Below are 57,671 nucleotides of genomic sequence, written 5' to 3' on the forward strand. Positions count from 1 at the left end.
ACGCCGACCTCGCCCTCAAGGAACAGGCACTCGCGCGAACCGCGCCCCTGAACACAGTCCCAGGCCGCTACCGCCCCTCCGACACGGTCATGGCGTTCCTCGAAAGCCTGTGACTTATGCCGACCTCGCTGTCCGGGACACCGCCGTCGGCCACGTCACTGGACAGCGAGATCGGCATAACCCCCACGTCTTCATAAGACGCCCTGCACATCCAGCGCGCCCATGTGCGGTTCCTGGTCGAGCGGAGCCGCTCAGCTCCCCGTGCCGCGGTTCCGGCGGCGCCACCACCAGGCACCGACGGCCGCCAGCACGGCGGCGGCCGCGACGGCGATGACGACGGGCACCACCGGGGACGAGGAGTCCTCGCTGCTGCCGGTGGCCGTCGCGGCGGCGGTGGCCGCGACGCTCGGCGTGGCGGCCGGGCCGGACGCGCTGGGGGAGGCGCTGGGGCTGGGGCTCGGGCTCGGGCTGGGAGCCGCGACGGTCGGACTCGGCACGGCCGGGGCGACCGGGGTGGCGCCGGGGGCGGCGGGCGACAGCTTGAGCACGGGTGCGGGGTGCTCGGGTTCGGCGCCGGCTTTCGGGAGTTCGATCCAGCGCTCGATGTGGCCGTCGCTGTACGTCTCCAGGGTCTTGAAGACGAGCTCCTTCGCGTCGGGCAGCTGCCGGACGGTGATCTTGTACGCCGCGTCCTTGCCCGGGGCAAGGGCGGCGCCGCCCACCGTGTAGCCGTCCGGGGTGGCCGCGAAGGTCCACCCGGCCGGGGCCTCGGCGAGGGTGACGTCCCCCGGGGCGATGCCCTCGGGGAGGACGACCTGGAACTTCGCCAGGCCCGCGGTGGTCGACTCGGCCTCGGCGGTGAAGGCCACCGTGGCGTTGGTGGCGAGGGCCTGCGCCGTCTCGGACTCGACCTGGACGTGCGCGGACGCCGAGGTGCCGGCCAGCGCCACGGCAGCGGCGGTGAACGCCAGGACGGTGGCGGCGCGGGCGGCGCGGCGGATCTGCCGGTTGGGCACTTCGGGCTCCCTGCTTCTCCGCCGGCCGGGACCGGCCAGGACCGGTGGGCGACGGACTGACGACGGGCTGACGACGGCGCCCATCATGCACGACCGGGCCCGGCGCCGGGCCCGAACCCGACCGAAGGAAAGAAATCCGCCACCCCCGGGAACTCCTTCCATGACCGGAACGACTACCTGGACCGGGCCGGCACCGCCGGGCCCTGTGCACTCGGATTTCCCAGGAGAGTTCCATGCGTTCTCGCGTGTTGTGCGGCATCGCTGCCGCAGTCGCCCTGCTCGTCACGGGCTGCGGCAGCGACGGCGGCGCCGGCTCCGGCGACGCGAGCCCGGCCGCCGGGGCGGCCGCGACGGGCCCCGTGCCCCGAGCCGGCCGACTTCGGCCACGACTTCCCCGCCATGATCGCCCGCACCTTCCAGGACCTCACCCCCGACGAGCGTCACGTCCTGCGCTCGGTCTCCCGCCTGGACGCCTTCGACACCGCCCTGGCGGCCCGCACCGCCAGCCTGACCCACGACGCGGCCGCGCTCCGCCTCGCCGAGCGGCCGTTCGTCACCGAGAACCCGTTCGGGCTATGGCCGCTCAGCTGCACGCCCTGATCCGCTCCACCCTGCGCGGCGCCACCGACCAGGCGGACGACCGCTGGTCCGAACAGGACTGGCACCGCGCCGCCGAACGCGTGCCCTGGCTGGCCTTGGCGAACAATGGACCGCCCAGCCCGGACCCGACCGGCTGCTGCTGCTGCTGATCGGCTGCCTGCGTCAGCGCCTTCGCCTGGCCCGCGATTTCACGCTCGACCTCGACTGGCTCTCCGAAGCAGCCTGGGCCTACGTCGGCGACTCCGTGTGGGAGCCCCTCACCCCATCCGCCCCGCATCAACCCGGCCAGCACCAGCCCCGACGGCGTCGAGGCCGCCGCGCCGGCACTGCGGACCGCCGCCGACGAACACCGCACACGCACCGCCACCCGACCCACTTCCGTCAGCGACAGCGCTCTCCTGCCGCCCGATCTGCACAAGATAGCCGTCTACTACCTCGCCAAGGCCCAACGCGACCTCGGCCACAGCCAGGGCCTCCGCCGCAGGCATGCAGCTCGTTGCCCACCGCAGGCGGCCGCCTCGCCCCCGCCGTCCGCCGAGGCCTCGCCCGCCTCGCCGGCGACTTCCCCACCGCCACCACCCTCGGCTGGAAAGGCCGCCACCACCGCGTCCTCGGCGACCTGTGGTGGCCCCATAGCGACATGGACCAAGGCGCCGCCTACGAGGCCGCCCGCACCAACGCCGAACAGCACACCGTCACCAGCGAACGGCCACCGCCCAGACCCAACGCGCCTTCACCGACCCCGATACCGCCGACGACGAACTCCACCTCGCCGAACAACTGCTCGCCGGGCTCGACCTGCGCGCCACCACCCTCACTGTCCGCACCGCCGCCCTCCTCCGGGACGCCGGCACCACCGACCGCGACATCGAAGACCGGGCCGCCGCGCTACACGCCGAGCACGCTGCGGTCAGCGTCCTCGCCGCCCGGACCGCCCTGGAACTGGGCCAGGCCGGACGGCTTTCCCCTGGTCCGGTGCGCGGTGGCCTTCCAGCCCCACTTCTCCTTGGTGACGTCGCTGACGTGCTTGCCGAGCATCCGACCCGATTCAGGGCCCGGGACAATCCGCTCTGGAGCCCGCCGAAACGCCCTGCGGCGAAACGGAAGTGTTCCGGCGGCGGCCGGGATGGCACCGGACGCCCTGCCTGTTCCCCCGCCCGGCCCGCCCCCGAGCGGGGCGGGCCGGGCTGAGGGGACGTCAGGCGAGCACGCTCTCCAGGGAGACGGACTCCAGGCCGAAGGCCTCGGCGACACCCGCGTAGGTGATCTGGCCCTCGTGCGTGTTCAGGCCCTTGGCCAGGGCGGCGTCGCGACGCAGGGCGTCCTTCCAGCCGCGGTTGGCCAGCTCCACGATGTAGGGCAGCGTGGCGTTGGTCAGCGCGTAGGTGGAGGTGTTCGGGACGGCACCCGGCATGTTCGCGACGCAGTAGAAGACCGAGTCGTGGACCTGGAAGGTCGGGTTGTCGTGCGTGGTGGCGCGCGAGTCCTCGAAGCAGCCGCCCTGGTCGATCGCGATGTCGACGAGCACGGAGCCCGGCTTCATCCGGGAGACCAGCTCGTTGGTGACGAGCTTGGGGGCCTTGGCGCCCGGGATCAGGACGGCGCCGATCACCAGATCGGCGTCGAGGACGGCCTTCTCCAGCTCGAACGCGTTGGAGGCGATGGCCTTGATCTTCGTGCCGAAGATCTTGTCGGCCTCGCGCAGCTTGTTGATGTCGCGGTCGAGCAGGGTCACGTCGTAGCCCATGCCGATGGCGATGGTGGCCGCGTGCCAGCCGGAGACGCCACCGCCGATGACGACAGCCTTCGCCGGGTGGGTGCCGGGCACACCGCCGGGCAGGGTGCCGCGGCCGCCGGCCGGACGCATCAGGTGGTACGAGCCGACCTGCGGGGCGAGCCGGCCCGCGACCTCGGACATCGGGGCGAGCAGCGGCAGCGCGCCGTTGGCGAGCTGCACCGTCTCGTACGCGATGGCGGTGGTGCCGGACGCGAGCAGCGCGTCGGTGCCGGCCCGGTCGGCCGCCAGGTGCAGGTAGGTGAAGAGGGTCTGGCCCTTGCGCAGGCGGTGGTACTCCTGCGCGATCGGCTCCTTGACCTTCAGCAGCAGGTCGGCCGTGGCCCACACCTCGTCGGCGGTGGGAAGGATGGTCGCGCCGGCGGCGACGTACTCCTCGTTGGGGATCGAGGAGCCGACACCGGCGTTGTCCTCGATGTAGACCTCGTGTCCGTTACGGACCAGCTCATGCACGCCGGCGGGCGTGATGGCCACGCGGTACTCGTGGTTCTTGACCTCGCGGGGGATGCCGACCTTGGTCACGGCTAAACACGTCCCTCTTGCCTGTGGTCCCAGCCGGGGGAAGACCGGTGGGCGACGCGTGCGGAAGCCTCCGGAAGACACCGGGGCACAGTTCGCTGCGCGACTAGGTTCGAGTGTAATGAAGCCCAGGCGGCGTGTCAGCCTTTTAAAGTAACAAAATATGCCCAACCTGGTAGCTAATTCGAAGGATGACATCGTCGACATTGAAGGGTACACGCCCACCAGGCAGGCCCATCTCAGGGCGAACTCGCCGAGTGCGCTGCCGACTGCGCTCAAGGACGGCCAACCCGCCCGCCGCCGGGGAGCAGCCCTTGTTGAGCCGCCGCCCCCGCAAGTAGGGGCGTCCCCGCGGGCGCGGGGAGCAGGGCGGCCTGACGATTGAGGGGGGGCTTGTTTGGGTATTGTCAGTGCTGTGGGCTGGGGTTTTGGACCGCCCCGGGTTCGGTGGGGACTCGATTTCGAGTAAGGATTCGAGTCATGGCACGTCCTTCTTCCTACGCCAGAGCTGCGCCGGCGTGCGGTGCGCATGGTCGCCGAGGTCCTCAACGACTACCCGTACGAGTCGGCTGCGCTGCGGGCCGTCGCGGCGAAGCTGGGCATCAGCTCCGCCGAGACGCTGCGCAACTGGGTTCGCGTGACCAGGTCGACTCCGGGCAGCGCCCGGGCACGACCACGGAGGAGTCTGCGCAGATCAAGGCGACGAAGAAGGAAATCGCCTAACTCAAGCGCGCCAACGAGATCCTCAAAGCCGCAACAAATTTCTTCGCGGCCGAGTTCGACCGGCCACACCTGCGCTCGTAGCGTTCATCGACGTGCACCGGGGCCGCTTCGGCGGCGTCGAGCCGATCTGCCGTGTGCTCACCGAGCACGGGTGCAGCATCGCCTCCTCCACCTGCTACACCCACCACAAGCGCAGGGCCTCACCCGCCACCCGCACGGTGCGCGACGAGGAACTCAAGGAGCTGATCAAGGAGGTCCACGACGCCAACTACCGCGTCTACAGGGCCCGGAAGATCTGGCGGGAGCTGGGCCGGCAGGACCACCAGGTCGCCCGCTGCGCGAGCTCGGCGTCGCCGGTGCCGTGCGCGGCAGGAAAGTCATCACCACCATGGCCGACCCGGCCGCCGAACGCGCCCCCGACCTGGTCGACCGCGACTTCGTCGCGGCCAGCGTCCAGGACCGCGCCGGCGCCCGCCGCCCGTTGCTGTGGACCCGGCTCGACCACCCTGGTGTCCGGAAGATCTGGGCGGACCAGGGCTTCGCCGGCCGGCTCGTCGACTGGACGGCCCAGATCCTCGGCCGTGACCTCGAGATCGTGCGCAAGGACCCTGGGCAGCGGGGCTTCCAGGTCCAGCCCAAGCGTTGGGCTGTCGAGCGCACCCTTTCGTGGATCACAACCCATCGGCGTCTGGCCCGGGACTACGAGACCAGCCCCGCCCGATCAGAGACCATGATTCGCTGGGCGATGATCGGCATCATGGTCCGCCGACTCGCCCGCGGTGGGCCAGCGTCACGGCCCGGCCCACGGCCTCTGGCGCGGACTTCGGTGTGAGCTGCAGCCGCAGCCCGGCGTCAGTCTTCGACATCGTCGCGAAGCGCGGCTTCCATGGCGAGCAAGTCCTGGCGACTGAGCTGCGTCACTGTCCAGTCTCGGCTCCGCCCGTGGGCGACGAACCGGAGGTCCAGGGCGACATGATGGTGTTTAGTGGGCGAGGTCGGAGTACCAGAGCCAGTGCCCGTCGGTCAGCAGGGAGAGCCCGCCGATGACAGTCCTGTCCGGGCAGAGGACATCGTGCGTGAGACCAGCCGTTGCGGCCAGTACCACCCGCTGCGGAGGTACCGGATCAGCTCACCTGTATGTGCTGGCTCCAGGGCGCCCACAGCGGCCCGAAGGGATGGGCTGTCCGGCCTGCCGTGCGCAAGCTCTCTGAAGTCGCCGACCATAGGGAACTTTTCATCGCTCACCCGCCGAGCGTAGAGCACCCTGCGGGAGCCTGATCCACAGAGATCTCAAACGCGGTCTCAAATTTCGGGGGTTACGACGGCGTGATGCACTGTCCTGCCCCGTTGAACGCAATCAGGACCCCGGAAAGCCCGAAACGTCCCGAAAGGCCGCCGCCCGACAGGGCGGCGGCCAGGTGTCACTGGTGTACAGCTGGTGACATTGTCCACCAGGCAGTTGTCATGCTGCTCCGGTGGACGTGGGTGAGCTGCGTGTGTCATGCGAGTGCGGAGGTTGGGACACCCGATGATTTCGTTGAGCGGCAACCTCGCGCGGGGCGACCGCCGTCACTGGTTTCAGAAACCCGCGGTGCTATAGGTCCTGCCAGTGTCCGTGTCGTGGAGGGTGACACTGCACGTGTAGTTCGTGAAACCTGCAGGGACCTGGCCGTAGAAGGTGCTGCTGGCCGTCTGGCCGGGCAGAACTGACTTATATCCAATGGAACCCCAGCCGAGGCCTTGCCAACCGTTGGCGCAGAAGGCCGTGAAAGCGATGTGCTTGGTGCTGCTGCTCTGATTCAGAAAAGTTCCCTGGACGCTGAGGTACCCAAGGCCCGTAGTCCGCTTGCCACAGAGAATTCCGCCGTCCTGGGTGCTGCATGACTGCGGTGTTGCTGCCGATGCGGCGGGGGCCAGGGCGATACCTCCTGCAGCCAGGGCAAGGGCAGCAGCGGCAGTGCCGGCAATTCGCTTCAGGGAATGCAAGGGGTCTCCTCAAGGTGTCGGCCCCGCGCGACGGCGCCGAGGCGAGGGCCAAGACTCTCAGCAGATGAGGGACCGTCAAGGCCGCAGTGGGATAGTTAGGCCCGCTGGCTCCGCCCGATTGGGGCGGACAGCCCAATCGGTCGGCAATGGATGCACCTGTGAGGTCACCAGGGCAGCCAGAGGGAGTGCCCCTGCAGGCCGGCGAAGCGGCTACCACCTACGAGCTGCCAGCCTCCAGCAGGACGGCCCACTTACCTCGACCGCCTCCTAAAGCAGGCCCGCCTCGCCCGCGCCGAGCACGCCCAGGCGGTCGGTGCTGGCACAGACGTCACCGAGTGCCCGCTCGCTGGCCACACTCCCGCACCCCGCCCGGCCACCCAACTTGCGCCCACCCCGGACGCCCAGGCCGTGTCCGGGCCGGTCCCCGGTCCGACAGGAGAAGTGGACCTCCCTCCTCGACGCCCCCACCGCGCCGCCGCTGCCTGACAGTAGCGATGTCCATGAGGGTCTCCCTGCGGGGCCTGGCCCGCTGCCTGACCGACCGTGGGTCCCCAACGCGCTCGGTCGGCCCCGTTCGGGAGGAGTTCGTGCGACCCGCCAGGATCAGATTCTGACCAGCCGTTCCAGCATGAATTGGTCATCCGGGAAGGCCTCGATGAACATCGACTGCACAAGATAGCGGCCCTCCGGGATGTGAACCCGGATCGTGTCATTCCCGGCGATATCACGGCCGACGACCATGCAGTCCATGAGCCAGTAGCTCCCGCCGAGCGAGATCTCGAAGGCATCTTTCCAGCCATCCGAACCCTTCGCGTGGTCCACCGCGTGCTCCAGCCCGCTGTCACCCTCGGCCGCGTACTTGCGGACGAAGGTCATCCGGTGATCGAGGTAGGTCACCGGAAGTGCCTCCCAGCCCAGAACCAGCACATCACCGAGCCGGGCAGTACGACCCGACCGACAAACGCGTCCATAACCTCAGTACCGTCCCAGGCGGCGACATAGGACTCCGGACACAAGACGTAGTAGCCGAAATCCGTCCCGTCGATCCACTTCGCCGTAACCACCTGATCCCCACCGCTCGCCGTGCCTACGAGGCGATCAGGCTACCCACAGGCGCGTCAGCTGCGTGATCTCCATAGGGAACACCAAGCCGGTCGACAGCCCAACAAATCTGCTGGCCGTCCTCGGGCGCGCGCCGCCACCCCGGCCGCGCCGGCCCCGGTCGACGACATGTCCACGTCGTCATCAGCGCCCCACCTGGTGCCCGATCTGACCCCAGCGAGCCGCTTTCGCGAGGGCCCCTTCGCACCCCCGTGTCGAGCGGCACCGGACCGCCCTGACGTGCACCGAATAGGGGACGATCCGCCACTTGGCCGGAGCCTTGGGTCACGGCGGGAGAGGAATGCGGGCCAGCCCGTCACGTACCCAACGAAGCATCTCCGGTGGTTCGGGGTGACCTTCCCAGGTCACCCCGAACCACCGGAGCTTCGTCCGTGACACCACCTTCGGCGCGGACGCCTCGAAGATGTCGGCGCACCTGCGGTAGTCCCGGAGCCTGTGTGTGTGGCGGCCGAGGGGACGGCGGGGCTCGTCTCGGCCGGTACGCCCATGGGAGCCGGGGGCACTCCGTAGCGGCAGCCGCGTGCCGGGCAGGCCGCGCGCCGCCACCGGGGGAGGGCAACAGTACGGGAAGGCACACCCTGCCGTGGTGGACCAGGGCTGCGCAGACCCGGACCCGGGCCGCCTCCACACTCACACCGCCGACGGCCACGGCCGACCCGACGTCCTGCACACGGGTTCATGCATACCTCTGCGGAGTCGGCCAGGTCGCTCACCGGCGAGCCGTAACAGGAATCGGGCTCACATTGACGGACGCTCACCGAACCGCCTGCACTCAAACCGGACGAACCCGTCCCGTACGGGCAGAATTGCGCGATGATCGCTCTCTCACACTATTTCTCCGGAGGAGACGGTCATGGACAAGGGAAAGCGCATCATCGGAACCGCACGGAACGACCTCGCCGCGCAGCTCAAGGCCGCGTATGAGGGCGGCGCGTCCATCCGTGCCCTCGCCCAGATCCATGGACGCTCCTACGGCTTCGTCCACCGCCTTCTGACCGAGACCGGCGTCGTCCTGCGCAGCCGCGGCGGCACCGCCGACATCGAGGGCCCCGCCACACTCGTGGGGTGATTTCGCGGCGAGACGCTGCGCCCTGGCCCCGCCGCCGCACAGTCCACAACGTTGGGGCGCCGGGAGTCGTGATCTGGGCCTTCGGGGCGGCCGCTCACCTGGGAGAACAGGAGACCAATGACGCGGGCACACAGGTGGCGCGGGGCACACAGTTTGGGCGTCACGAAATCGGGTCGGCGGCTGGCGGAGGCCGGGAGGATCAGCGGGGTGGTGCGCGCCGCGCCCATGCTGATGTGTCGCCCTGGTAGCGGAGAGCGGGGGTGGCGGCGACCATCGGGTTCATGACCGACACCGACACCACCTCCCCGCCGAGTCACGACGCGCACTACCTCGTGGCAACGCCGGGCCTGTACGGATGGCACGTCGGACGGCAACCGAACGGACCGATCCGGCTCGCCCGCCCCGACTGGATCCTCACCGTCGCCTTCCACTCCCACGGCGAGTTCCGGCACCCACGCGCACACGGACCCGCGGTGGAAAACGAGGACGTGAACCTCGTGGAGATCCTGCAACAGTCCGGCAGCCCGGCCCCGCCCGCGTAACCACCCGCCCCAGAGCCGACCCCTTCCCAGCTCAGGCCGCACACCAGTCTGCGGCCGGGCCCGCCAGGTGCTTGGGGTCGGCCGGGCCGGCGCTGGCGGACCCGGCAGCGCCGTCCGGGTGATGGCCCAAGGTGTGCGTCTCCGGTTCCGGCAGGCGCATGCCCCAGACGCCGGACGTGGCAGTGTGATGGCTGGCAGCAGACGGGCGCAGAGCTCGACGAGCGCCGCCCGTCTCCGGTTTCCGGCGAGACCAGGGAACGAACGTGTCGATCGCTCTCTCCGGTTGCGCCAAGATGGTCCACCCGCACGCCGACGCGCTCGCCCACCGCGCCGCTGGGCCCCACCCAGCATGTCGACGAGATCCAGGCGTCCCACCAGCGCAAACCGGCATCAAGGTGGGTGCCGCCGAGGCTGTCGGTGAAGTCCTTCGTTGGGCCCTGACAGGTGCACCGGGCGCAGCGACTCGTCGCGGTACCCCCTCCCGGACCCGCTGCGAGGGGATGTTGAGCGTCAGACCCTCTGCGCCCTCGTGGACGTGAGTCAGCGATCGGACTCGCTCCACGGCCAGGGCTTGGAGGTTGTTCTCGACAGTGCTCAAGATCGTGTCTTCCGGGGAGGTGAGATTTGGCCGGCGCTGCGCGGCTCAGGAACAGAAGTCGGCGATGGTGCCGGTGAGGACATCGGTGAGGGTGTCCAGCGAGGCGAGGTCGACGTACTCGGTGGCCGCGTGCGCGCCTGCGCCGTCGACGCCGAAGAGCAGGCAGGGGATGCCCGCGCGGTCAAGGAGCGCGCAGTCCGTCCAGAAGGGTTCGGCGCGCGCTACGGGCGGACGTCCGAGGGCCTTTTCGGCGTGGCGGGTGAGGGTGCGGACGATGGGGGTGTGCGGGTCGGCCTCGAAGGGCTCGCGGTGCAGGCCGTGGGTGAGCCGGTAGTGGAAGTCGGGGACCGTGGCGGCGAGGTGGTCGAGGATGGCGGTCAGTTCCAGCTCGATGGTGTCGCTATTCTCCCCGGGGACGCTACGGCGTTCCAGGGTGATGCGGCAGTGCGCCGGGTAGGTGGAGGGTTCTTCACCGCCGCGGATGACGGAGGCGTGCACGGTGCCGGTGCCCAGAAGGGGGTGTGCCGGGCCCTGTTCGAGGCGCTTTCCAGTTCTTCCAGCGCGACCAGGAAGTGCCCGGCCTTGGCGATCGCGTCGAGGCCGAGTTCGGGCCGCGAACCGTGGGCGGCGCGGCCTTCGATCTCCACGTCGAACCAGGCGAAGCCCTTGTGGGCGAGGGTGACTTCGAGGTGGCTCGGCTCGGTGACGATTGCCGCGTCGGCGGTGAAGGACTCCAGTACCTCCTCGGTGCCCGAGCTGCCGTGCTCCTCGTCGGCGACGCAGGCGAGCATGACGTCGCCGCGGAGGCTTCCGTGGGCGGTGGCGCGGGCGGCGGCGACCATCATGGCCGCGATGCCGCCCTTCATGTCGAAGGTGCCGCGGCCGTACATCCTGCCGTCGCGGGTCTGCGGGTCGAGCGGGTTGCCGTCGTAGCCGGCGAGACTGACCGTGTCGAGGTGGCCGTTGAGCATGAGGGATCGGCCGCCGCCGGTGCCGCGGGCGATCGCGACGAGCGAGGGCCGGCCGGGGCGCTTTTCCAGGCTGTGCAATTCGAAGCCGCGGGCGGTGAGCCACTCGCCGCAGAAGTCGGCGATGACGGTCTCGCCGGCCCCGCCGGGAACGAGGTCCGGGTTGACGGAGTCGATGGAGATCAGCCTGGCCAGCAGGCGGCCGGGGTCCGCGTCCCGGGGGTCGAGAGCCGCTGGAGTCGAGGGGGTCTCAGGGAGCATGAGGGCCTTCCGAAGTTCTGGTGCCGCCTCGGGGATTCGGGGGCGGGGTGGTGAGGATGCTCGACGGCGATCCTTGGGGTGAGGGCGTTGCCGACCGGGCCGGTCGGCAACGGGCTACCGGTCGTGGGGCGGGGTGGAGTGCGGGTTGGCAGCCGGGCCCTCCGTGCTCAGCAGTACGACCACGGAGGACGGGCCGAGCCCCAGCGTCGTGCGGCGTTCTTCGGCGCCGGTGCCGGTTAGCGTCGCGCGCAGACCGGCGAGCGCCGCGGCTCCGCAGGGGCCTGAGGAGACACCGAGAGTGGCGAGGTCGGCGGCCGCGCGGGTGCTGGCGGCGTCGGGGATGGCGACGGCGGCATCCAGCCCGTTGCGCAGGTAGGGCCAGGCGATGCTGGACGGAGTGCCGCAGTTCAGTCCGGCCATGGTGGTCTCCCCGGTGGTGACGCTGACGGGTTCACCGAGGGTGAGGCTTTCGAGGACGCAGGCCGCGGCCTCCGGCTCCACCGACAGCAGTGCCGGGGCCCGCCCGGACTGGCGGCTGCGGTAGTGCGTGATGACGGCCTGGGCCAGGGATCCTACGCCCACGGGTACGGCGACGAGGTCGGGGCCCTCGACGCCTTCGGCTGTCAGCTGCTCGTCGATCTCGGCGCAGAGAGTGGACCGGCAATCGGTGGACGCGTTCGAGAGGGCGGCCCCGTTCCTCACCGCTCCCGTTGGCACCACACCGCGGCAACGGTAGAACGCAGGGGCCCTCCGGTCCGGTTCCAGGGCCCCGCCCCGGAACCGGACCACTCCCCCGGCACCCGTTCGTCTGTCGTCACCATGGCGTCAAACGAACGACACTTTCCACCCATGGTCACCGAACCCGACTGACCAGGTACGGAAGGTTCAGCGACAGGTTGCAGGCGCTGGCGGGGAGCCCGGGGCGACAGAGGACTCGGAAGGGTGATTCAGCAGCCTTCAGGAGTCCCGGTCGGGCCGCTGTACCGGCACCGTGCGGCTGATACCGGGACGGGCCAGGTTGTCGGGGTGGAGAATCTCCCGGAGCTGCTCGCTGCTCAGCAGACCCTTCGCGACGACGAGGTCGAACACGGTGGTACCGGTGACCAGGGCCTCCTGGGCGACAGCGGTCGCCTGCTCGTATCCGATGTGAGGGTTGAGAGCCGTGGCTATGCCGATGGACCGGCCGACCTGGTGGAACAGGTGCTCGCGATTGGCAGTGATGCCGACGACGCAGCGCTCGGCGAGGGTGAGGCAGCCGGCGCGCAGGTGGGTCAGGCTCTTGAGCAGGCTGTGGGCGATGACCGGTTCGAACGCATTGAGCTGGAGTTGGCCGGCTTCGGCGGCGAAGGTGATCGTCACGTCGTTGCCGATGACCTCGAAGGCGATCTGATTGACGACCTCGGGGATCACGGGGTTGACCTTGCCGGGCATGATGCTGGAACCGGCCTGCACCGGCGGAAGGTTGATCTCGCCGAAACCGGCACGGGGGCCGCAGGACAGCAGCCGCAGGTCGTTGCACGTCTTGGAGAGCTTGACCGCGATCCGCTTGAGGACTCCGGAGAGCTGGACGAACGCGCCGACGTCCTGGGTGGCCTCGACGAGATCGCCAGCCGTCGTCACCGGTATGCCGGTGATCTCGGCAAGGTGGCGGCAGGCCAGTGCCGCATACGAGGGATGGGCGTTGAGGCCGGTGCCGATCGCCGTGCCGCCGAGGTTGATCTCGCGGATGAGTTCGCACGCCTCGCCCAGGCGCCTGCGATCCTCGTCCAGCATGAGGGCGAACGCGGCGAATTCCTGACCGAGTGTCATGGGAACGGCGTCCTGGAGTTGGGTGCGTCCGATCTTGAGGACGTCGGTGAACTCCTCGGCCTTGGCGGCGAAGGCCTGCTGCAACAGGGCCATGGCGTCCAGCAGGCGGTGGGCGGCCACGTGCAGTGCCACGTTGAGGGCGGTCGGGTAGACGTCGTTGGTGCTCTGCCCCGCGTTCACGTCCTCAAGGGGGTGCAGGTGCTTGTAGGCGCCCCTCGGGTGGCCGAGGACCTCCAGCGCCCGGTTCGCGATGACCTCGTTCGCGTTCATGTTGGTGGACGTTCCGGCGCCGCCCTGGATTACGTCGACGACGAACTCGCCGTGCAGGCCTCCGGCGCGGATCTCCTCGCAGGCGGTGATGATCGCCTCTGCCCTGGTCCTGTCCAGCAGCCCCAGTTCGAGGTTGGCCCTGGCCGCGGCCTGCTTGACGCAGGCGAGCGCGACGACCAGATCCGGGTAGGCGGCGATGGGGGTACCGGTGATGGGGAAGTTCTCCACCGCACGCAGCGTGTGGATACCGTAGTAGGCCGCGGCGGGGACCTCGCGGTCGCCCAGCAGGTCGTGCTCGCTGCGGAACGTCGGGCGCGCGTCAGTGGCAGCAGTCGCGGCCGGGCGGCCCTCGGAGTGGGGGGACATGAAAAAGGGGTCTCCGTATCCTGGTGATTGCGGTGGTCAGGCGGATCGTCAGGTCGGTTCAGGGCGCAGCGGCGTGGAGGACCTGGCGCAGCACGGCTACGCGATGGACTGGATCTTCGTCGGCCAGCAGAGCGGCAAGCACGGCGATCCTCGCCTGTGCCGCGCGGAGGACGCCGGTGGGCACGGCGCCCGCGGCGATCAGGTCCACGGCGCCACCCCCGGTGTACAACGGGGTCACCGGCCCAGCCGCGACGCGGGTGGTCAGAGCGACGAGCACGCCTGCCGAAACGGCGCGGGAGACCGCCTCGACCATGGCCGGCGTGGCGTTCCCGGCCCCGGTGGCCGCCAGCACGATCCCCCGGGCGCCGGCCGCGACCGCGACCTCCAGAAGCAGCGGGTCGCCGTCGCAGTGGTGCATGACCACGTCGACCCGCGGCGAGGACGTGCCTGGCACCGGCAGAGGCAGGGCCACCGGGCGCTCCGCTCGCCGTTCCAGGACCACTCGGCCCGGCTTGACCAGGCCTATCCGCCGGCCGGACGGGTCGGCGAACGCGGCTCGGGCCAGCGTCTGCGTCTTCACGGTGCCGCGGGCCGCGTGGACCAGGCCGTCGAAGACGACCAGGACCCCCTGATCGCGGAGTGTCTCGGCGGCGAGCACGGCATCGCGCAGGTTGTCCTGCGCATCCCCGTCAGGGTCGTCCAGCGGGCGCTGGGCGCCGGTGAACACCACGGGGCGTCGATCGCGGTGGTAGAGGTCCAGGAGGAACGCCGACTCCTCCAGGGTGTCTGTGCCGTGGGTGACCACGATGCCGTCCACGTCCGGATCGGTCAGCACCGCGTGCACGGTGTGCAGCAGGGTGAGCTGGTTCGCAGTGGTCAGGTGGGCACTGTTCAGCGTGAAGAGGTCGAGTACCTCTACGGCGGCGCCGGGAGGTGCAAGTGCGCCGAGGACCTCGTGCCCGCGGGCCTCGGCCGCGTATCCGTGCTCCTGCCTGCGGCTGGCGATCGTCCCGCCGGTGCTCACCATGACAACGCGTCCCATCCGGTGCATGCCTCCTCTTGCCCTCTTGATCGGGTCCGGTCGATCCGGCTCGTCGCGGCGGATCCGTGCGGCCGGCTCGGACGACGCGGTGATGTGCGCTGCCGGGCGGCTCGGACGTCGCGCCGCTTCCCGCGGACTCCGATTTCCGTCCTCCGCACAATACGGCCGATCCCTCGCAAACGGATTGCCAATTCATGCGCCGTGACCCGATAGGCGGGGTGGATAATTGCTCCATGGACGAGATCGACCGCAGTATTTTGCGTGAGCTTCAGGAAGACGGCCGGCTGACCAATCAGGAGCTGGCCCAGCGCGTGGGGCTGACGGCCTCCCCGTGCATGCGGCGGGTGCGGCAACTCGAACAGGACGGAGTGATCCGCGGCTACCGGGCCGTCCTCGACCCCGAGACGGTCGGACGGGGGTTCGAGGTGCTCGTCTCGGTCGAGGTGAAGCGGGACCGTCAGGCAGTCGAAGCATTCGAGGCCGCACTTCAGGACATCCCCGACGTCGTCGAGGCGTACCGCTTGTTCGGCAACCCCGGCTGCCTGCTACGCATCGCGGTGGCCGACCTCAAGGCCTACGAGCGACTGTGGATCGAACGGCTCACCACACTCCCCGGCATTTCCGAGGTCAACTCACAGATCGTCATGAAGCGGATCAAAGAACCCCGCGGCCTGCCCGTCGGGCGCTGACAGCCATCGAATTCCGCATCGGCCTTGGGCCGTTCCACTGCCGGATCGGCGTTTCTATGACTTATCAAACCAGACGGACTTCGGGCCATAGATGCGGACGAGATGGACAGCTGCTCCTACGGCCAGAGGAGGGATGTTGTTCGTCTATTGGGCATAGCACCATCAAAGCGGCATGACTATAAGCCACTTACGGGACTAGAGATGCCAAAACGCCCACTCAGGTCGCGTCTGGCAGCTGACACGAGCTGTTGCGCGCCACGGGTGGCGCGATGCCCACGCGCCAAGCCGGTACCGCTCAACACGTCCTCGACGCACAGGAAAGGCCGGAAACCGGCGCGGTGCTCTCCGGCTGGCCGCGGGCGCAGCTCGGCATGACCAAGGCCACCTTGTCCGAACTCCTCTCCGAGAGGCGAGTACTGCCGGGGGCCGGTCCGGCCCCGGCAACCTAGTGCCGTATCAAGGAACCTTTGCCCTCTTGTGATGTGACGCGCCGTCCGGCTGCTGTGCCGGGCGGCGGGGGTGCGCGAGGCTGTGCGGGTGGCAGAGCGAGTGCGGGTTCGTGAGATCGACGACGACGAGGGGCAGCGGCTGCTGCGGATCATCCGGCGGGGCACCGGGTCGGTGGTGACCTGGCGGCGAGCGCAGATGGTGCTGCTGTCCGCGCAGGGCATGGACGTGCCGGGGATCGCCGAGGTCAGCTTCACGAGCGCGGACCGGGTTCGGGACGTGCTGCACAACTTCAATACCGACGGCTTCGCCTCCCTGTACCCGAAGTACGGGGGCGGGCGGCCGAAGACCTTCACTCTGCCCGAACGCCGGGAGATCAAGAAGATCGCGAAGTCCAAGCCGGTCGAGCACGGCCTGCCCTTCTCGACCTGGAGCCTGGTCAAGCTGGCCGACTTCCTGGTCGCCGAGGGGGTGGTCGACGACATCAGCCACGAGGGCCTGCGCATCCTGCTCCGCGAGGAAGGCGTCTCCTTTCAACGCATAAAGACCTGGAAGACCTCCCGCGACCCCGACTACGCCGCCAAGAAGGCCCGCGTCGAACACCTCTACGCGATCGCCGACGGCGAGGTCATACCCGAGCCCGGCGAGCCCGAAGTCGTCTTCTGCATGGACGAGTTCGGCCCCCTCAACCTCCAGCCCCATCCCGGCCGGCACTGGGCCGAGCGCGGAGGCAAGCACAAGGACCCCGAGCGCGAGCCCCGCCCCAAGCGACGCGCGACCTACACCCGCCCGCACGGGGTCCGCCACCTGATGGCCGCCTACGACCTGGCCAAAGACAAGATGTACGGCCACGTCAAGAAGACCAAGAACCGCACCAAGTTCCTGGAGTTCTGCCGCTACCTGCGTACCCTCTACCCGTCCGACGTGCGCATCGCGATCATCTGCGACAACTACTCCCCGCATCTGACCACCAAGCGGTGCCGCCGGGTCGCGGACTGGGCCGAGGCCAACAACGTCGAGATCGCCTACACCCCGACCAACTCCTCCTGGCTGAACCGCATCGAGGCCCAGTTCACCGCCCTGCGCTACTTCGCCCTCGACGGCACCGACCACCCCAGCCACAAGGCTCAGGGCAGCATGATCCGCCGCTACATCATCTGGCGGAACAACCACGCCGCCGACAAGCGCCTTCGCCAACTCGTCGCCCGGGCCAACGTGGCCTGATCCCGGAAGTTTCGGTCAGTTGCCGGTGTGAAGATCTCCAGCCAGCGCCGCAACAATGTCAGACCACGCCGCGGTGCCGAGCGCCGCGTCGGCCTCCGCCGTGCCACCGTAGCGGAACCGGTCAGAGTGACCGGCAGGCCCTTCCCCGGGCAACCGGGGACGATGCCCGGCATCGAACGAGGTCACAAGCCTGGCTGGACGGCCCACCGAAGCGCGGCGCGCAGCCAGTTCCTGTGCGAAGAGCAGCGACGGCCACATCTGATCGTCCCCGCCTGCCACGAGAACGATCTGGGCGGCGGTCTGCTCGATCGGGATCACGGCCGCGCGCGCAGCCTCGGCATGGGTCTGCCGGCTCTGCTCGTAATGGGTCCGACAGGTCGTCGGCTCGCCTTCTGCCTCTGCAGGAGTCCAGGCATCATCGTAGGAGATGAACGGGACGGGCTCGCCCCTCCAGGTCCAGGACGACCGATAGGGGTGGGTCAGACCGTCGATGCCGGGGCCGACGTTCGCCCAGACCACGGAGGTGGGAGACATGGCCACCACCGCATCGACGCGCGGATCGCGGACGGCCAGCAGAAGTGCCGCCTCGGCTCCCTTGGAAAATCCAAGGACACCGACTCTCCCTCCTGCTTTGGTCTGCAGGAGGTCGATCGCCTCAACGAACCTCTCCAGCGGGATCTCGCAGATTCCCTGTGCCTGGCCGTCGCCGCCGAACCAGCGAATCGACAACGCGGTCATCCCCGCGCGGGCGAGTACGCGGCAGCGTTCGACGTCGATGCGGCCACTCGAACCGGCCAGCACCAGTACGCCCACCCTGCTGCCTCCCACCGGCTCGACCAGCACACCTTCGAAAGGCTCGCTGATCGCGTGTTCGATGATCTCCATGACCCTCCCTCAGACGTCGCGCTTTGCGATCATCTCAGGAGGGGCCGAACCGACCCACACAGGGCGTACGTTGCTTGATGCGGCACTAGGGTTCGGGCGCAGCAGGTCGGCTGCGGTGCTCAGGACGGTGGTGGCCTCAACCCTGACGGGCAGCATCGACGACCAGCCGGCACGACGCGTACGCGCGGTGGGACTACGAGATCCTCGGACGTATCAAGCCCGCCGAGTTCCCGCTCTGCGGCACGCAGTCACGGTGTCGTCGTCCTTCTGACCGTCTGGTTTGCGTCGGCGCAGGCCTGTGCCCGCGCCGACGCGGCGCTACGGACGGTCGCGGTAGAGATCGGCCAGGAGCGCGACGGCGACATGGGTGGCGGGGTGGGGGCCGTGCTGGCGCCAGATGACGTGGACGAGAACGGGCGAGGCGTCGCGCACCCGTCGGTAGGTGATGCCGTCGCGCCGGTACTGGGCCACTGTGCCTTCCGGGGTGACACCGACGCAGCGGCCTGTGGTGATCACGGCGAGCCAGTCGTCGATGTCCCGTGTGTGTTCCACCGAGGGGCGTACGTCTTCGGGCCACAGTTCGGTGGTGGTGGTGCCGGTGCGGCGGTCCACGACCAGCGTGCGTTCCCGGATGTCGTCGAGGGCGATGGTTCGGCGGCGGGCCCACCGGTCGTCGCTGGCCATGGCGCAGTATCGGCGCTCGTGTCCGACGAGAGCGTTGGCGTAGCGGTGGGTGTCGAAGGTGGTCCGGACGACGGCGAGGTCGCACAGTCCTTCGGCGAGGCCGCCGGTGGGGGTGTTGGCGCGGATCAGGTGGAGTTCGATGTCGGGGTAGCGGTCGGCCCAGCGGCGCTGGAATTCGGCGGTGTGGCGGCCCATGGCCGACCAGGCGTGGCCGATCGTGAGGTGGGTGTGGCCGGTGGCGGCTTCGCGGATCAGGGCGTCGGCTTCGGAGAGGAGGTGCCGGGCGCGGGCGAGGGCTTGGACGCCGGCGGTGGTGGGGGTGACGGTGCGGCTGGTGCGGTGCAGCAGCCGGACACCGAGGATCTTCTCCAGGGCCAGCAGGGTGCGGGAAGCGGCGGCTTGGGAGAGGCCGAGCTCGGCGGCAGCGTCGGTGAAGCTGCCCGTGTCGACGATCGCGACCAGACAGCGCAGGTGCCGCAGCTCCATATCCATGACCCCAGCGTATAGACGACGGCGTTCATGCATTTTGCGTATGGCTCGGCCCGGCGGATGCTCGGTGCCATGACGACGCAGGCACAGGGAGCGCGGGTCGGCGAAGCCGTCCACGGGGATGCGGGTCCTTCTTCCGGCCGGTTGGTGGGGATGGCGATGATGTTCGGCAGCGGGCTGTCGAACCAGGTCGGTGCGGCTGTCGCGGCTCAGGCGTTTCCGGTGATCGGTCCGGTGGGTGTGGTGGCGGTCCGGCAGTGGGTGGCCGCCGTGGTCCTGGCGGCGGCTGGACGGCCGAGGCTGAGGGCCTTCACCTGGGCGCAGTGGAAGCCGGTGCTGGCCCTGGCGGTGGTGTTCGCCACGATGAACCTGTCGCTCTACACCGCGATCGACCGCGTCGGGCTCGGTCTGGCCATCACTCTGGAGTTCCTGGGCCCGCTGTCCGTGGCGCTGGCAGCGTCCCGCCGCGCGGTGGACCTGGGATGCGGACTGATGGCCGGGGCGGCCACTGTGCTCCTGGTGCGCCCGCAACCCTCCACGGACTACCTCGGGATCGGCCTGGGCCTGCTGGCCGCGGTGTGCTGGGCGGCGTACATTCTGCTCAACCGCACGGTCGGTTCACTGGTGCCGGGTGCGCAGGGCTCGGCCGCATCTGCAATCGTCTCCGGCCTGCTCTACGTACCCGTCGGGCTCGTCTTCTTCGTCCACCGCGCACCGTCTGCGGCCGCACTGGCGCACGCTGCCACAGCGGGCGTCCTGTCTTCCGCCGTCCCGTTCCTGGTCGACCTGCTGGTGCTGCGCCGTGTCCCGGCCAGGTTCTTCGGCCTGTTCATGAGCGTCAACCCGGTACTGGCCGCGCTGGTCGGCCTCGGCGTCCTCGGCCAAGCGTTGGACTGGGTCGAGTGGACCGCCATCACCGGCATCGTGGCGGCCAATGCGGTCTCCGTACTCGGCGCCGCACGCCGTACGCAGTCGTTCCCGGACACGGCCCGCAGCGCTTCGCACGCATGAGTCATTGGTACCGGAGCGGAGCGGGACGAGCACTCACCGGAGGGACTGCTGAGAGGACGAGCGCTACTCGGGGATCCCGACAGGGCCCACAAGGGGAGTCTCCCGCAAGGGTCACTGGGGGCCCGAATCGGCAGGCACCTGGAGCGGGCGCAGCTGGGCGTGTTGGCGCCCGCCGGGTGATGGCCCAAGGTGTGCGTCTCGGGTTCCGGCGGGCGCGTGCCACCGACGTTACCGGCCGCCAAGCGCAGCGCACGGAGGCGCGGCGGACAACCGGGTTTCTCAGATGTCGAGTATGAGCAGCGGGTAGGCGCGGACATCGGCGGCGGCTTCCTTGGCGGTAATGGTGCCGAGGAGGCTGCCGGGTGCGGGGGCGGGACCTTCCGGGAGGCCAGAGGAGGCGCATCGCCGTTTGCCAGATCCGCGACGGCGGCCACAGCCAGGAGTACTACCAGCGCAAGATCAACGACGGAAAGACACCCGCTGAGGCCCGCTGGCCCCCAGCGACGCTTCCGACCTGGTCTGCCGGATCATGAAAGCGACCATCGGACCCGACTTGTCACATCCGCTTGACACACGGAGGCGCTGTGAAGTCACAGCCACCCGTTGGCCGCGTGCAGTGGCCCCGCTGATGAGCCGACAAATCCGCAACAGGCGGGCGTGCACTGGGCTCTACGGCGGGTGGTGCGCCCGACAAGCCGGAACGGCCCGCCAGGTAGACTGACGGGCCGTCATGAACGAGTCGCGGCCAAACCCCATCAGGACTCGTTCCGTGAAATTATCCGACGTTGCACTGAAAGGATGAACGACGGCCATCCAAAGACACTAGAAATTGTAGTATCGCAATCCGGCCTGCACCGTCGAGGATCCGTGGCCGTTGTCCTGTCCCGAGGCTGCTGCGCTGGCGATACCGGCGCCTCCGGCAACGAGCAGCAGACCGACGAGGATGGGCATGGCGAGCTTGTTGAGGAATCTCATCTCGAACTCCGTCCAAGAAAACATCAACTATCGATCGACGTCCTCCCAAGTTTCCCGGTCACCTCACCGGCAACGCATCTCCGGAAGCCGTTTCCCATATACTCGCCCTCAGCGAGCCTGCCCGTCCATAGGTCCGCAAACTCATTTCCTGCTGGCCGACTGAGAACGTCTTCCAATCGTCGGGACACCCATTCCACGGGCAGCGCCGCAGGCCAGAAGGTGGGCCCGCCAAGTTCACCGGGGGCCGGCCCCACGGACCAACCCGACGGTCCGCGAGACATGACCGTACTCTGCACCTGTCCCCGCTAGCGGCCGGCCACCCGGGGGCCGGAACCGACCAGGATTGGTTTGGGGCCGTCCACTGCCTGATCGCCGTGCCTGGGCACCCGGTTACCACCGCTGACGTCCGATCAGCAGCATACCTGTCACGAGGACTATCGCGGTGGTGTGAGGCGGATCGAAGAAGGCTCTTGGTTCGCTCCACTGGGCGGGCACACGAATAGAATTGACGGACCATTGACTGCCGGTGGGCAGCCCATGGAGGGGTGGCGTCGGGTCATGGCGGTCGGGAACCAGCGATCTTCGAGGCCACGAACACGCTGGCGTGCTTGGGTGTGTGGCGGACGGCGGTCAGCCGCCTACCGCCTCCGGGGATCTCGAGCACCACGATCCCCCCGCAGGTACCCGTCTCGGTGGCACTGCTCGCAGCCTCACCTGCGTTGAGGCGTTTCGGGCCACCCGACCCGCCGGGTGACCCTCCAACCGGCTCGGGGCCGGCGTGCATTCCATGACTTGGACGATTTATCTCGCCGCGTTCCAATCCGTCCAGCACGGACTCCCGGTCCGGCTCCAGAATGCCGATGCTGTCAGCCCGGAATGAAACGGGTCCTTTTACATCCTGCCGAGTCCGGTCTGGATTGTGAGCCAGGACCGCGTGGTCAATTCCGGTCTCGTCCCGGATGAAAGTGATCCATGTTCTACCCGGTGCGCGGAAAGGCGGGCCGGCCGGGGCGGCGGAACGCGGCGGTCGGGATCGGAATAATCTGCCGCTCCGCGGTCCGGTCCACGAGATTCTGGCGGCCAGGTTGTTCAAGCCGTAATGGCGGGAGTGGCCGGCCGCCGGCTCGATCACCCAAGCCGTCTGCTGCCACAGATTCCGCGCAATCCGGAATTACCCATTTCTCGGCTCGCGGTCCGGCCGGGCCCTCGCAGAGCCGCTCGAAGGCGCGGTCGAGAAGGCGGCGACGATGACGCGGCCGGGCGAAGTCACCCCATGCTGGCCGCAGTCGCGAAGAGCCTCGAACGCAGTGCCGATACGTGCGACCGCATGCACGGCCTGAACGCCCGGCTGGGTACCGGTTCTTACAGGCCGCCAGCTCGGTCGGTGAGGCAGCCGGGTCTCGCTGAACCCCTGCAGGTAGGGATACGTGTCCACTTGGGAGGCTCCTGTGGTCACGTGGGAGCCGATTGACGGACTTGGGGGCTTGGATCGTGGGGATTGTTCCTGAAGAGCACCTTGCCGGGCTGCGGGCGTCGCTTCAGCTGATGGCCGCCATCGGCCAGGCCAACGGCGGCGGGGAGGTCTTCGGCCGCACACTGCGAAGGGTCCTGGCGGAGGCCAAGGACGGGCCGGACCCCGATGGCGCGCTCAACCAGCTCATCCTGTGGCTGTCCACACTGTCGGAGCACTTCCTCGATCAGCTTTCTGAAGCCACCGGTCTTGACCGCGGCGCCCTCCTGGCGCAGGTGTACCGAAACCACTACCTCCAGCCCCGCCCCCGGAGTAGCCAGGGTGGTCCGCCTCTGCTGGGCGGCTTCGGTGCACCAGGGGCAGACCCGGTCCGGTAGCGGCGCCGTTCGCTCAGGTGGTCGACCTCCGGGCGGACCACGGTTCTGCTCGGGCGGCAGAGCGAACACGCGTCGCAGGGATCGAGACCCACGAGGGACCGTGGCTGCTGCGGTTCGTCCACAGGGCAGGTCGCCACCGGATGCCGCCGTGGGTGTACTCGCAACTTCGGCCGCATCGGCGTCCCGGCGTGAGTCCGCGCCCTCCATCGACAGTATGCAGCCAGGGGCGTCGCCCGGGATTGGGCTCTTGAGCTCAATTCTCGATCAGGCAATTGACGTCGGCACAGGTAGGAAGTCACCTTTCTCCACGCCCAGTTCCGGCGTTCTATCAGGCAAATTACACAGGGAGTAGCCATGTCCGCGCTCAAAAGGCTCGCCTACATGTCGATTGCCACGCTTCTTCTGCTTGCCGGCAGTGTCGCCACCGCTTCAACGGCCTCGGCCGGACTCCGGTTCTACAACTGAGTGACGTTCCTCCGCGTGGTGGGATGCCTGGGGACTGGCTGTGCGAGCCCGGTGGGGCCCGCACAGCTGGGCCAGACAGGGCCGCGCCCTCGGAGCCGCAGCACATAGCTTTCGGACCCCCGCATCGGGGTCACCACATGCCTGTTGCAGTCTGCTGGGCTCCGGTGCCCCGGCACGACAGGCGCTCATGGCCAGTCCCCCGGACGGGGCCGCGGGCGCGCTGAGGGATCAGGCGGACACAGATATGTCCAAATGTCCCCCGTCTGTGCTCATTCGTACTAGGCTTGCCGGGTATGAAGGTCCTGGCGGACGGCACCCTGCCTGCCGATGTGACGAGTTTGGTGGGGCGCCGCACAGAGGTCGCCGAGCTGAAGAAGGTGCTGTCCGAGGCTCGCTTGGTGACGCTGTCCGGCGTGGGCGGCGTCGGGAAGACCCGTCTGGCGATGCAGGTGTCGCGGGAGGTCCACCGGGCGTTCCCGGACGGGGTGCACTGGGTGTCCCTTGCGGAAGTCGGCGAGCCGGGGCTGGTGGGGCTGACCACGATGGCAGCGGTCGGCGTACACACGATGGGCTCCGATGCCATCGCGGCGTTGATCGACTTCCTACGCGGCAAACGGTTACTGCTGGTGTTGGACAATTGCGAGCACCTGGTCGATGCATGCGCGGAGCTGGTGGCGGCCCTCCTGCGGGCGTGCCCGGGAGTGCGGGTGCTGGCCACCAGCAGGGAAGTGCTCGACATCGCGGGCGAGCGCTCGTTCGTCGTGCCGCCGCTGTCCGCGCCGGGAGCCGACGACCCGACGGCCAGGCACGGTGGTGATATGACCGATGCGGTGGAACTCTTCGCGGAGCGAGCCGCGGCGGCGGCCCCGGGGTTCGAGCTCACGGCGGACAACGAGCAGGCGGTGGCGGCCTTGTGCCGACACCTGGACGGCCTGCCGCTGGCCATCGAACTCGCCGCCGTCCGCATGCGGGTCCTGACCGTGGACGAGCTACTGGCTCGTCAGGGCGAACGCTACGAACTCCTCAGCGCGCAGGGCCGGGGGCTGCTGCCGAGGCAGCAGTCCCTGCGAGCGACGGTGGACTGGAGCTTCGAACTCTGTTCGCCGCAGGAGCGGCTGCTGTGGGCCCGGCTGTCGGTATTCGTCGGCGGCTGCGACCTCGCCGCCGCCGAAATCGTCTGCGCCGGCGAGGGCCTCACGCGGTCCGCGGTGCTCGACGCCATGACGGGCCTGGTCGAGAAATCCGTCCTGATGCGGGAGGAGGCACAGGGCCGAGTCCGGTACCAGATGCTTGAGACGATCCGTCAGTACGGCCGCGAGCAGCTGCAGACGACCGGCGAAGGGGCAGAACTGCGTCGCCGGCACCGGGACCGCTACCTCGAACTGGCGGAACGGGTGAAGGAGCAGTGGTGGTTCGGTCCGGGGCAGGTGGCCCTGTTCTCGTCCACCCGGGAAGAGCACGCGAATCTCCGTGCGGCGATGGAGTACTCCCTGACCGAGCCCGGCCAGGCCGGGGCGGGCACGCGTATGGCCGGAGCACTGTGGATCTACTGGATTGTGTGCGGTCTGCCGCACGAGGGCACGCTCTGGCTGGAGCGCGCACTGGCCTGCGAGACCGAGCCAGGCTGGCAACGGGCCGAGGCCCTCTGGGCAGCGAGCCTCGTCAGCGCTTACGGCGGAAACCCGGGCCCGGCAACGGTGGAAGAGATCCTCGCCATGATGGCGGAGTGCCAAGCCCTGGCCGAGCAACTGGGCGACCCGGCCTTCCTGGCCCACGCGACCTACCTTTCGGGATTCGCGCAGCTTCGCGGTAGCGACCCGTTGCAAGGCTTCACCATGCTCACGGAGGGTATCGAGCTGGAACGAGCCCTCGGCGAAGCAAATCCCCACCTGAGCTTCGCCCAGTTCCTCCTCACCATCGCCGCCACCCTGGGCAACCTCGGCGACATGGTCACGGACATCGGTGGGGAGGCCCTCAACGCCTGCCGGGCCCGCGGCGACGAGTGGTTGCAGTCCTGGATCGTCCTGCTCATCGGAATGGTCGGCGTGCTGAACGACCGTGAGGAGGCGCCAGGCCAGCTGCGTGAAGCGATCCGGCTCAAGCAGCCGTTCCGCGAGCTGCTGGGCATCGGAAGCGCCGTCGAGTTCCTGGCCTGGTGCGCGATGACCGACAGGGACATCAAGCTGGCTGCGAAACTTTTCGGCGCCGTCACGGTGTTCCTGAAGCCCCTTGGACTCGACATGGAGCAGTTCGTTCTCCAGGGTGAGTGGAGCGATCACCGTAATCACGAGTGGGTTGTGCAGCAGGCCAAGGACGCCTTGGGCGAGGCTGCCTACCTTCGGGCTTTTCGCAGCGGCACCCGCCTCACCCAGGACGAAGCCATCGCCCTCGCCCTCGGAGAGGAGAGCCGGCCCGAACAGGCCACGGCAGCCCCCCGTACGGCATTGCTGACTCGACGGGAAGTACAGATCGCCGACCTGCTCGCCGAAGGCCTGTCCAACAAGGAGATCGCCGACCGGCTGGTCATTGCTCAGCGCACCGCCGAAACGCACGTCGCGAGCATCCTCACCAAACTCGGCCTCACCTCTCGCTCCCAGGTCGCCATCTGGGTCACCAGGCAGCGCGGCACGGGGGCGGAATGATCCGAGGGAGACCAGGCATTTCGGTGTCCTGTCTCGGAGCCGACGCCCTTCGGACGTCGTTGACGACTCGTAGTGGGAACAATCCCCGCGAGGGCGGGGCCGACATCCCACATCAGGTGGGAGGGGCGTGGCGTCAGAAGCGATTCCCAAACCGAGGGACGTGACTGTCACTCGAACTTCCGTGCGCATCGGGCTCGTTCGGGTGATCGCTCCGCGGCCGGCGCATAGAAGAAGGGCCTCCTGCGCAGTTCGGTGATGTCGAGTCAACGAACCATCAGGAGGCCCTGGTGTCCCACTGTGCCGTGTTCGCTCCGTCCGCGTCCAGCTCCGGCATGTCGTGCGATTGCCTCGCACACCGGCTCGGGAATGCCGCTGACCAGCCCGACCGGGCCCGCCGCTACGGCTCCGATCTGACCGACGCGGAGTGGGCGATCGTGCGGCCGCTGCTGCCGGTCCCGTCCTGGCTGAACGGCTGCGGCGGCCGCCCGGAGGGCTATTGCCACCGGCAGATGATCGACGCCGTGCGCTACCTGGTCACCGAGGGCGTGCGCTGGGCCAGCCTGCCCACCGACTTCCCCAAGTGGCGGGCGGCATACCGGTTCTTCCGCCGCTGGCGCGACAACGACTACACCAAGGAGCTCTACGGCCGACTGCGCAAGATGCTGCGCGAACTGGCCGGCAAGAAGGAGGAGCCGACCGCCGCGATCATCGACTCGCAGTCGGTCAAGGCCGACGCCACCGTCGGCGCCGCCACCCGCGGCTACGACGCCGGGAAGAAAATCAACGGCCGCAAACGACACATCGCCGTGGACACCCTCGGCCTGCTGCTGACCGTGATCGTCACCGACGCGTCGGTCAAGGACAACGACGCCGGCCGCGACCTCCTTGAACACCTGCGCGCCGAACACCACCGCATCACCCTGGTCTGGGCCGACGGCGGCTACACCGGCTGGCTGGTCGTCTTCGCCGCCGCCGTCCTGGCCCTCGCGCTGACTGTCGTCAAGCGCAGCGACGACGCCAAGGGGTTCGTGTTGCTGCCGCGCCGCTGGGTCGTGGAGCGCAGTTTCTCCTGGCTGATCCGGGCCCGGCGGCTGGCCCGGGACTACGAGACCCGCATCGACAGTGCCGAGGCGATGGCCTGGTGGGCCGCGAGCATCCCGGCCACCCGCCGCCTGGCCCGCTCCGGCCGACCGGCGCCCCGGCGCCTCAAGCGGTCCGCGGCCTGAACAGCCCCGGCCGCCCCTCGGTCAGCCAGCCCCGCTCGACCAGCCGCTTCGCCCGAAACCGCGCTGCCTGCTCCCGCGCGTCACTGGCCGACCAACCCAGATGCTCACGCATCGCCCGAGCCCGCACTCCGTCCCCGCCACCGGCGGCATCCTCGTGGACCAGGGCCACGATCCGCGCGCACTCGGGCGGCAGCACCTCGATCCCCACCCCCTCGCGCCACAGCGGGACTTCCACCCGCGGCCCAGCAGCATCCGCGGCCGGCAAATCCATCGACGCACCGACCACGACGGCTTCCTCGGCCGCCTCGGCCAGGGCCTCGACCGTCTCCTCGCGGGCGATGACCGCGCGCCGCGCGGCCTCATCCGCCTCGGCCACAGCAGCCTGAAGCCGCTCCAGCTCGGCCCGCAACTCCTCCGCCCGGGCCAGCGCCACCCGCTCGCGCCTCTCCAGCACACCCAGCACCGACGGCATCCGCCACCTCCAGCACGCCCCGCACGGACACGACGCTCCGAGCATGCCTACGACCGACGGCCACACACCTCACCTGGGAAAACGTGACCCTACCTTCGGTTTGGGACTCGCTTCTCAGGGAACATCGGCATGCCCATCCTCACTCGTGTGTTCCTGAACCCGCTGCGCCCGGGGCTCAGAAGTTTTTGGGTTCGCCGCAGGCGATGCATGCGGCTGTCGCCGGTGCGACTGCTTTGTATGACGATCCGGGCCGGTCGTTGTGGCGGCTGGACGCGGATGCGCCGCACCGGCCGGTGTTGTTGGTGTTGACGCAGGTGGAGGCCGATTTCACGCACATTGTGGAGCAGGCGGGGTGGCCGAATGTGGCCGCCGGTAGGCCGCAGGGGCGGGACTGTGGTGGTTTGTTGTCGCGGGTCGAGGCCGGTCAGCGGTATCGGTTCAGGGTGACGGCGAATCCGGTTCAGACGATGGCGTCGCAGCCGAGTGGGACCGGTGACGGTTCGTCGGGTGTGCCTCGTGAGAGGGGACGGGTACTGGGACACCGGACGGCGGCGCATCAGAGTCGCTGGTTCCTCGAGCGCACCGCGCGCTGGGGGTTCGAGGTGCCGCGGACCGGAGTGGGTGAGGAGCCGGACATGCGGATCCTTCACAGGGAACGGTTGTCCTTCGGGAAGGAGAAGGGCGCGCAGCGCGTGTCTCTCCAGACGGCAACGTTCGAGGGTGTGCTGACGGTGACAGAGCCGAAGGTGTTGGTGGATGCGCTGACGGTGGGCGTGGCAGGGCGCGGGCGTACGGGTGCGGTCTGCTGACGCTTGCTGCGGCCCAGAGAGCCGTTGCGGTCGACGCTGCGGTCCCCGATCGGTAGTAGGGGCCCGGCGAGCGCTCGGTCGGCGACCGCATCAGGTGGGAGGCCGGGGTTCGGCGAGCCGGGCGGCGACCTGGGCGCGGGAGGCGAGGCCGAGCTTGGAGAGGATGTTGGCCACGTGGGTCTCGGCGGTGCGCTGGGAGATCACCAGGCGGTCGGCGATGTCCTTGTTGGAGAGGCCTTCGGCGAGCAGCGCGGCGATCTGCTCCTCCCGGTGGGTGAGCAGGCTGCGGGCGGGCTGGTCCGCTGTGTGGTGTCCGGTGTCCAAACCGAGGGCGAAGGCCATGGCCTCCTCCTGGGTGAAGGCGGCACCCCGTTCATTGGCCCGCCGGTAGGCCGCGTCCCCCAGGGCGTCCCTGGCCTGCTGGGCGACCACGACGTGGTTGCGCCGGTCGTCCTTCGAGCCGTGGACGAAAGTGTTGAAGTCGAGCCCGAGCGGTTTGAGGAACGCGGTTGCTGCGCCCATGAGCTGGGCGCCGTGCTCGTACTCGCCGTCCGTCACGGCGCACCATCCGATGAACTCGACGGCGCAGCCGATCCCCAGGAGTTCGCCGAACGGCTCCTTGAGCCTGATCACCTCCCGGAAGGTGTTCACGGCGTCCGTGGTGCGGTTCTGGAGCCAGTCGGCGGTCCCCAGGAACAGCAGGAGCCAGGACTGCAGCCACTGGTCGCCGCGGGCCTGGCAGGCGTTGAGGGCCTCCTCTCCGACGGTGATGACCATGTCGGCGAGGTTGCCCAGGGTTGCGGCGATGGTGAGCATGAACTGGGCGAAGCTCAGGTGCGGATTGTCCGCGCCGAACGCCCGTTCCAGTTCGATTCCCTCGGTGAGCAGGGTGAAGCCCTGCAGCGGATCGCTGCCGAGAAGTTGGGCGAATCCGGCGAGGTAGGTGGCGTGGGCGAAGAAGGCCGGGTCGTCCAGCTGTGCGGCGAGGGCCTGGCACTCCGCGGTCATGGTGATGATCTCCTCCACCGCGGCCGGGTTCGGGTTTCCGCCGTACACGTTGAGGAGGCTGGCCGCCCATAGGGCTTCGGCGCGTTCCCGCCCGGGTTCGCCTTCGCTGGCCAGGGCCCGCTCGAACCACAGTGCGCCTTCGTGGGGCAGGCCGCAGGCGATCCAGTAGATCCACAGCGAGGCGGCCATGTGCAGGGCGGTACGGGCCTGGTCGGGACGGTTGAGGCAGTAGTCGAGCGCTGTGCGGAGGTTGGCGTGCTCCTCTCGGGCGGCGGCGAACAGCTCGACCTGGCCGGGGCCGAACCACTGGTCGCCGACGCGTTCCGCGAGATGGAGGTAGTGGTCGCGGTGACGTCGGCGCAGCCCGTCCTCGTCGCCGGTGTGCCGGAGTTTTTCGCAGCCGTACTGGCGGATGGTCTCCAACATGCGGTAGCGGACGCGGCCGTGGTGCTCTTCGCGGATGAGGACGGACTTCTCGACGAGTCCGGCCACGGCGTCGAGGACGTCGCCGGTGCAGACGTTCTCGGCGGCGGTGAGGTCGCAGCCGCCGGCGAACACGGACAGGCGGGCCCACAGGAGGCGTTCGTCGGGTGAGCAGAGTTCGAAGCTCCAGTCGACCGCGGCCCGCAGAGAGTGGTGCCGTGGGGACGGCAGCCGACGCTTGCGGGCCAGGAGCTCGTACCGCTCGTCCTGGCGGGCCAGGAGCTCGTCCACGCTCAGGACGCGCATCCGGACGGCGGCGAGTTCGATGGCCAGCGGCAGGCCGTCCAGGTGTCGGCAGAGGGCGGCGACGGTGGGCCGGTTTTCGGGGGTGAGCGTGAAGCCGGGTGCTGCGGCAGTGGCCCGTTGGGCAAACAGCGCCACCGCGTCCGCGCCGGCGTCGCTGTGGGAGTGCAGGACGGGCGGGCCGTCTGCTTCGGGAACAGGCAGTGGCGGTACGGTGAACGATCGCTCGTCCGCGGTACCGAGCACCTCCCGGCTGGTGGCCAGCACCCGCACGCCGGGGCAGGCCAGCAGCAGGACTGCGGCCAGTTCCGCGCAGGCGTCGACCAGATGCTCGCAGTTGTCGAGGACCAGCAGCATCTGCCTCGCCCGCAAGAAGTCGATCAGCGCCGCGACGGGATCGGAGTCCATGCCGCGCATGCCCATGGCTTCCATCGCGGTCAGGGCGACCAGTCCGGGGTCGTTGACCTCGGCCAGCGATACCCAGGACACCCCGTCTGGGAAGGCCCGCTGGACCTCCCGTGCCACTTGCAAAGCCAGCCTGGTCTTGCCCACGCCCCCTGTGCCGGCCAGCGTGACCAGCCGCGCGTCCGACAGCAGCTGCTTCAGCTCCGCGACCTCCGCGTGGCGCCCCACCAGGCTCGTCACGTCGGTGGGAAGTGCACCCGCCAGAACCGTCACAATCTGTAATCCTAGTACGTTGGGTCCCAAACCGAGAGCTGGACGCGGTCGAGGTCGGCGGCCGGCACGAGCGGCCACCGGTGATGACCTAGCGCCGGGCCCGGGTCGGTCGGTTGCATGTGGGGATGTTCACCGGACCATACACCCCTCCGTCCGGGACGGACTGCTGAGATGCGCACCTATGCGGGCCACCAGGTCGCGCATGCGCAGGCCCATCAGGCCGGCGTCCACGCCCTCGTCGGCCAGCACCGCGAGGTAGGCGTTGGCACCCGCCGCCATGAGGTAGAAGAACCCGCCGTCGACCTCGATGACGACCATCCGCATCCGGCCGCTGCCGTCCGGGAACTCCAGGGCGATGGCCCCCGACAGGCTCTGCAGACCCGCGCAGGCCGCGGCCAGCCGGTCGGCGGTGTCGGTGTTCGCGCCGTGATGTGCCATCCGCAGACCGTCCACGGAGAGCACCACGACATGGCGGGTCAGCGGAACGCTGTCCGCGAGGTCCCTGAGCATCCAGTCCATGTTGGAACGTTTCTGGTTCACCGCTGTCCACCCTTGTCTGGGAGTTCGTCGAAATATCAAAGGGCCGCCGCCGGGCGCTCGCCCGTGCCGCCCCGGAGGAGGTCGCTCGGGCACACGCTCCTGACTGGACCGGTGCAGCAGCTGGAGGTCGTCGGGGTGGCGCGGTGGCAGCCCGCGACCGTTCCGTTCGACGGCAGCGTCCGCCCGGAGGCGCGGAGACCACCGCCGCGCACACGGCCACGACTGCGGGTGGCAGCACCCCCGGCGGGATCGGCCCGGTGGGGCGATCGGACGCACCGACGTGCCTGCGAGGAGAGAGACTCCCGGCAGCAGGGCCGGGGTGGAGGCAGTCGGCGAGGCGCCCGCACCCGCACCCGCCACGACCTCGGGTCCGCAAGGCCGCACCGGCACGACCCACGGGCGCCCGCCCCAGGGTGTCGGGCGAGCGGCTCATGGCAGGGAGAAGTACACCGGCCCGCTCGGCCCGGCTCCCGACACAGACTGTGATCATCCTCGTGGGGCTGTCAAGCGAGATCGGGAGAAGTGCCGGAAATGCGCACGAGAATGAATCCAAGGACCCATCACATGGGCCCGGCCCGGACCGTGCCCGCCACCACAGCTCAGCGGCAGCAGAGTTGACAGCTGGTCACTCCGTGTCGCGACGGCCCCGACCTGCTGGCAGGAAGCACCACGGGAATCTCCCGCAGTCCTACTGATTCCCGCCGCTACCGGAGGCGGGTTGCTGCCCGGCGAACAGGCGGGCTATCTGGGTCCGGGAGGTGAAACCGAGCTTCGTCAGCACGTTCTGCACATGGGTCTCGACGGTCCGCGGCGAGATGACCAGCCGTTCCGCGATGTCCTTGTTGGGCAAGCCCTTTGCCACCAGCCCGGCGATCTCCCGCTCGCGGCGGGTGATCGGTGTCTCCGGCTCCGAGGACTGGGGCGCGGACTTCACCGCGACACTTCGGGCCGCCGCCACCCCGACGACGAGCCCCAGGGCCATGGCCACCCGCACTGAGGCGAGCATGACCGGCACAAGTCCCCAGTGGAGATCATTTGTCAGCAGCGCGGTGGTGTAGGCGCCGGCGGCCGCCCAGCCGGTGGTCAGCATCCGGCGACCCGAACGCCGAGCAGCCGGGCGATCTCCGGAGCGTACGCCGCGGCGCGCATCTGCAGGCCCAGGGCGGTCCATCGGAACAGCAGCACCAGCGCGATCACCATCAATGCCACCGCGCCGATGGTGAAGAGGAACGAGGAGTGTTGCCCCAGATCATGCCGGCCAGCGCGTTGAGCAGTACCAAGAGCCCCAGCGTGACCACGGCCGCGTTGAGCGGGGGCTTGTTCTCCACGAGTCGGATGAGTACCCGCTCCGTGGCAGCCCCAGGAGCAGTCCCGACCCGAGGGCGCGCCGGCCAGCGCCAGCCAGTAGGACCCGGAATGGTGCAGCACCCGTCAACCTAGCGGCGTACAGGCGAGAACCTCGCGATCCTGCCAGCGCCGCGCCCCGCTTCGCCCCCGTTCGGCCTAGTGCTTCGGCGGCGGTTTGCTGTTCTGGCTGGTCAGAGGCCGTGTTTGTGGAAGTCGTCCGCCGCAGCACCCGCCGCCCGACCAGATCGCCTGCTTCCTGGCCCATGCCCCTCATCGGCACGGCTGTCACCGGCCTGGGCCGTGTCGCCGACTCCCGCCGGGCGATCGGGAGATCCGATGGGTTCACGAGAGCCATGGTCCTCCCCCTCGTGGGGCTCTGCACGGAGGGAGGACCCTGGGATCGGTCAGCGTCACCGAGAGTGCCGTGAGCGGCCATCGGCGTGGTGGCCAGCGATGCCCTGGGGGCGATGGCGCGGCATTGGTACCCTGCGGGGATGAGGAACGTCCTCAGCGGCCGAGGACGAGCCTCTGGCCCGGGAATATCTGGTGAGGTCCCTGGACGAGGAGTGACTTGTTCAGGGCATACAGTTCCTGCCAGCCACCCTGAACATGGTTCCTCCAGGCGATCGCCGACAGACAATCTCCCGCTGCCACGGTGTAGCTCTTGGTGGTCGGCGGGCTGGCGCTCCGACCGGTCGGAATCTCGGCTTTCCCCGCCGACGGAGCGGCCTGCGTCTTGGGGGCCGCCAGCGGCTTCGGCACCGCCGCGACAGAGGGGACCTGAACGTCGGCGGGTGCACCTCCCGCAGTCAGGCCGGCCCGGATGGAGCACACCGGCCAGGCGCCGGGGCCCTGCGAGGCCAGTACCTTCTCCGCGACCGAGATCTGCTGTGTCTTGGTGGCAAGGTCGGCTCGTGCTGCGTACTGGGCGCCCCCGAATTCGGTCCAGGTGCTCTGCGTGAACTGCAGGCCTCCATAGAACCCGTTGCCCGTGTTGATGGCCCAGTTGCCGGAGCTCTCACACTGGGCGACCTTGTCCCAGGTCGTCACAGAGGCGGCACCGGCGGTTCCTGCGATGGCCAGAGGGATGGTAGCACCGAAGATGCCGCTGACGCCGATGGCCGCGACAAGACGGCGCTTGAACGAGTTGCGAACACGGCGGTGACGGCCAGTTCCTGACAGCACGGCGGGACCCTTCTCCACGCCTGCGGGTTCGACAGTTGGGGGGATATCGAGTTCGAGATTGTACGAACTGTGCTTCGTGCGGGTCCGGACCAGCCATGGACTCGCGACCCATCTGTTACCCGCCCCTGTCCGACGGCGATTCACGAGAGAGCGGCCCGCCCGGTGACAGGATTCGGCGTTTCCGGAGGCCGACCTTCGTAGAGGTCTACGAAGGCTGCACACGGTAAACGCCGTCGACTATCGGCCTGCCACGGATATGGCATACGTCACAGGGACTGCTTGGCAGGTGCAGATGTCGCCGTGACAGATCGGCCTCACAGCTCCCGAAGGCCCGCCTCGGGTGACGGCCCCAGGAACGCCCGATGGGGTTCAAGGTCATCCTGCAGGGCCGAACTCGTCAAGCCCCCGGCCAATCCACAGCACCGAACTGACGAGGCATGCACTCGGAATCGGAGACTTCTCACAAGAGAATCAAGCTCTTTGATAGTGCGCGGGCGATCTCGATTTTTGGGTCTTGGGGCTCTTTTGGTGGGTCCTGGTGTGTCGGTAGGGTGTTGTTTGCTATTGCCTTGATGGTCTGCTCCGGTGTGGTGTTGGGTGTGGGTGCTTGGTGTCGAACTGGTATTGCGGTTGAGGGTTTTTGACGTGTTGCCGGTTGATTTTGGTGTGGTGGCTTGCGTGTGGTTTGAGGTTGGTTGTCGGCGGGGCGGGGGCGTCGAGGGGTCGGGCTTCGGCGGGTTGTGTGGGGTGCGGGTGGTTGGTGGGGTGTGGGGTGTCGCTTGATCTTCCGCTGGAGTTGCGGGTGGTTGCGAAGTATGTGGTGGGGGTGTGGCCGTCGGCGGATGAGGATGTTCTGCGGGGGTTGGCGGGTGTGTATGAGCGGGTTGTTGTGGATGCGGAGGGTCTGGGGCGGGCTTTGGTGTGGCAGTCGGTGGGTGTGCGGGGTTGGGAGGGGGATGCGCGTCAGGCGCATGACGCTTTGATGGAGCGGGTGTTTCGGGATTCGGGGATCGGGGCGTTGGTGGATGCGGCGCGGAGTGTTGCGGGTGGGGTGCGGGAGAGTGCTGCGCAGGTGGAGAAGGCGAAGTACCAGGTTTTGGTGATTGCTGCGTGGTTGGCGGCGTCGATCGGGTGGGCGGTGGCGGTGGCGCCGTTGACGGGTGGTGCGTCGTTGGGGTGGTTGGCGGCGGTGGAGGCGTTCGCGCAGGAGTTGTTGGCGCGGGTGGGGGTGTGGTTGGTGCGGGCTGTGGCGGCGGCGGGTGCGGGTGCGTTGTTCATGATGTCGGCGGACGGGTTGTCGCAGGGGCTTGTGATGGCGCGGGGTCACGGTGGGCGCTTCGATGTGGGGGAGTTGTTCATGTCGGGTGGGATGGGGGCTTTGGCGGGTCTGGTGGGTCTGGGTGTGGGGGCGGTGGCGGCGAGGGGGGAGGTCGCGGTGCGGGGTGCGTTGGTCGGGGCGGGGCGGTCGGCGCCGGTGGGTGGGGAGGTGCTGTTCGCGCCGGTGTGGACGGGGAGTCTGCCGGCTCGGATGGGGTTGCAGGGGTTGTCGGGTGTGGTGACGGGTGTGGGGTTGGGGGCGGTGCAGGGTGCGCCGGTGACGGACACGGCGGAGGCGTTCGCGCAGGGCGTGGTGGGGGCGTTGGCCGGTCGGCACGGCGGGGTGCGGGCGGGGAAGGTGCCGGAGGGTCTGGCGGCGCTGGTGGCGCGGCTGCCGGGAGCCGACGGCGGGGGGCGGTTCGAGCCGTCCGAGGCGGTCCCGGACTCGGGGGTGGGCTTCTCGCTGCTGGACGGTCTGTGGCTGGAGGAGACGTCGGGCGGTGCGTTGTGGGCGCGTCCGGAGTCGGCCGGCGCCGGGCCGGGGGATGCCGCGTTCGCGTCCGTGGTCCGCAGCATGGGTGCGGGGCTGGGTGGTCCGCCTCTGGTGGTGGGCACTCCTGGCATGGCGGGCGGCGGGGTGGTGCGGCAGCTGGAGTCGGTGTGGGGCGCGCTCCAGCGGGCACCGCGGACGGCGGCCGCGCTACCGCGCGAGATCGTCCTCGCCGCCCCCGTCAGCGCGCACGAGATGCCCGCGTTGGAGGACTTCGTCGCCACCCGCAAGGTCGGAGTGACCATCTCCGAAAGGCCGACCACAACAGGCGGCCCCCGGTCGTGGACGCACCTGGAACCGACAGACCCGGCCGACCGCACGAGCGACACGATCACGACCCCCGCACCGCCCCCCGCTGCCGCGGCCGGTGTGCGGGAGGTACCGCCGCACCCGACCGAGGAGACGGCTTCCGGACGGGGCACCGGAACGGACGTTTCCATTCCCCGTGCCGGCCACCAGGTGGTGGAGACACCGGCCCGGCCGGTGGACGCGGTGCGGGAACCGCCCGCGTGGGAGCAGGCGCTGCCCGGACCCCGCGAGGCACTCCCCACGGCGCCCGCCGCACAGTCGCACGAGCCGAGCACGGCCCACACCCCTGCGCGGGCCCTGCTGCACGGCGGACCGCAGGAACCCACCACCACGACCAGCGACCAACCGCTCAGCACCACCCGATCGGACACCCCCACCCAGCCGACCGCCACCCCCCACGACCAGCACCCACCCACCACCCACCACCCCGCCCCCGAGCCCCGTGAAGACGGCTCGGCGTGGCAGCCTGCGGCCCAGGGCACGACCGGGCATGCCGGCACACCGTACCCAGCAGAACATCGACGACTGAACGACGATCTGCTCGGACTTCCCCCGATGGACACAATCGTCCGCACCCTGGGAAAGCTGCCCGAACAGGAATACCAGCACCTGATGTCCCGGACGGACCCCCTCGTCGCAGCGCCGGTCCTCATCGGAACGGACCCCGCCACCACACGGGAACGCGCCTTGCACGAAGAAGACAGGCAGCGAGTGGCCTTCGTTCTCCGCCGGGACGGCGAGGAGTCCGCCAGAAACCTGGCAAAGAACCTCGGCATGACACCCGGCCCCGGACTCCGCGGAGGCTCCGACACCTATTACCACCAGAGTGAGAGCGAGAGCGAAGGTGACGACCATACCGGCTACTCTCAAATGTATCAGCACTACGTCGTCCGCGACGACGACGATCTGCTGTACAGGAATGACACCAGGAATCCCGACGAAATATTCGAGACCGGATTTCAACCGCGTATCCCGGACTCGAACGTCACCCTGATGGACCATATCTGGAGTACGCGTAGTCGATCGCAATGGGTCAGTACGAGCCGCAGGGATGATCTGGGGCACCGCGAGGGATACCGTTACGAAATTGACGCACCGGAACAGGGGGTCGATGCCAGTATGACCTACGGAGACGACTACCCGCATTTCGCTCGCCCCGAGAAGGAGGTGGCCTTCGAGGGCGGCATCGACCGGTCCTTCATCCTGGGGGCCGACGAAGAAGTCAGATCCCCTCGCGGCTTGAGCGCACTTCATGCCAACCGACCTGACGACTTCTATTTCGTCAACCCGCATTTTGAATTCCCTCCCACGGATCATTCGACCTGGTGGCATCAAAATGCAGAATCGGACGAAGACTAACCCATGGGTAACCTATGAGCCGGGCGGGGGAAGCTCAGCTGCAGCCGGCGAGACCCGTGACAGTCCCACCCTGGGTGACCAGCCCGCAGAACGTTGTGGTGGAGATCTTCCAGGTCCCGTCCACCAGAACGGCCTTGCCCTTCGCGTCGGTCTGCACCACGTTGCCCTGGATCGAGAGCGTGTACGTGACGTCGGCGGTGGTGGGCGATGTGAAGGTGACGTTGCTGACCTGTGCCTGCGCCTGGCCACCCTGCGGGTTCTCGACCACTGTCTGCAGCAGCGGCTTCAGCTGCTCGCCGTTCTGCAGCAGGGCTGTCCGATCATCCAGTGAGGTTGACGGGTTGAAGAACTTCTCCCAGTTCTGTTTCACCGTCGCTTCAGCAGCCGCGGGATCCGCCGGGGCAGTGCCCGACGGCGTCGCGGACGCGGAAGTCGCCGGGGAGGAGGAATTGTTCGAACTGCTACAGGCAGCCGTACCCACGGTGAGCAAGGTTGCCGTGAGGAGGGCAGTCGCGATGCGGATCCCCTGGTGGGTTTTCCTGGCGACGGAACCATCGCTCTGGAAGGTGGAGCGCCCATCCCTCTGCATCATGCCCATGACTTCCTTGCCGTTTGGTCGGTCCGTCGCGCGGGTGTGCACATTGTCGACGGGCAGGCGACGGATTTCCAAACGGAATTCCACGCCTTCGACCAGATCGCCCTCGCGATTCTCTGTCTCCTCGGGAAGGTCCCGGAAAGACCTCGGGGCGGACCTACAACACACCGAGTGTGGTTGTACATAGGGAATCGGTAACGTGGGCGGGCCGGTCTCCGCCAGCGTATCCGTAGGTGCCCGGCCCGGCCGGATACGCGCGTTCGACGGCGTGTCCGCAGGCATTCGCCGTCCCCACCGACGCCGAATGGGACCGCCCGGGCGGCAGACCCGGGCTTCGCACCCGCGGTGCGGGCGGGTCTCGACTGCGGCCGGGCCGTCAGCCGGCGGGTCTCGGAACGAGACGCAAGGGCACAGCGGCGGGTGGCCCCTGGTCGGGCGAGTCTGAGTCCGCTACGTCGTCGGTCTCCGCGGCGGGCTCCGCGTCTGTGGGATCGTCCGATGTGAGGGCCTCCGCGACGGCTCGGCGGGCTTGGGTCAGCAGTCGGTCGATGGTGAACTCGAGTGCGCCGAGGGCGACCCATACGGGGGTGTCGCCGAGGTCGCTCTCCAGCGCATGTGCGAGCCGGCGGCCGGTGCGATCGACCGAGGCCGAGAACGCCAGGAGCCGGGCAATGTGTTCGTGATCCCAGGATCCATTGGCACCCTTTGTGCCGGTCGGCGTCGCCGGCTCGTCGGATTCATTGATTTCGACGTCCATATGCGGTTCGGGTGGCAGGCAATGAGCACCGCCACCCCGGGCCCCTTTCGCATTGACCATCGAGTCCGGGCGGGCACCCCGGCAGCAGCGCCAACAGCAGAAGTTTCTCATTTCCACATTTTGGCAAATGTAATTGAATCCCATGGTCTGACCACTCGTCAACGGCGGATCCGAAGCCAGTGAATAATTGAGACTCCGGACCTATTGAGGCTCTGAGGGCGCACAACGGGAACCGTGAGACGGTCGCGGCCAGCGCGCCCTGGGCGACCGTGGAGTCCTGAAGGGATCGGGGGGACGGCGGGCCGCAGTCGGAGGTGGTTCTGATGCGGGTCCGGCCTGGAGGGTGTCGACGTGCTACTCCGGCGGAGTGCCGGCGCTCGTGTGGCGCATGGCCTCGGTCGCGATGCCGACCCGTGAACGAACGCCGAGTTTGGCGAGGATGTGGGAGACGTGGGTCTGGACCGTGCGTCGGGACAGGAACAGGTCCTCGGCCACCTGGGGGTTGGACTTGCCCTCTGCCACCAGGGCGGCCACTTTCAGTTCGGTGGGGGTAAGGGCCTGCCAGCCGAAGGAGGCCCGTGGGCGAGGCCCCCGGACCCCGCGCCGGATGCTGTACGGCCGAAGGCGGGTGTCCGCCCGGCGCAGGTCCCAGAGGGCCCCGAGGCTGTCGTACAGGTCGGCGGCCTTCATGAGGGCCTTGCGGGATTCCGGTTCCCGGTGCAGGCGTGCCGTCAGCACGGCCGCGTCCTCAAGCGCCTGGGCCTGTTCGAACGGCCGGCCGACCGCTTCGTAGTGGTTGGCTGCCTCCAGTACGAGAGCGGGATCGGCTTCCAACAGGCCTCGGCAGTGCGCGGCTGCGGCGGTGGCTCCTGCAGAAGTCTTCTCACGGAGGGCCTCCGCTCTGCTCAGCTCGGTTGCCTCCCGCGCTGTGGCGGTGTCCCCGAGGTCGAGGGCGAGCCTGATGACGGTGGGGAGCCACGGGTGGAGAAGAAGCAGTTGGCCGGGGCGGATCTCCAGAAGTCGGGTCAGGACGGCGAGCGCCCGGTCCGGGGCCCCGCCGCGTTCGGCTTCCAGGGCCTGGGCCACGAGCAGGAAGTCGCTGTTCTCCCAGTCCGGTAGCGCGGCAGTCGACAGGCGCAGCCCGGCTTCGAGATGGCGTCGCGCGGTCTCGCGGTCGTCGCGGTGGCCGGCGATGAACGCCGTTGCCCCGTGGTGGAGGATCTCCGGATTCTGTCCCCGGAGACCGAACGAGGCGTCGGCATGAGCCTGCTCCGCGATGGCGGCCAGGGACGCGAGCGCGTCGTCCCATCGGCCTGCCCAGATGTCCTGGACCGCAAGACCTGTGTGCAGTACCGCGCTGCCCGGGTGGCCGATGAGCCGCTCGTCCTCAAGGGCGTCCCGGCGGACTGCGACGGCGTCGGAGAGGCGGTCGAGGTTCTGCAGTGCGGTTGCCTTGCCCTCGAACGCCCAGGCACACAGTTCGGCGTACTCGTCGCCGAAACGCAGCACCGCGAGGGCGTTGTCGGCCGCCGCCAGTGCCTTCTGATGATCGCGTCGGGCGGTCTCCACGGCCCACAGGCCGCAGTAGGCGAAGCTGGCCGCGAGGCCGTCGTCCACGGTGGCAGCCAGGGCGAGAGCCTCTCGGGCGCCGGTTTCCGCGTCGCCGAGGTCGCCGGAGGATGTCCGGGCGGTGATGGCGGACAGGGCTCGCAACCGGGCCTGCCACTTCGGGGGCGGTGGGCTGGCTCGCTGTGACTGGGCGAGTACGGCATGTGCCTGGTCGCCCCGGCCGGACCCGTGCAGGAGAAGCGCGAGGAACCACCGCATCTCGGCGCCGATGTCGGCGTCTTTCGTGCGCGTCGGCATCTCCCGTGCGAGCTGTTCGACGGAGTCGTGTCGGCCAAGGGTGAAGTACGCCCTGGCGAGGGCCAGCATGGCCGTCTCGTGGCGGCTGTTGTCGACCTCCCATGCCTGGTCGACGACCCGCTGGAGAAGATCGACCGCTGTGTCGGGGGCGCGGCGGGCCAGCAGCAGCGCGTGGTCCGTACTCCATTCGAACGTCCAGCGGTCGATGGCCGACCCGGCCGAGAGCAGGTGCTGCGCGATCTGTTCGGCGGGTGCTCCGGATTCGGCGAGAACGCCTGCGATCCTGCGGTGGAGCGCTGACCGCAGTGCCGACGGCAGGGAGTCCTGCAGGGTCTCCCGGATCACGGGGCTGCGGAATCCGAGCAGCTCACCCGACTCGTGGAGTACTGCTGCCGTTGTGGCCTGGCGCATGCCGGTGAGTAGCGCGGAGGGCGGTTTCTCGAGTACTGCGGCGAGGTCGGCGACGGAGAACTCCATACCGAACAGCGCGGCCACGCCGAGCATCTCGCGCGCCGACGGGGACAGGGTCGACAGCCGGCGTCGGACCACTGCGGCCAGTGATTCCGGGAGTCCGGCGTCAGGACCTTCGAGTTCGGCCAGGTCGGGACCGAGCTCGATCCGCCCGCTTCCCAGCAGGGTGGTGATGAGTTCCCGCGCGTACAGGGGATTTCCCGAGGTCTGGTCGAGGAAGGCCCGAAGGCGCGGGCCGGCGGGGGCTCCTGTCATCCGGAGCACCAGGTCCGACAGTTGTTCTCCGGACAGCGGGCCTGCCTGGATCAGCACGGCACCGGTGGCCAGGACACTCTGCCGCAGTCTGGCGACCGCGGGCCTGCGGGGTGCGGTGCGGGAGACCGCGATGAGCAGGAGCGGCAGTTGATCGACGGCCTGGGCCAGCCGGTGCCAGACGATCATGCTTGCTTCGTCGGCCCACTGGATGTCGTCGATCATGAGGATGAGTGGACTGTCGGCGCACAGGTTGTCGATGAGAACCCGCGCTCGCTCCAGGGCGGCCAGGACGGGGTCGACACCTCCGAGCACAGAGCCGGCGGGACCGTCGCTGAGCAGTCGCACGATCTCCGCGTACTGTTCGCTGCCGGAGGTTCCTGCAGCGGCCAGGCACGCCAGGAGGACGCGCAGGGGGTGCCGGGTACTGAAGTCATCCGCAGCGGCGCACGCCGTCCGGCAGCCGCGTTCGGCGGCTTCGGCCAGGCCTGCGGCCGCGAGGGTGGACTTTCCCGCCCCTGGTTCTCCTTCGACCCAGACGACCCGGCCCTGCCCGACCGCGACTTCTCGGACCAGTGCCCGTAGGGCCGCCACTTCCGTACTGCGGCCGACGGGTACGGCTTCGGGGGAACGGGATCCCATGGGTGGAAGCCTATACGGCAGCAGGTCCGGTCAGGACAGGGTGAACATCGCGCGCCGCCCGCTGCGCGCGCCGCGGACGGCGGATCGCGGATGTCGACCGAACCCCCTGGTGGGCGGCCTCCGGCGTCGGCGGAAGGATCAGGCCGGTTGGCGGATCATTCGCCGCGCGGCACCGGTCACGCTGAGGAGATGGCGGCGCGGCCAGGACCGGACCGGCGCTGCTGGATGCAGGTGTGGGGCGGCGACTAATGATCGATGAGACGAACACGAACGAGGCTGGCGCACAGGCCGTGCGGGTGCTGGTGGTCGAGGACGACCTGGTGATCCGGAAGGGACTGATCAGCCTGCTCCTCGACGACGGGCGGACCCTCGTCGTGGGCGAGGCCCAGAACTGGCGTCACGCCGCCGCCATGGCGCAGCTCCGGTCGCCGGACGTGGTGCTGTTCAACCTAGGGGTGCCGCTGCTCGAAGGTCTACAAGCTCTCGCCGAACTCTCCCAGCTGTGCCGAGTACTGGTTCTCGGAGCCGACGGCACCGCCTTCGACGTGGACCAGGTGCTTCAGGTGGGCGCCACCGGTTACCTAGTACACCGCCAGTTCTCCGCGGTCGAACTCGTCACTGCGGTGGTGGCCACCGCGCAGGGGCAGCCCCATCTGTCCCCCGGTGCCATCGTCGCCCTGGCCCAGAGGATCCGGTCGGCGCACACCACCCGGAGCGAACTTCCCCGCAGCGCGAGGATGGGCAGGTTGTCACGCCGGGAGTTGGAGGTCATGGACCACATCGCCCGCGGCCGGAGCAACCCCGACATCGCGCAGGCGCTGTTCCTCAGTGAGAAGACGGTCAAGAACCACGTCAACCGGATCTATGCCAAGCTCCAGGTTCACAGCCGGGCTGCGGCCGTCTCCCTCTGGCTGGGCGCTGCGGTCGATCCGGTGTAGGCACGCGGCGAGCCGTCGGCGGGATGGTCTTGAACGCACGACTGGTTTGCCCCCGGTGGGGGCGAACCCGAACGGCCCGCGCGATCTGTCGCCTCGTCGGGTTCGTATCGTGACGTACCGTTACCATCGGCTGCTGCAAGCCCTGTTCCCTCGTCGGGCCCCGTGTGGGCTCCACCAGCAGTGCCAGGCCGATTGCCCCGTCCGCGCCCTGAGGCAGCCGCGGGCGGGACGGGGATCACGGCCGACCCTATCCCGTCGGCCACCTGTCCACACGGTAGGTGAAGACCCCGCGCCACTGGTCTATCACCAAGGGCAGGCCCAGGCTGTCGAAGACCGGGAGCAGTCTGTGGATCCGGGCTCTCAGCGCACGGATCGACAACGGCTCCCAGGCAGTTCCTAGGAGCCGTGTGAGGTCGTGGCAGCAGATCGGCGAGGTGGCTCTCACGATCACGTCGAACAGCAGGCGCTGGCTCGTGGAGCAACCGCCGCTCCATATCGGCCGCCGGTACTGCGCTGCCTGCATGCAGCGCTTGAGGTCCGCCGTGAGGCGCGCTGCGAGCTCGATCAACGGGGCCCGGGAATCAAGGACGTCGAAGGCTCCGGCGTGGAAGGCAGCCAGAATGTTCTGGCCCGAGGAGCACTTCATCACCGTGTCCACCCCTTGGACACTGAGCACCATGCGCGGCCCTTCCTGGCGCAGGACCACGACCGGAGCGATCAGCGCCGCCGCCCGCACGAAGTCGGCCAACCGCTCACTTTCGAGCGGGCAGTCCAACAAAATCATCGATGGACTTTTCTCGACAAGGACGCGGCAGGCCTCGCTGCTCCCCCAGGACAGTGCCTTACCCAGGGGGAGACCCTCGCGGCGCAGCCGCCAGAGCTGGTCAGGGTTGCGCCGTTCCCCCACGGTGACCAGGGCCATGGGTACTACCTTCTCGGCCGCCGCCTCGGCTGGCCGGCCGCCGGGGCGGAGCGGGAGAGCGTTGTGAGCAGGCGCGCGACGGGCAAATTCGGTCATCGTGCACATCCTCCAGCCACCCGGACTTGCGCCGGGGTCGCGCAGGCCCACGGGCCTGAGTCGGTTGGTCGGGGGTCGGGGTCGCCCGGCCCATGGTCCCGAGGGTGCGAGGCCCGTCCGGCAAAGACATCCGCCGGACGGCCGGCGACTCACGCACTGCTGTTGCACGGGTAGCGTCCATACCGGCGTGCCCGCGATGTCGGGCAGGGGTCCGTCGGGTCAGTCCAGGTCGACCGGCGCGCCAAGCCACAGTGCGACGGCTGCGGCACGGCTGCGCACTTGCAGCTTGGCGTAGATCCGGTTGACGTGGTTTTTGACCGTCTTCTCACTGAGGAAGAGGGCCTTGGCGATGTCGGGGTTGCTCTGGCCACGGGAGATGTACTCCATGACCTCCAGTTCCCGTCGGGACAGCCCGTCCACCCGGTTGCCGCCCGGTGCCGCCGCCCGCAGGGGGCGCACTGCCTTGAGCTTCTCCGCCAGGGCGATCACCGCTCCGGGGGAGAGGTGGGCGCGGCCCTGAGCCGTGGCGACGACGGCCGCGATGAATTCGGAGGCAGAGAACTGGCGGTGTACCAGGTAGCCGGTGGCACCGACCCTCAGCGCGTGGTCCACGTCGAAGGCGACGTCCTTGGCAGCCAGCACCAGGACCTTGTACAGCTGGGACAGTTCCGCAAGGGTGTGCATGCCCTCTTGCCTGGGCACACCGAGGTTGAGGATCACGACGTCGGGTACCCACGCCTGGGCCAGTTCCAGGGCCTGGGACCGGCCCAGGGCCTCACGTACGGCAAGGGTGCGGTTGTCGGTGTCCAACAGGCTGACCAGCCCCCTGCGGATCACCAGGTCGTCGCCTACCACCAGAGCCCGGATCTGCCCGTCCTTCCCGTCGCTCCTCGTTTCATTCATCATCAAATCGCCCCACGCCGGATTTCACTGGTAGGCAACGGCACTCCCGGTCCAGCGGTCCCACTGGTCCTGAGGGCGCTCGGAGTTCGGAGGGTGAACCGATTCCCTCCGGTCATCCCCCCTGCCCTGCCCCGCGCCGGCATTGCCTCGCCTTTTCGCTGACCGACTCTTGGCCACCTGACGTCGAATGTCAAGCGAGGACCTGGAGTCCATTGTCCGCGAGGGTAAATATTGGGCCGGGCCCAATTAATGGGGCCCCCGTGGGCCTTTACATCTCACCCCCAGGGCCCTCCTGGATTTCCACCGACCGAAGGCCACTCCGGGGTCGCAACTTCGAGAGGATAATGCTACTCGCAGGTAGTTTGCGGCGGCAGGCAAGCCCGCCGCCACCCACTCGGATCACCTTGCCTCCCTTCCGCACCAACCCAAACATCCGCCCCGCCGGCCTCGCTTCTCGGCGCGCTCCCCCTCGGCCCAGAAATTTGATCCCTCCCCCATTCGAACACTCGACAGAATTCTCATCTGAAGAATCTGTCCGACTCGATGGGGAGATCGGGCCAGCCTCCACTCTCGCCGCCGATCACCTCCCCCATCTAGTGCCGCATCAAGCAACGTACGCCCTGTGTGGGTCGGTTCGGCCCCTCCTGAGATGATCGCAAAGCGCGACGTCTGAGGGAGGGTCATGGAGATCATCGAACACGCGATCAGCGAGCCTTTCGAAGGTGTGCTGGTCGAGCCGGTGGGAGGCAGCAGGGTGGGCGTACTGGTGCTGGCCGGTTCGAGTGGCCGCATCGACGTCGAACGCTGCCGCGTACTCGCCCGCGCGGGGATGACCGCGTTGTCGATTCGCTGGTTCGGCGGCGACGGCCAGGCACAGGGAATCTGCGAGATCCCGCTGGAGAGGTTCGTTGAGGCGATCGACCTCCTGCAGACCAAAGCAGGAGGGAGAGTCGGTGTCCTTGGATTTTCCAAGGGAGCCGAGGCGGCACTTCTGCTGGCCGTCCGCGATCCGCGCGTCGATGCGGTGGTGGCCATGTCTCCCACCTCCGTGGTCTGGGCGAACGTCGGCCCCGGCATCGACGGTCTGACCCACCCCTATCGGTCGTCCTGGACCTGGAGGGGCGAGCCCGTCCCGTTCATCTCCTACGATGATGCCTGGACTCCTGCAGAGGCAGAAGGCGAGCCGACGACCTGTCGGACCCATTACGAGCAGAGCCGGCAGACCCATGCCGAGGCTGCGCGCGCGGCCGTGATCCCGATCGAGCAGACCGCCGCCCAGATCGTTCTCGTGGCAGGCGGGGACGATCAGATGTGGCCGTCGCTGCTCTTCGCACAGGAACTGGCTGCGCGCCGCGCTTCGGTGGGCCGTCCAGCCAGGCTTGTGACCTCGTTCGATGCCGGGCATCGTCCCCGGTTGCCCGGGGAAGGGCCTGCCGGTCACTCTGACCGGTTCCGCTACGGTGGCACGGCGGAGGCCGACGCGGCGCTCGGCACCGCGGCGTGGTCTGACATTGTTGCGGCGCTGGCTGGAGATCTTCACACCGGCAACTGACCGAAACTTCCGGGATCAGGCCACGTTGGCCCGGGCGACGAGTTGGCGAAGGCGCTTGTCGGCGGCGTGGTTGTTCCGCCAGATGATGTAGCGGCGGATCATGCTGCCCTGAGCCTTGTGGCTGGGGTGGTCGGTGCCGTCGAGGGCGAAGTAGCGCAGGGCGGTGAACTGGGCCTCGATGCGGTTCAGCCAGGAGGAGTTGGTCGGGGTGTAGGCGATCTCGACGTTGTTGGCCTCGGCCCAGTCCGCGACCCGGCGGCACCGCTTGGTGGTCAGATGCGGGGAGTAGTTGTCGCAGATGATCGCGATGCGCACGTCGGACGGGTAGAGGGTACGCAGGTAGCGGCAGAACTCCAGGAACTTGGTGCGGTTCTTGGTCTTCTTGACGTGGCCGTACATCTTGTCTTTGGCCAGGTCGTAGGCGGCCATCAGGTGGCGGACCCCGTGCGGGCGGGTGTAGGTCGCGCGTCGCTTGGGGCGGGGCTCGCGCTCGGGGTCCTTGTGCTTGCCTCCGCGCTCGGCCCAGTGCCGGCCGGGATGGGGCTGGAGGTTGAGGGGGCCGAACTCGTCCATGCAGAAGACGACTTCGGGCTCGCCGGGCTCGGGTATGACCTCGCCGTCGGCGATCGCGTAGAGGTGTTCGACGCGGGCCTTCTTGGCGGCGTAGTCGGGGTCGCGGGAGGTCTTCCAGGTCTTTATGCGTTGAAAGGAGACGCCTTCCTCGCGGAGCAGGATGCGCAGGCCCTCGTGGCTGATGTCGTCGACCACCCCCTCGGCGACCAGGAAGTCGGCCAGCTTGACCAGGCTCCAGGTCGAGAAGGGCAGGCCGTGCTCGACCGGCTTGGACTTCGCGATCTTCTTGATCTCCCGGCGTTCGGGCAGAGTGAAGGTCTTCGGCCGCCCGCCCCCGTACTTCGGGTACAGGGAGGCGAAGCCGTCGGTATTGAAGTTGTGCAGCACGTCCCGAACCCGGTCCGCGCTCGTGAAGCTGACCTCGGCGATCCCCGGCACGTCCATGCCCTGCGCGGACAGCAGCACCATCTGCGCTCGCCGCCAGGTCACCACCGACCCGGTGCCCCGCCGGATGATCCGCAGCAGCCGCTGCCCCTCGTCGTCGTCGATCTCACGAACCCGCACTCGCTCTGCCACCCGCACAGCCTCGCGCACCCCCGCCGCCCGGCACAGCAGCCGGACGGCGCGTCACATCACAAGAGGGCAAAGGTTCCTTGATACGGCACTAGGCCCCCACCAGCGTGGATACGGTTGGCTAAGGGCTGCCGCAGCCTGCTGGCACCGTGCCGCACGCGTCCCCCGAGGCCGCAGCCACCGTCACCGACCGGACCCCGCCCCCGGGCCTCCGGCCCCTGGGTCCACCGGCCCAAAAAGGCTCAAGGGAAGCTCAGGATCCGGGGTGAATGGGTTGACATGAGTCGGTCGACGCATGAAGCTCATCGCGGCAGAAGCTGCCGGTTGGAAATGCTCCCGTCATTGCCCAGGAGTAATTCATGGCCCGCCTCGCCATGGATTGATCAACGGACCGGAGCGGTTCGATTTGAAGGATTCAGCGTGCTTCAAAACGACTTCCGAAGGGAACCGGCGCGAGGACAGGAAGTAAATAGTCCGGCCCCTGCAGGCGCCATCGGCAGCACGGAAGTCCTTATATTCCGGAATGCCATCGACTGACTCGCCCTCAGTCCGTGCCAGTGCGCATCGGAGGGGAGCGCATTCGCAAGATCTGCAGTCCGCGAATCCGCGGATACCTGGCCCGGCCTCCTGGCCCACCCCACTGCCGGCCGAGTGCGATCCCCGGAAACCCGGGAACTCCGGTATCGCCGGGGCAGCAGTCGGCGACGTCAGCATGCCCCTTTCCCCACGGAGATCCGATGATGCAAAACCTGACCGGCGCCCTGCTCTGGTGCTCACCGGCGGCCTTCCTGGCCTGTCTGGTCCTGGTGATCCGCTCAAGACGTGCGCAGACCCGGCTGACCCGTGAACTCTCCGTCCTCGCCCGGGAGGCACGTCTGCGCGACGAGGAGGCCGCGCATCTCGTCTCCAGCCGACTGCCGGCCCTGATGGCCCAACTGGTGGGCCCGCCCTCGGACTTCCCGGCTCCGCTCCATGAAAGCCTCATGGGTACCCAATACCATGCCAACCTCCACGCCGTGGGAATGCTCTTCGCCAGGACCGTGCAGGAGGCCCGGGACAAAGCCGAGAAGGCGGCCCACACCGTGGTCAGGAGCGCGATGTGCTCCCTTGAGGAACTGGTCGCCGAGCAACAGGAACTGCTCACTGAAACGCGGTCGGGCAACCACATCCTCCAGGTGCCCGACGAGTTGGTGTCGGACATCGAGCGGCTCAACGCGCAGGTCGGCAGGCGGATACAGAACATCGGGATCCTCGCGGGGGCAGGTATAGGACACAATCACCCGCCGACAAAACTGACGGACGTGATCCACGCGGCACGTCTGCGTACCCAGCACTGCAAGCGGGTCCAGTTCCGCGACCCGACCGACGTGACCGTCGTGGCGGACGGCGTCGAACCGTTGATCATCGCGATCGCCGAGCTCCTGGACAACGGCGGCCGGGAATCGGATCCCGAGATCCCGATCAGCGTGGGCATCCACAGCGGACAGCAAGGGACCACGCTCACCATCGACGACGCCGGGACCGGCCTGGACGCGGACCGGTTGCAGCAGGCGTCCGCCTTCCTGAACGGTCAGCAGTCCACCGCGCTGTGCCGTGTGGGCCGGCCGAACCAGTTCGGCCTAGCCGTGGTGGGGCTGTTGGCGGCCCGCTACGACTTCCGCGCCCTACTGGGAAGCAGATCGCCCCTCGGGGGAGCGCGAGCAGTACTCGTCCTGCCCGTCACGCTGACAGTCGCCGATACCGCGGAGGAGAAGGAGAGCGCTTCCGGATCCCGGGTGGTCTACTCCTCACCCTTCTCGGCGGACAACTTGGCAGGCCCGACGGGCAGGCTCCTGCACACGAACTGAACCGTGCTCGGGCTGGCACGGGCCCCCGCGGAAGTGCCGGCCCGAGCAGCAGGACAGAGTCAGTCCCGCCCCCGGCCATCCGGCCGATGCTTGGGCCCTGGGGCCCAATTCTCCTGCGGGTCCCCGCCTGTGGTTGACACGACTTCAGGGAAGGAGTCCCCTTACCTCACGCCCACCACCGACGGCAGGCCGTGCCGGCCAGGTAGGCGCCCCCAGGCACTAGGAGGGGCCATGGCTCCCGTCCGAGGCTCCCGTCCGAACATATCTGGGTGTGGCGATCGGAACCCTTTCCCTCCTTCTGGGCGCTTCGGTCACCGCTCCTGCGGCTTCTGCGGCAACAGGCCAGAGGAACTGCAACGGAATCTACAAAACCCTCTGCGTGAAAGAGCTCTCAAACGGCTACCAGGTCTCTTACTACAATGACACCGGGGAGGTCGCGCACCTCGATTTCAACCTCAACTGCAGCAGCGGACGGTACGGGGACGAGGGCAGTTTCACTTCGTACCCTGGATGGACCAGCTACTACTACTTCGAGGTCGGGGTCAAGACCTGGTGCCAGGGAGGCATGTACGACTACGACTTCGGCGGAGGCCCCGGACTGTGGCTTTGGACAACCAAGCTGTACCACTAACCCGGCTTCGAGAAAGTCGGCCCGTCTCCCCCGTTCCAGCTGCATCTGATTATGCGTCATCACTTGCCTGCGGAGCTGCCGAAACAGCCGAAGCGCAGCAGGAATGAGCCCGGGGGCCCAGGCACCGAATCGGAGCCTCACATCGGAGCCACCTCTTCTCCCCGATGGGAATGCTGCGCATGTCCCCTCCCCCCGTGACGGAAGCGCCCGGCGCCACCGAAGCCCTGCCCGACTGCCCGGCTCGGGCGGACATCAGCGGCGCAACGCCGTTCGAACTGCCGGGCAGGGTCGCGCTGACCAGGCCTGTGGACGAGCTCCCGACCCGCCTGGGCCTGAGCCTGTCCCTGGTGGCCGACGGCTGGCGGGCCGTCCTGCGCACCGGCCCTGATGCCCGCATCTTCACACCTGGCGGCGCTGACCTCGGCCGCAGCCTGGCGGACCTGTTGGAGATTGCCTCCGGGATGCCCACGGCGGTTCTTGACGGGAACGTGCTGGCCGTACTTCCCGGTGGTGCGACGTCTCTGGGCCTGCTGCGCTCCCGCGCGGGCGCCGGACCACGCTGGGGCGAGCCCTTTGCCGTCCGCTTCGCCGCATTCGACCTTCTTGCACTCACCGAGGACTGGCGGCCCCGGCCCCAGTACGAGAGGCAGGAACGGCTGTCGCATCTCCTGGACGGCGGTCCGCGGGCCGTCCGGGCCCTACCGGCCGTCAGTGCGGCATCCGTCGCCCTGCACGGAATTAACCTCGCCTCCGTAGCTGTCCTCGCCAGACCGACCGACCTGCCTTACCTCCCCGGCCACGAATCTGGTTGGCTGACGTACCGGTGCCCACGCAGATCCGTCGGCGTCATCGTGGGGATCGTCGGCCGGAGCAGCGCGCAGCCGTCGGCAGTGATCGCGTGTCCGGACTCCGGCGGGCGGCTGCGGCCGGTGGCTGTCACGCTGCCCCTACCCGCGCCTCTTCGCGAGGAACTCGCGCCGCTCCTGGACTTCACGGGGGGCACGGAGTCGCTTCCGGCTCCGCTGGGAAGGGTGTGCGGGCGGCGGTGGGCCGAGTACCACACGGTCCGTCCAGATCTCGTGCTGGAGGTCGATTCCGGCTCGGCGGGGATCGGCATTTGTCTCGCTCGTCCGCGGGCTGTGCGCGTTCGTACGGACATCGGGCCTGACCGGATGGCGATGCGCGACTGAATACGGCCGTCTACGGGCCTCGGTCGTGCGTGTGCCGGCTCCCGCCTGATGGTCTGCGGTGCGGCACATCTCAGTGTCCGAACGCTCCGACGGCTCGGATCCAGCGGTTGGGGAGCCGGTTGCCCGTCCTTCTGGCAACACGGCCGTTGACCAGACAAATACCTTCTTACCGTACTAAAATTTCCGACCATGAGCGTTCTGGCGGACAGGCTTCCTGCTGATGTGACGAGTCTGGTCGGGCGCCGGGCGGAGCTTGCGGAGCTGAAGCGGGTGCTGGAGGAGTCACGTCTGGTGACGTTGACCGGCATCGGGGGTGTGGGCAAGACCCGGTTGGCGTTGCAGGTGGCGCGGGAGGTGCGGCGGGCGTTTCCGGACGGGGTGTTCTGGGTGTCGCTGGCGGAGGTCGGCGAGCGGGGCCTGGTGGCGCTGACGGTGATGGACGCGGTGGGCCTGCGCACCATGGGACCGGAGGCCACCACGGTGCTGGTGGACTACATGCGGGACAAGCGGTTGCTGCTGGTGCTGGACAACTGTGAGCACCTGGTCGAGGCGTGCGCGGATCTGGCGGCGGAGCTGCTGCCGGCGTGCCCGGGGGTGCGCGTGCTGGCGACCAGCAGGGAGGTCCTGGACATCGGAGGCGAGCGGACCTTCGTCGTCGCGCCGCTGCCCGTGCCCGAGGAGGACGAGGGCCCGGACCGCACCCCGACCGCGGGGGCCTGGTCCGGGGCGGTGGCGGACGCGATGGCCCTGTTCGCGGACCGGGCGGCGGCCGCGGTGCCGGGTTTCGAGGTCACAGCCGACAATGCCTGGGCCGTGGCGGCCCTGTGCCGCCACCTGGACGGCCTGCCGCTGGCCATCGAACTGGCCGCCGTCCGCATGCGCGCCCTGTCCGTCGAGGAACTCCTGCGCCGCCAGGACGAACGCTACGAGCTCCTGACCCGCCGCCAGCGCGGCACCCCCCTCTCACGCCACCGCTCCCTGCGCGCCACCGTCGACTGGAGCTTCGAACTGTGCTCCCCCGAGGAGCGCCTCCTGTGGGCACGCCTGTCGGTGTTCGCCGGCGGCTGCGACCTGAACGCCGCCGAGAGCGTCTGCGCCCGCGAGGGACTCACCCGCGACGCCGTCCTGGACGTCATGGCCGGCCTGGTGGAGAAGTCCATCATCACCCGCGAGGAGCACCACGGCCGCGCCCGCTACCGCATGCTGGAGACGATCCGCCAGTACGGCCGCGAACAACTGCGCGACACCGGCGAGGAACCCGAACTGCGCCGACGCCACCGCGACCACTACCAGCGACTGGCCGAACGCGTCCAGGAACAGTGGTTCGGCCCCGGCCAGGTCGCCCTGTTCGCCTCCACCCGAACCGAGCACGCCAACCTCCGTGCCGCCATGGAGTACTCCCTCACCGAACCCGGCCAGGCACCCGCCGGACTCCACATGGCCAGCTCCCTGTGGATCTACTGGATCGTGTGCGGCCTGCCCCGGGAGGGTACCGTCTGGCTGGAACGAGCCCTGGCCCGCAACGAGGAACCCGACCGGATTCGCGCGGTGGCCCTGTGGGCTGCCAGCCTCCTCAACATCTACGGCGGGAACCCGGCCCCGGAAACGGGCGTGGACGAGGTCATCACCATGGCGGAGGAGAGCAGGAGACTGGCCGAACAACTGGCGGACCCCGCTCTCGTGGCCCACGCGACCTACCTGTCCGGATTCACCCAGCTACGCGGAAGCGACCTGGCCCAAGGCCTTTCGGTCATCAACGACGGGATCGAGTTGGAGCGGGCGTTCGGTGAATCGAACCCGCACCTGCGCTTCGCCCAGTTCATGCTCACCGTCGTCGCAACGCAGTGCAATCTCGTCGATGTGGTCGTCACCGTCGGGGAGGAGTGCCGGACCGCCTGCCGCAAACTCGGGGACGAGTGGGTCCGCTCCTGGATCAGCCTGTACCTCGGCGCAGTCGGTGTGCTCCAGGCACGCGACCAGGAGGCGGAGAACCACCTGCGCGAGGCCATCCAGCTCAAGGAACCGTTCAACGAACTGCTGGGCCTCGGCACCGCCGTCGAGTTCATCGGCTGGTGCTCGATCGCGGACGGTGATGTCGAAAAGGGCACCCGGCTCCTGGGGGCGGCCACCGTCTTCGTGAAACAGCTGGGGTTCGACTTCGACACCTACCTTCCGCCGGGTGGATGGGGCGGCCGCCGCGACCACCGCACCGTGGTGGCGGAGGCCAAGGCCAGCCTGGGGGAAGCGGCCTACGCACGGGCCTTCGAGAGCGGCGCCCGCCTGTCGCAGGAGGAGGCCATCGCGCTGGCCCTCGGTACGGAGGTCGTGCCGGAGAAATCCACGGCGGGTCCCGGCGACTCCCCGCTCACCCGGCGGGAGGAGCAGATCGCGGAGCTGCTCGCCGAAGGGCTGTCCAACAAGGAGATCGCCGAGCGGCTGGTCGTCGCCCAGCGCACCGCCGAGACCCACGTCGCCAACATCCTCACCAAACTCGGCTGCACCTCCCGGTCCCAGGTGGCCGTCTGGGTCACCCAGCGTCGGCGGGCCGCAGCCGAACGCCGGAACGGCGACGCGGGCTGACGCGGCCGCCGGACGGAAGACGGGACCGGGTTCCGCCGGGCCGGCCTCTCAGGACGGGGCTGTGACCGGCTGCATGATCTGGCTCTGAGCCTGCTTGCCGAGCCCGCTCAACCCGACGCGGAGCACGATCTCCTCGATGCTCCGCTCGGGAATCACACGGTTCAGCAACGGACCTCGTACCAGATCGCGCATGGCACCCCCCGCGCCCGCGACGGGCACTCCCACCCAGGCCAGCGGGCTGGTCGTCCCGGGCTGGTAGCTGATGCCCGTGGCGATCGAATTAGCCGCGGAACCCTTGAGGAAGCCCTTGCCGCTCTCGTACACCGCGATCTCCCGCCACGACTTCGGAGCGCCGATGGCATTGAGGGCGCGGCCGGCCAGGCCACCGACGTTCTCCGTCGTCCAGGCGCTGGGCCTGAGCTTGGCGGCACTTTCGCCCGCGACCTGGCCGTACTGGGTGACGTAGCCATCCCGCCACGGACTGGCACGCCACAGAGCGGCGGCACGCTGTGCCAGCGGCACCGTCCGGCGCATCGACTCCCCCGCGTCCGCGAAGTCCCTCCACGCCTGGTAGCGCGCTGCCGCGGCACCGAGGCCCCGCTCGGCGGTGGAAGCGGCAACCGAGGCCTTTCCGGCCGCGCGCTCCGCCACCCGTACCTCGTGTGCCGCGGCGGCCCGACCGGCCTCGGCGCTCTGCAACCCGTGCTGTGCGAGCCGGGCCCGTGTGCTCGCGGTCAGGTGCTCCACCGCAGAGCGGCGCTCACTCCCGGAGACAGCCGGAATCCGGCGCAGCGTGTCGGCCGCCCAGGCGCGTGCCTTGCTCTGCGCGACGAGTTGGGACTGCGCCCGGACGCTCTGCTCGGCGGTCTCCTTGCGCAGGAGGGCGTCCAGGAGGTTGCGTTGGGTCTGCTGCCGGGCGACGGCCGCCGCCTCACGGCCGGCCTGCGCGCCGGACACGGCAGCCGTGAGGGACTTGCCTTCGCTCGGCAGACCGTGCAGGCCAAGCTCCCGGGCCCGGGCCCGCGCCAGCAGGAATCCGTTGACGGGGTCGGCCTGACCGGATCCCCCGAGGGTGGAGCCACCGCGGGTCGCGCCGGACTCGGCCGCATGACCGACGAGGGTCTCCGACGAGCCGGTCAGGGCGTCCGCTATCTCGGCGGAGGTGGGGGTGGTGCCGGCGTGCTGGAGAGGCTTCTCCTTCTTTCCCAGCGAGTTCGCCCATTTCTTGGTCTGCTCGCCGAACGACACGAACTGCGGGGAACCGTCGGCGGAGCGCTTGATCTCGCCGGACTCGGTCAGTGCCTTCTTCAGGCCGCTGCCCTCGACGGCCCCGAACACCCCGCCGGCGACGCCGCTGCCGAGCGCCGTCCACAGCATGGTGATGTCCAGCGGCTTGTGGCTGATTCCGCGGGCGGTGAGGGAGGCGAGCACGTCGACGGCAGCGTCGCGCAGCCCTTCGAAGGCCATCCTGCCGTAGGCGAAGCTGAAGGACTCCGTCCGCCAGACGAGGTTGGAGATCTGGGAGATCCAGACGCGGGCCTGGACGAGGAACCGGACGATGGCCGACAGGAGGTCTGCGATCCAGGTGATGAAGCGGCCCGCGGTGGCGGCCAGGGCGGCGAGCTGCATCTCGACCATCGAGAACAGGGGTGGGAAGAGCGCCACCGCGGCCAGCATGGCGAGCAGGGCCGCGATCTGGATCGCCAGCTCCTTGATGATCACCAGGGCCTTGGACTGCTGTTCGGCGTGAACTCCGTGGACGTTGCCGATGACGGCGGCGGCCCGCGCGGCGTCGGCGAGAAGATCGGCGTCGGCCGACGCGGCAGAACGGAAGGAATCGGCGGAATCGCCGGACCAGGAGAGCTCTGACTGCCTCACCAGCTGCGCCAGGTCATCGGCGTGCGAACTCAGTTCCGTGGCGAGTTCACGGAAAGCATCGGCATGTGTACGGATCGCCGTCGGCCTTCCGCCCGGATCAGGCAGGCCGACGGCCCCGAGAGCGTAGGCCGTGTCCGGCACGGTCCCCACTGTCATTACCGCGGCCCGAATCGCACAAGGAGCACTGACAGATCAGGGCCGCTGCCACAGTCGAAGGCGGTGTGCATGTTTCCCAGGATGCGGGTGCACCGCCCGGTGGAAGCGCTCTCACAGTCGGAGGCCGCGAGTATTCAAACGCTGTTCAACTTCTGTTCCGGGGCGGTAACTGGGCGATACCCGCAGGACATCTCCGGGTCGCCGGAGGCCGTGCAGGACGCTTCGGGGTCCCGCCACAGCGAGCCGCGCAGACGCGGGACCTGGATCGGTTCGGGCAGGAGGAATGCCGACGGCGCCTGTCCGGCCCCTGGTGGGTGCGCCGGGAGCAGGCGCCGCATGGTCCGATCATTCGCCCTGCGGGCCACCCGGGCCGTTGCCGGCTACGACGCCCGGGGTCCCCGGAAGGGGCGGGTTGTCGGCCGCGGGCGCGGGCAAGGGGAGGTCCAGGTCCAGCAGGGTGCGCAGATCGTCCTCGGTGGGCCGGGCGAGGCTGCTGAGCCGGCCTGCCTGACAGGTGACCATGACGTCCAGGACCTGCCGGGCGTAGCGCCCGTTGCCGAAGGCACGGCCCCGCGGCACCGCCTCGAAGTGCCGCAGCAGGGCCGCGTTGAGCGCCGGGGCGCACACGTAACCGGAGACGGAGGCGTGCTGCTGCACGATGGTGACGAGTTCTCCCGGCGCGTAGTTCTCGAACTCCACCCGCCGGGAGAACCGCGAGGACAGGCCGGGATTGGAGTCGATGAAGTGGTCCATCTCCTCGGAGTATCCGGCGGCGATGACCACCACCTCGTCCCGGTGGTCCTCCATCAGCTTCACCAGGGTGTCGATCGCCTCCTGCCCGAAGTCCCCGCCGGGGCGGGCCGGTGCGAGGGTGTAGGCCTCGTCGATGAACAGCACTCCCCCGCGGGCCCGTTCGAACGCCTCCCGGGTGCGCTGGGCGGTGTGTCCCACCCACTCGCCCACCAGGTCGGCCCGGGAGACCTCGACCAGTTGGCCCCGGGTCAGCACGCCGAGTGCCTGCAGCAGCCGCCCGTACAGCCGGGCGACCGTGGTCTTCCCGGTGCCGGGGGCGCCCGAGAAGACCAGGTGGCGGCTCAGTGAGGGTGTGGGCAGCCCGGCCTCGCGCCGGCGTCGGGCCGAGGCGAGCAGGTTCACCATGTCGGAGACCTCCCGCTTGACCTGGGCCAGGCCGACCATGTCGTGCAGGTTCCGCAGCAGTGTTTCCAGGTCCGGCTGGGTCGTCTGCGGGTCGGCGGAGTCGTGCCGGACCGGCAGCGCGACGTCGTCGGGAAGCAGGACGGTCAGATCGTCCGCGGTGGCGCCCGGCAGCACGGCGAGGCGCTGGGCCTGTCGCTCGACCGTCTCCTCGAAGACCTTGCGGGCCGTGCGGCCGTTTCCGAAGTCCCGGTCCCGGGGGATCAGTTCGAAGTACTGGGTGAGAGCTGCCCGGGTGCCGTCACCGAGCTCGTACTGGTGCTGCTGACACATGTGCTCGATGATGGTTACCAACTCCGGTGACGCGTAGTTCTCGAACCCCACGGTGCGGGTGAAGCGCGAGGACAGCCCGGGGTTGGAGGCCAGGAACCGCCGCATCTCCTCCTCGTAGCCCGCCACGACGACCACCACGTCGTCCCGGTGGTCCTCCATGAGCTTCACCAGCGTGTCGATCGCTTCTCTG

General features: G+C 68.9%; 45 protein-coding genes and 2 pseudogenes (1 of these 47 running past the window's edge). 20 read left to right on the plus strand and 27 right to left on the minus strand.

Features of this window, described 5'->3' with window-relative positions; translation table 11 throughout:
- Positions 1-251: 251 nt before the first annotated feature.
- Positions 252-1,016 carry a DUF1775 domain-containing protein gene (locus OG689_RS40060; protein WP_266327881.1) on the minus strand — a complete coding sequence of 255 codons (765 nt, stop codon included), beginning with the start codon at positions 1,014-1,016 and terminating at the stop codon, positions 252-254.
- A 399-nt stretch (positions 1,017-1,415) separates the two neighbouring features.
- Here OG689_RS40060 and OG689_RS40065 point away from each other — a divergent pair, with 399 nt between their 5' ends.
- Both OG689_RS40065 and OG689_RS40070 read left to right on the plus strand, forming a co-directional pair.
- Complete coding sequence (locus OG689_RS40065) at positions 1,416-1,616, plus strand: hypothetical protein (RefSeq protein ID WP_266327883.1); 201 nt, start codon at positions 1,416-1,418, stop codon at positions 1,614-1,616.
- A complete protein-coding gene (locus OG689_RS40070; protein WP_266327885.1) occupies positions 1,592-1,765 on the plus strand; it encodes a hypothetical protein in 174 nt (57 codons plus the stop codon). The genes OG689_RS40065 and OG689_RS40070 overlap by 25 nt, the downstream gene beginning before the upstream one ends.
- A 739-nt stretch (positions 1,766-2,504) precedes the next feature.
- On the opposite strand, the gene OG689_RS40075 is transcribed toward OG689_RS40070, so the two are convergent.
- Both OG689_RS40075 and ald read right to left on the minus strand, forming a co-directional pair.
- Complete coding sequence (locus OG689_RS40075; protein ID WP_266327887.1) at positions 2,505-2,654, minus strand: hypothetical protein; 150 nt, start codon at positions 2,652-2,654, stop codon at positions 2,505-2,507.
- A gap of 160 nt (positions 2,655-2,814) precedes the next feature.
- Positions 2,815-3,933 carry an alanine dehydrogenase gene (gene ald, locus OG689_RS40080; RefSeq protein WP_073923559.1) on the minus strand — a complete coding sequence of 373 codons (1,119 nt, stop codon included), beginning with the start codon at positions 3,931-3,933 and terminating at the stop codon, positions 2,815-2,817.
- A gap of 938 nt (positions 3,934-4,871) precedes the next feature.
- Here ald and OG689_RS45095 point away from each other — a divergent pair.
- Both OG689_RS45095 and OG689_RS40085 read left to right on the plus strand, forming a co-directional pair.
- Positions 4,872-4,979 (plus strand): annotated as a pseudogene (locus OG689_RS45095) (IS3 family transposase); the annotation flags it as partial.
- 35 nt (positions 4,980-5,014) lie between these two features.
- Positions 5,015-5,485 carry a transposase gene (locus OG689_RS40085; protein WP_266327889.1) on the plus strand — a complete coding sequence of 157 codons (471 nt, stop codon included), beginning with the start codon at positions 5,015-5,017 and terminating at the stop codon, positions 5,483-5,485.
- A gap of 1,757 nt (positions 5,486-7,242) precedes the next feature.
- Here OG689_RS40085 and OG689_RS40090 read toward each other — a convergent pair.
- Complete coding sequence (locus tag OG689_RS40090; protein WP_266327891.1) at positions 7,243-7,566, minus strand: Imm21 family immunity protein; 324 nt, start codon at positions 7,564-7,566, stop codon at positions 7,243-7,245.
- 1,048 nt (positions 7,567-8,614) lie between these two features.
- Between OG689_RS40090 and OG689_RS40095 the strand changes: the two genes are divergently transcribed.
- Together OG689_RS40095 and OG689_RS40100 are read left to right on the plus strand one after the other, a co-directional pair.
- A complete protein-coding gene (locus OG689_RS40095; RefSeq protein ID WP_266327893.1) occupies positions 8,615-8,830 on the plus strand; it encodes a helix-turn-helix domain-containing protein in 216 nt (71 codons plus the stop codon).
- Positions 8,831-9,111: 281 nt separating this feature from the next.
- A complete protein-coding gene (locus tag OG689_RS40100) occupies positions 9,112-9,372 on the plus strand; it encodes a hypothetical protein (RefSeq protein WP_266327895.1) in 261 nt (86 codons plus the stop codon).
- 643 nt (positions 9,373-10,015) lie between these two features.
- Here OG689_RS40100 and OG689_RS40105 read toward each other — a convergent pair.
- From OG689_RS40105 to OG689_RS40125, 5 genes and pseudogenes are all read right to left on the minus strand, one after another.
- On the minus strand, positions 10,016-10,453 hold the full coding sequence (locus OG689_RS40105; protein WP_266328357.1) for a M20/M25/M40 family metallo-hydrolase: 438 nt from the start codon (positions 10,451-10,453) through the stop codon (positions 10,016-10,018).
- Positions 10,348-11,199 (minus strand): M20/M25/M40 family metallo-hydrolase, encoded by an 852-nt coding sequence (locus OG689_RS40110; RefSeq protein WP_266327897.1) that lies wholly within the window; start codon positions 11,197-11,199, stop codon positions 10,348-10,350. The genes OG689_RS40105 and OG689_RS40110 overlap by 106 nt, the downstream gene beginning before the upstream one ends.
- A 114-nt stretch (positions 11,200-11,313) precedes the next feature.
- A pseudogene (locus tag OG689_RS40115) lies at positions 11,314-11,856 on the minus strand (pyridoxal-phosphate dependent enzyme); the annotation flags it as partial.
- A gap of 300 nt (positions 11,857-12,156) precedes the next feature.
- Complete coding sequence (locus tag OG689_RS40120; RefSeq protein WP_266327899.1) at positions 12,157-13,644, minus strand: aspartate ammonia-lyase; 1,488 nt, start codon at positions 13,642-13,644, stop codon at positions 12,157-12,159.
- A gap of 58 nt (positions 13,645-13,702) precedes the next feature.
- On the minus strand, positions 13,703-14,686 hold the full coding sequence (locus tag OG689_RS40125) for an asparaginase (RefSeq protein ID WP_266327901.1): 984 nt from the start codon (positions 14,684-14,686) through the stop codon (positions 13,703-13,705).
- Between the two features lie 233 nt (positions 14,687-14,919).
- Between OG689_RS40125 and OG689_RS40130 the strand changes: the two genes are divergently transcribed.
- Together OG689_RS40130 and OG689_RS40135 are read left to right on the plus strand one after the other, a co-directional pair.
- Complete coding sequence (locus OG689_RS40130; RefSeq protein WP_266327903.1) at positions 14,920-15,375, plus strand: Lrp/AsnC family transcriptional regulator; 456 nt, start codon at positions 14,920-14,922, stop codon at positions 15,373-15,375.
- Between the two features lie 537 nt (positions 15,376-15,912).
- Positions 15,913-17,046: an IS630 family transposase gene (locus tag OG689_RS40135; protein WP_266327905.1), complete on the plus strand. Its 1,134-nt coding sequence runs from the start codon at positions 15,913-15,915 to the stop codon at positions 17,044-17,046.
- A 15-nt stretch (positions 17,047-17,061) separates the two neighbouring features.
- Here OG689_RS40135 and OG689_RS40140 read toward each other — a convergent pair whose 3' ends face one another.
- Positions 17,062-17,931: an acyl-CoA thioester hydrolase/BAAT C-terminal domain-containing protein gene (locus OG689_RS40140; RefSeq protein ID WP_266327907.1), complete on the minus strand. Its 870-nt coding sequence runs from the start codon at positions 17,929-17,931 to the stop codon at positions 17,062-17,064.
- Positions 17,932-18,249: 318 nt separating this feature from the next.
- A complete protein-coding gene (locus OG689_RS40145) occupies positions 18,250-19,107 on the minus strand; it encodes a LysR family transcriptional regulator (RefSeq protein WP_266327909.1) in 858 nt (285 codons plus the stop codon).
- A 69-nt stretch (positions 19,108-19,176) separates the two neighbouring features.
- Here OG689_RS40145 and OG689_RS40150 point away from each other — a divergent pair, with 69 nt between their 5' ends.
- Positions 19,177-20,115 carry an EamA family transporter gene (locus OG689_RS40150; protein WP_266327911.1) on the plus strand — a complete coding sequence of 313 codons (939 nt, stop codon included), beginning with the start codon at positions 19,177-19,179 and terminating at the stop codon, positions 20,113-20,115.
- 822 nt (positions 20,116-20,937) lie between these two features.
- Here OG689_RS40150 and OG689_RS40155 read toward each other — a convergent pair.
- Positions 20,938-21,090, minus strand: a complete 153-nt coding sequence (locus tag OG689_RS40155) for a hypothetical protein (protein ID WP_266327913.1) — start codon at positions 21,088-21,090, stop codon at positions 20,938-20,940.
- A 1,491-nt stretch (positions 21,091-22,581) separates the two neighbouring features.
- On the opposite strand from OG689_RS40155, the gene OG689_RS40160 reads away from it, so the two are divergent.
- The 3 genes from OG689_RS40160 (at position 22,582) to OG689_RS40170 (ending at position 27,271) form a co-directional block, all read left to right on the plus strand.
- Positions 22,582-22,938 carry a hypothetical protein gene (locus tag OG689_RS40160; RefSeq protein ID WP_266327915.1) on the plus strand — a complete coding sequence of 119 codons (357 nt, stop codon included), beginning with the start codon at positions 22,582-22,584 and terminating at the stop codon, positions 22,936-22,938.
- Between the two features lie 758 nt (positions 22,939-23,696).
- Positions 23,697-26,045 (plus strand): LuxR C-terminal-related transcriptional regulator, encoded by a 2,349-nt coding sequence (locus tag OG689_RS40165; protein WP_266327917.1) that lies wholly within the window; start codon positions 23,697-23,699, stop codon positions 26,043-26,045.
- Between the two features lie 287 nt (positions 26,046-26,332).
- Positions 26,333-27,271 carry an IS5 family transposase gene (locus tag OG689_RS40170; RefSeq protein WP_266327919.1) on the plus strand — a complete coding sequence of 313 codons (939 nt, stop codon included), beginning with the start codon at positions 26,333-26,335 and terminating at the stop codon, positions 27,269-27,271.
- Here OG689_RS40170 and OG689_RS40175 read toward each other — a convergent pair.
- Positions 27,252-27,743, minus strand: a complete 492-nt coding sequence (locus OG689_RS40175; protein WP_266327921.1) for a hypothetical protein — start codon at positions 27,741-27,743, stop codon at positions 27,252-27,254. The genes OG689_RS40170 and OG689_RS40175 overlap by 20 nt on opposite strands.
- A gap of 185 nt (positions 27,744-27,928) precedes the next feature.
- Between OG689_RS40175 and OG689_RS40180 the strand changes: the two genes are divergently transcribed.
- Positions 27,929-28,552, plus strand: coding sequence for a type I-E CRISPR-associated protein Cas6/Cse3/CasE (locus tag OG689_RS40180; protein ID WP_266327923.1), 624 nt, complete (start codon positions 27,929-27,931; stop codon positions 28,550-28,552).
- A gap of 90 nt (positions 28,553-28,642) precedes the next feature.
- Here OG689_RS40180 and OG689_RS40185 read toward each other — a convergent pair whose 3' ends face one another.
- The 6 genes from OG689_RS40185 to OG689_RS44960 form a co-directional block, all read right to left on the minus strand.
- On the minus strand, positions 28,643-30,964 hold the full coding sequence (locus tag OG689_RS40185) for a LuxR C-terminal-related transcriptional regulator (protein ID WP_266327925.1): 2,322 nt from the start codon (positions 30,962-30,964) through the stop codon (positions 28,643-28,645).
- 129 nt (positions 30,965-31,093) lie between these two features.
- Positions 31,094-31,483: a roadblock/LC7 domain-containing protein gene (locus OG689_RS40190; RefSeq protein WP_266328359.1), complete on the minus strand. Its 390-nt coding sequence runs from the start codon at positions 31,481-31,483 to the stop codon at positions 31,094-31,096.
- Between the two features lie 709 nt (positions 31,484-32,192).
- Entirely contained in the window at positions 32,193-32,594 is a 402-nt protein-coding gene (locus tag OG689_RS44955; protein WP_323189400.1) for a LuxR C-terminal-related transcriptional regulator, read from the minus strand.
- A complete protein-coding gene (locus OG689_RS40200) occupies positions 32,588-32,713 on the minus strand; it encodes a hypothetical protein (RefSeq protein ID WP_266327927.1) in 126 nt (41 codons plus the stop codon). The genes OG689_RS44955 and OG689_RS40200 overlap by 7 nt, the downstream gene beginning before the upstream one ends.
- The gene (locus tag OG689_RS40205) at positions 32,704-32,832 is read right to left on the minus strand and encodes a hypothetical protein (protein WP_266327929.1); all 129 of its coding nucleotides are present in this window, start codon (positions 32,830-32,832) and stop codon (positions 32,704-32,706) included. The genes OG689_RS40200 and OG689_RS40205 overlap by 10 nt, the downstream gene beginning before the upstream one ends.
- Positions 32,833-33,358: 526 nt before the next feature.
- A complete protein-coding gene (locus tag OG689_RS44960) occupies positions 33,359-34,036 on the minus strand; it encodes a transglycosylase family protein (protein WP_323189401.1) in 678 nt (225 codons plus the stop codon).
- Between the two features lie 772 nt (positions 34,037-34,808).
- On the opposite strand from OG689_RS44960, the gene OG689_RS40220 reads away from it, so the two are divergent.
- Positions 34,809-37,571 (plus strand): hypothetical protein, encoded by a 2,763-nt coding sequence (locus OG689_RS40220; protein ID WP_266327931.1) that lies wholly within the window; start codon positions 34,809-34,811, stop codon positions 37,569-37,571.
- Between the two features lie 34 nt (positions 37,572-37,605).
- On the opposite strand, the gene OG689_RS40225 is transcribed toward OG689_RS40220, so the two are convergent.
- From OG689_RS40225 to OG689_RS40235, 3 genes are all read right to left on the minus strand, one after another.
- Positions 37,606-38,253 carry a hypothetical protein gene (locus tag OG689_RS40225; protein ID WP_266327933.1) on the minus strand — a complete coding sequence of 216 codons (648 nt, stop codon included), beginning with the start codon at positions 38,251-38,253 and terminating at the stop codon, positions 37,606-37,608.
- Positions 38,254-38,542: 289 nt separating this feature from the next.
- The gene (locus OG689_RS40230; protein WP_266327935.1) at positions 38,543-38,923 is read right to left on the minus strand and encodes a hypothetical protein; all 381 of its coding nucleotides are present in this window, start codon (positions 38,921-38,923) and stop codon (positions 38,543-38,545) included.
- 354 nt (positions 38,924-39,277) lie between these two features.
- Entirely contained in the window at positions 39,278-42,154 is a 2,877-nt protein-coding gene (locus OG689_RS40235; protein WP_266327937.1) for a LuxR family transcriptional regulator, read from the minus strand.
- Positions 42,155-42,402: 248 nt separating this feature from the next.
- On the opposite strand from OG689_RS40235, the gene OG689_RS40240 reads away from it, so the two are divergent.
- Complete coding sequence (locus OG689_RS40240) at positions 42,403-43,092, plus strand: response regulator transcription factor (protein WP_266327939.1); 690 nt, start codon at positions 42,403-42,405, stop codon at positions 43,090-43,092.
- 247 nt (positions 43,093-43,339) lie between these two features.
- Here OG689_RS40240 and OG689_RS40245 read toward each other — a convergent pair whose 3' ends face one another.
- Positions 43,340-44,014: a hypothetical protein gene (locus tag OG689_RS40245; protein ID WP_266327941.1), complete on the minus strand. Its 675-nt coding sequence runs from the start codon at positions 44,012-44,014 to the stop codon at positions 43,340-43,342.
- 315 nt (positions 44,015-44,329) lie between these two features.
- Positions 44,330-45,016: a response regulator transcription factor gene (locus OG689_RS40250; protein ID WP_266327943.1), complete on the minus strand. Its 687-nt coding sequence runs from the start codon at positions 45,014-45,016 to the stop codon at positions 44,330-44,332.
- 679 nt (positions 45,017-45,695) lie between these two features.
- On the opposite strand from OG689_RS40250, the gene OG689_RS40255 reads away from it, so the two are divergent.
- The gene (locus tag OG689_RS40255; protein ID WP_266327907.1) at positions 45,696-46,565 is read left to right on the plus strand and encodes an acyl-CoA thioester hydrolase/BAAT C-terminal domain-containing protein; all 870 of its coding nucleotides are present in this window, start codon (positions 45,696-45,698) and stop codon (positions 46,563-46,565) included.
- A 15-nt stretch (positions 46,566-46,580) separates the two neighbouring features.
- Here OG689_RS40255 and OG689_RS40260 read toward each other — a convergent pair whose 3' ends face one another.
- On the minus strand, positions 46,581-47,714 hold the full coding sequence (locus tag OG689_RS40260) for an IS630 family transposase (protein WP_266327905.1): 1,134 nt from the start codon (positions 47,712-47,714) through the stop codon (positions 46,581-46,583).
- A gap of 734 nt (positions 47,715-48,448) precedes the next feature.
- On the opposite strand from OG689_RS40260, the gene OG689_RS40265 reads away from it, so the two are divergent.
- The 4 genes from OG689_RS40265 (at position 48,449) to OG689_RS40280 (ending at position 53,959) form a co-directional block, all read left to right on the plus strand.
- Complete coding sequence (locus tag OG689_RS40265) at positions 48,449-49,558, plus strand: hypothetical protein (RefSeq protein WP_266327945.1); 1,110 nt, start codon at positions 48,449-48,451, stop codon at positions 49,556-49,558.
- A 271-nt stretch (positions 49,559-49,829) separates the two neighbouring features.
- Positions 49,830-50,189: a hypothetical protein gene (locus tag OG689_RS40270; RefSeq protein ID WP_266327947.1), complete on the plus strand. Its 360-nt coding sequence runs from the start codon at positions 49,830-49,832 to the stop codon at positions 50,187-50,189.
- Positions 50,190-50,383: 194 nt separating this feature from the next.
- On the plus strand, positions 50,384-51,379 hold the full coding sequence (locus OG689_RS40275; RefSeq protein WP_266327949.1) for a hypothetical protein: 996 nt from the start codon (positions 50,384-50,386) through the stop codon (positions 51,377-51,379).
- Positions 51,380-51,568: 189 nt separating this feature from the next.
- On the plus strand, positions 51,569-53,959 hold the full coding sequence (locus OG689_RS40280; protein WP_266327951.1) for a LuxR C-terminal-related transcriptional regulator: 2,391 nt from the start codon (positions 51,569-51,571) through the stop codon (positions 53,957-53,959).
- Positions 53,960-54,007: 48 nt separating this feature from the next.
- On the opposite strand, the gene OG689_RS40285 is transcribed toward OG689_RS40280, so the two are convergent.
- Both OG689_RS40285 and OG689_RS40290 read right to left on the minus strand, forming a co-directional pair.
- Positions 54,008-55,837, minus strand: a complete 1,830-nt coding sequence (locus tag OG689_RS40285) for a hypothetical protein (protein WP_266327953.1) — start codon at positions 55,835-55,837, stop codon at positions 54,008-54,010.
- Between the two features lie 501 nt (positions 55,838-56,338).
- Positions 56,339-57,671, minus strand: partial view of a right-handed parallel beta-helix repeat-containing protein gene (locus tag OG689_RS40290; protein WP_266327955.1) — the end only. Its footprint extends 2,114 nt past the window's final position; 1,333 of the gene's 3,447 nt are visible here — the last part of the coding sequence; its start codon lies off the right edge, out of view; its stop codon occupies positions 56,339-56,341.

The organism is Kitasatospora sp. NBC_00240 (genome assembly GCF_026342405.1).
In the GTDB taxonomy this organism is placed as follows: domain Bacteria; phylum Actinomycetota; class Actinomycetes; order Streptomycetales; family Streptomycetaceae; genus Kitasatospora.

Excerpts from the sequence above, each read along its gene's own strand:
- OG689_RS40070 (WP_266327885.1), top strand. The coding sequence starts at position 1,592 with ATGGCCGCTCAGCTGCACGCCCTGATCCGCTCCACCCTGCGCGGCGCC.
- OG689_RS40140 (WP_266327907.1), bottom strand. The coding sequence starts at position 17,931 with ATGGAGATCATCGAACACGCGATCAGCGAGCCTTTCGAAGGTGTGCTG.
- OG689_RS40150 (WP_266327911.1), top strand. The coding sequence starts at position 19,177 with ATGACGACGCAGGCACAGGGAGCGCGGGTCGGCGAAGCCGTCCACGGG.
- OG689_RS40190 (WP_266328359.1), bottom strand. The coding sequence starts at position 31,483 with ATGGACTGGATGCTCAGGGACCTCGCGGACAGCGTTCCGCTGACCCGC.
- OG689_RS40240 (WP_266327939.1), top strand. The coding sequence starts at position 42,403 with ATGATCGATGAGACGAACACGAACGAGGCTGGCGCACAGGCCGTGCGG.
- OG689_RS40165 (WP_266327917.1), top strand. The coding sequence starts at position 23,697 with ATGAAGGTCCTGGCGGACGGCACCCTGCCTGCCGATGTGACGAGTTTG.
- OG689_RS40250 (WP_266327943.1), bottom strand. The coding sequence starts at position 45,016 with ATGATGAATGAAACGAGGAGCGACGGGAAGGACGGGCAGATCCGGGCT.
- OG689_RS40110 (WP_266327897.1), bottom strand. The coding sequence starts at position 11,199 with ATGCTCCCTGAGACCCCCTCGACTCCAGCGGCTCTCGACCCCCGGGAC.
- OG689_RS44955 (WP_323189400.1), bottom strand. The coding sequence starts at position 32,594 with ATGCTGACCACCGGCTGGGCGGCCGCCGGCGCCTACACCACCGCGCTG.
- OG689_RS40125 (WP_266327901.1), bottom strand. The coding sequence starts at position 14,686 with ATGGGACGCGTTGTCATGGTGAGCACCGGCGGGACGATCGCCAGCCGC.
- OG689_RS40145 (WP_266327909.1), bottom strand. The coding sequence starts at position 19,107 with ATGGATATGGAGCTGCGGCACCTGCGCTGTCTGGTCGCGATCGTCGAC.
- OG689_RS40175 (WP_266327921.1), bottom strand. The coding sequence starts at position 27,743 with ATGCCGTCGGTGCTGGGTGTGCTGGAGAGGCGCGAGCGGGTGGCGCTG.
- OG689_RS40280 (WP_266327951.1), top strand. The coding sequence starts at position 51,569 with ATGAGCGTTCTGGCGGACAGGCTTCCTGCTGATGTGACGAGTCTGGTC.
- OG689_RS40255 (WP_266327907.1), top strand. The coding sequence starts at position 45,696 with ATGGAGATCATCGAACACGCGATCAGCGAGCCTTTCGAAGGTGTGCTG.
- OG689_RS40120 (WP_266327899.1), bottom strand. The coding sequence starts at position 13,644 with ATGTCCCCCCACTCCGAGGGCCGCCCGGCCGCGACTGCTGCCACTGAC.
- OG689_RS40230 (WP_266327935.1), bottom strand. The coding sequence starts at position 38,923 with ATGGACGTCGAAATCAATGAATCCGACGAGCCGGCGACGCCGACCGGC.
- OG689_RS40245 (WP_266327941.1), bottom strand. The coding sequence starts at position 44,014 with ATGGCCCTGGTCACCGTGGGGGAACGGCGCAACCCTGACCAGCTCTGG.
- OG689_RS40095 (WP_266327893.1), top strand. The coding sequence starts at position 8,615 with ATGGACAAGGGAAAGCGCATCATCGGAACCGCACGGAACGACCTCGCC.
- OG689_RS40155 (WP_266327913.1), bottom strand. The coding sequence starts at position 21,090 with ATGAGATTCCTCAACAAGCTCGCCATGCCCATCCTCGTCGGTCTGCTG.
- OG689_RS40075 (WP_266327887.1), bottom strand. The coding sequence starts at position 2,654 with ATGCTCGGCAAGCACGTCAGCGACGTCACCAAGGAGAAGTGGGGCTGG.
- OG689_RS40065 (WP_266327883.1), top strand. The coding sequence starts at position 1,416 with ATGATCGCCCGCACCTTCCAGGACCTCACCCCCGACGAGCGTCACGTC.
- OG689_RS40235 (WP_266327937.1), bottom strand. The coding sequence starts at position 42,154 with ATGGGATCCCGTTCCCCCGAAGCCGTACCCGTCGGCCGCAGTACGGAA.
- OG689_RS40100 (WP_266327895.1), top strand. The coding sequence starts at position 9,112 with ATGACCGACACCGACACCACCTCCCCGCCGAGTCACGACGCGCACTAC.
- OG689_RS40130 (WP_266327903.1), top strand. The coding sequence starts at position 14,920 with ATGGACGAGATCGACCGCAGTATTTTGCGTGAGCTTCAGGAAGACGGC.
- OG689_RS40265 (WP_266327945.1), top strand. The coding sequence starts at position 48,449 with ATGATGCAAAACCTGACCGGCGCCCTGCTCTGGTGCTCACCGGCGGCC.